At 59.2% G+C, this 57,671-nt stretch carries 51 protein-coding genes (1 of these 51 running past the window's edge); 25 read left to right on the top strand and 26 right to left on the bottom strand.

The genetic code is table 11. From position 1 onward, the window contains the following. Both ribF and murJ read right to left on the bottom strand, forming a co-directional pair. Positions 1-454, bottom strand: partial view of a bifunctional riboflavin kinase/FAD synthetase gene (gene ribF / locus KGB20_RS06590; RefSeq protein WP_173677972.1) — the 5' portion only. It extends 485 nt beyond the left edge of the window; only the first 454 of its 939 coding nucleotides appear in the window; it begins with the start codon at positions 452-454; the stop codon falls past the left edge of the window. A gap of 129 nt (positions 455-583) precedes the next feature. Further along, entirely contained in the window at positions 584-2,122 is a 1,539-nt protein-coding gene (gene murJ, locus KGB20_RS06585; protein WP_154910670.1) for a murein biosynthesis integral membrane protein MurJ, read from the bottom strand. Between the two features lie 252 nt (positions 2,123-2,374). On the opposite strand from murJ, the gene rpsT reads away from it, so the two are divergent. Beyond that, positions 2,375-2,653 carry a 30S ribosomal protein S20 gene (rpsT, locus tag KGB20_RS06580; RefSeq protein WP_007970922.1) on the top strand — a complete coding sequence of 93 codons (279 nt, stop codon included), beginning with the start codon at positions 2,375-2,377 and terminating at the stop codon, positions 2,651-2,653. 199 nt (positions 2,654-2,852) lie between these two features. Here the strand turns inward: rpsT and KGB20_RS06575 are convergent, their stop codons facing one another. The 5 genes from KGB20_RS06575 to rplU form a co-directional block, all read right to left on the bottom strand. Continuing rightward, positions 2,853-3,317 carry a CreA family protein gene (locus KGB20_RS06575; protein ID WP_008022496.1) on the bottom strand — a complete coding sequence of 155 codons (465 nt, stop codon included), beginning with the start codon at positions 3,315-3,317 and terminating at the stop codon, positions 2,853-2,855. A 12-nt stretch (positions 3,318-3,329) separates the two neighbouring features. Continuing rightward, a complete protein-coding gene (proB, locus tag KGB20_RS06570) occupies positions 3,330-4,448 on the bottom strand; it encodes a glutamate 5-kinase (RefSeq protein WP_057713234.1) in 1,119 nt (372 codons plus the stop codon). Positions 4,449-4,585: 137 nt separating this feature from the next. Continuing rightward, positions 4,586-5,809 (bottom strand): Obg family GTPase CgtA, encoded by a 1,224-nt coding sequence (gene cgtA, locus KGB20_RS06565; RefSeq protein ID WP_008052064.1) that lies wholly within the window; start codon positions 5,807-5,809, stop codon positions 4,586-4,588. A gap of 195 nt (positions 5,810-6,004) precedes the next feature. Further along, entirely contained in the window at positions 6,005-6,262 is a 258-nt protein-coding gene (gene rpmA, locus KGB20_RS06560; RefSeq protein ID WP_003281574.1) for a 50S ribosomal protein L27, read from the bottom strand. 35 nt (positions 6,263-6,297) lie between these two features. Further along, complete coding sequence (gene rplU, locus KGB20_RS06555; RefSeq protein WP_003176051.1) at positions 6,298-6,612, bottom strand: 50S ribosomal protein L21; 315 nt, start codon at positions 6,610-6,612, stop codon at positions 6,298-6,300. A 239-nt stretch (positions 6,613-6,851) separates the two neighbouring features. Between rplU and KGB20_RS06550 the strand changes: the two genes are divergently transcribed. The 3 genes from KGB20_RS06550 to KGB20_RS06540 all read left to right on the top strand — a co-directional run bounded on the left by KGB20_RS06550 (position 6,852) and on the right by KGB20_RS06540 (position 8,823). Continuing rightward, on the top strand, positions 6,852-7,820 hold the full coding sequence (locus tag KGB20_RS06550; RefSeq protein WP_154910669.1) for a polyprenyl synthetase family protein: 969 nt from the start codon (positions 6,852-6,854) through the stop codon (positions 7,818-7,820). A gap of 203 nt (positions 7,821-8,023) precedes the next feature. Beyond that, complete coding sequence (locus KGB20_RS06545) at positions 8,024-8,365, top strand: zinc ribbon domain-containing protein YjdM (RefSeq protein WP_008154270.1); 342 nt, start codon at positions 8,024-8,026, stop codon at positions 8,363-8,365. 200 nt (positions 8,366-8,565) lie between these two features. Continuing rightward, a complete protein-coding gene (locus KGB20_RS06540) occupies positions 8,566-8,823 on the top strand; it encodes a hypothetical protein (RefSeq protein ID WP_154862169.1) in 258 nt (85 codons plus the stop codon). Positions 8,824-8,957: 134 nt separating this feature from the next. Here KGB20_RS06540 and KGB20_RS06535 read toward each other — a convergent pair whose 3' ends face one another. The 3 genes from KGB20_RS06535 to KGB20_RS06525 all read right to left on the bottom strand — a co-directional run bounded on the left by KGB20_RS06535 (position 8,958) and on the right by KGB20_RS06525 (position 10,696). After that, positions 8,958-9,575: an FKBP-type peptidyl-prolyl cis-trans isomerase gene (locus KGB20_RS06535; protein WP_008022510.1), complete on the bottom strand. Its 618-nt coding sequence runs from the start codon at positions 9,573-9,575 to the stop codon at positions 8,958-8,960. 121 nt (positions 9,576-9,696) lie between these two features. Beyond that, positions 9,697-9,987 (bottom strand): DUF6482 family protein, encoded by a 291-nt coding sequence (locus KGB20_RS06530; RefSeq protein WP_008022513.1) that lies wholly within the window; start codon positions 9,985-9,987, stop codon positions 9,697-9,699. 220 nt (positions 9,988-10,207) lie between these two features. Then, a complete protein-coding gene (locus tag KGB20_RS06525; RefSeq protein ID WP_007970904.1) occupies positions 10,208-10,696 on the bottom strand; it encodes a TIGR00645 family protein in 489 nt (162 codons plus the stop codon). Positions 10,697-10,867: 171 nt separating this feature from the next. Between KGB20_RS06525 and KGB20_RS06520 the strand changes: the two genes are divergently transcribed. Beyond that, entirely contained in the window at positions 10,868-12,697 is a 1,830-nt protein-coding gene (locus KGB20_RS06520; protein WP_154910668.1) for a hypothetical protein, read from the top strand. A gap of 6 nt (positions 12,698-12,703) precedes the next feature. On the opposite strand, the gene KGB20_RS06515 is transcribed toward KGB20_RS06520, so the two are convergent. Further along, positions 12,704-13,045 (bottom strand): hypothetical protein, encoded by a 342-nt coding sequence (locus KGB20_RS06515; RefSeq protein WP_008052055.1) that lies wholly within the window; start codon positions 13,043-13,045, stop codon positions 12,704-12,706. A 301-nt stretch (positions 13,046-13,346) separates the two neighbouring features. Next, the gene (locus tag KGB20_RS06510; protein ID WP_057713231.1) at positions 13,347-15,785 is read right to left on the bottom strand and encodes a Lon protease family protein; all 2,439 of its coding nucleotides are present in this window, start codon (positions 15,783-15,785) and stop codon (positions 13,347-13,349) included. A 420-nt stretch (positions 15,786-16,205) separates the two neighbouring features. Here KGB20_RS06510 and KGB20_RS06505 point away from each other — a divergent pair, with 420 nt between their 5' ends. From KGB20_RS06505 to KGB20_RS06495, 3 genes are all read left to right on the top strand, one after another. Then, on the top strand, positions 16,206-16,694 hold the full coding sequence (locus tag KGB20_RS06505) for a DUF3015 domain-containing protein (RefSeq protein WP_007970900.1): 489 nt from the start codon (positions 16,206-16,208) through the stop codon (positions 16,692-16,694). A gap of 232 nt (positions 16,695-16,926) precedes the next feature. Further along, the gene (locus tag KGB20_RS06500) at positions 16,927-18,780 is read left to right on the top strand and encodes a DUF4105 domain-containing protein (protein ID WP_154862164.1); all 1,854 of its coding nucleotides are present in this window, start codon (positions 16,927-16,929) and stop codon (positions 18,778-18,780) included. Positions 18,781-19,122: 342 nt separating this feature from the next. Then, entirely contained in the window at positions 19,123-19,617 is a 495-nt protein-coding gene (locus tag KGB20_RS06495) for a GreA/GreB family elongation factor (RefSeq protein WP_057713229.1), read from the top strand. Here the strand turns inward: KGB20_RS06495 and gdhA are convergent. Beyond that, positions 19,614-20,951 carry an NADP-specific glutamate dehydrogenase gene (gene gdhA, locus KGB20_RS06490; protein ID WP_102672636.1) on the bottom strand — a complete coding sequence of 446 codons (1,338 nt, stop codon included), beginning with the start codon at positions 20,949-20,951 and terminating at the stop codon, positions 19,614-19,616. The genes KGB20_RS06495 and gdhA overlap by 4 nt on opposite strands. Before the next feature lie 372 nt (positions 20,952-21,323). Beyond that, positions 21,324-22,988 carry an energy-dependent translational throttle protein EttA gene (gene ettA, locus KGB20_RS06485; RefSeq protein WP_090451500.1) on the bottom strand — a complete coding sequence of 555 codons (1,665 nt, stop codon included), beginning with the start codon at positions 22,986-22,988 and terminating at the stop codon, positions 21,324-21,326. A 289-nt stretch (positions 22,989-23,277) separates the two neighbouring features. Between ettA and KGB20_RS06480 the strand changes: the two genes are divergently transcribed. From KGB20_RS06480 to KGB20_RS06455, 6 genes are all read left to right on the top strand, one after another. After that, entirely contained in the window at positions 23,278-27,126 is a 3,849-nt protein-coding gene (locus KGB20_RS06480) for an EAL domain-containing protein (protein WP_154862162.1), read from the top strand. Positions 27,127-27,349: 223 nt separating this feature from the next. Further along, positions 27,350-28,603 (top strand): serine hydroxymethyltransferase, encoded by a 1,254-nt coding sequence (gene glyA, locus KGB20_RS06475; protein ID WP_150813496.1) that lies wholly within the window; start codon positions 27,350-27,352, stop codon positions 28,601-28,603. 246 nt (positions 28,604-28,849) lie between these two features. Further along, positions 28,850-29,413, top strand: coding sequence for a hypothetical protein (locus KGB20_RS06470; RefSeq protein WP_223509036.1), 564 nt, complete (start codon positions 28,850-28,852; stop codon positions 29,411-29,413). Between the two features lie 289 nt (positions 29,414-29,702). Further along, positions 29,703-31,016: a C4-dicarboxylate transporter DctA gene (locus KGB20_RS06465; protein ID WP_090451504.1), complete on the top strand. Its 1,314-nt coding sequence runs from the start codon at positions 29,703-29,705 to the stop codon at positions 31,014-31,016. A 57-nt stretch (positions 31,017-31,073) separates the two neighbouring features. Continuing rightward, positions 31,074-31,778 (top strand): FadR/GntR family transcriptional regulator, encoded by a 705-nt coding sequence (locus tag KGB20_RS06460; RefSeq protein WP_150813498.1) that lies wholly within the window; start codon positions 31,074-31,076, stop codon positions 31,776-31,778. Between the two features lie 25 nt (positions 31,779-31,803). Then, positions 31,804-32,484, top strand: a complete 681-nt coding sequence (locus tag KGB20_RS06455; RefSeq protein WP_150813499.1) for a GntR family transcriptional regulator — start codon at positions 31,804-31,806, stop codon at positions 32,482-32,484. A gap of 122 nt (positions 32,485-32,606) precedes the next feature. On the opposite strand, the gene yjiA is transcribed toward KGB20_RS06455, so the two are convergent. From yjiA to KGB20_RS06440, 3 genes are all read right to left on the bottom strand, one after another. Beyond that, entirely contained in the window at positions 32,607-33,578 is a 972-nt protein-coding gene (gene yjiA, locus KGB20_RS06450; RefSeq protein ID WP_154862160.1) for a GTPase, read from the bottom strand. Positions 33,579-33,740: 162 nt separating this feature from the next. Continuing rightward, complete coding sequence (locus KGB20_RS06445) at positions 33,741-33,938, bottom strand: YbdD/YjiX family protein (protein ID WP_007895266.1); 198 nt, start codon at positions 33,936-33,938, stop codon at positions 33,741-33,743. Between the two features lie 15 nt (positions 33,939-33,953). Beyond that, positions 33,954-36,020, bottom strand: coding sequence for a carbon starvation CstA family protein (locus KGB20_RS06440; protein ID WP_090451508.1), 2,067 nt, complete (start codon positions 36,018-36,020; stop codon positions 33,954-33,956). A 160-nt stretch (positions 36,021-36,180) separates the two neighbouring features. On the opposite strand from KGB20_RS06440, the gene KGB20_RS06435 reads away from it, so the two are divergent. Beyond that, on the top strand, positions 36,181-36,549 hold the full coding sequence (locus KGB20_RS06435) for a PilZ domain-containing protein (protein WP_150813500.1): 369 nt from the start codon (positions 36,181-36,183) through the stop codon (positions 36,547-36,549). A 131-nt stretch (positions 36,550-36,680) separates the two neighbouring features. On the opposite strand, the gene radA is transcribed toward KGB20_RS06435, so the two are convergent. After that, the gene (gene radA, locus KGB20_RS06430; RefSeq protein WP_154910666.1) at positions 36,681-38,048 is read right to left on the bottom strand and encodes a DNA repair protein RadA; all 1,368 of its coding nucleotides are present in this window, start codon (positions 38,046-38,048) and stop codon (positions 36,681-36,683) included. 641 nt (positions 38,049-38,689) lie between these two features. Between radA and mscL the strand changes: the two genes are divergently transcribed. Beyond that, positions 38,690-39,103, top strand: coding sequence for a large-conductance mechanosensitive channel protein MscL (mscL, locus tag KGB20_RS06425; RefSeq protein ID WP_150813502.1), 414 nt, complete (start codon positions 38,690-38,692; stop codon positions 39,101-39,103). A gap of 194 nt (positions 39,104-39,297) precedes the next feature. Here mscL and KGB20_RS06420 read toward each other — a convergent pair whose 3' ends face one another. Then, positions 39,298-40,074: a ferredoxin--NADP reductase gene (locus tag KGB20_RS06420; protein WP_223532178.1), complete on the bottom strand. Its 777-nt coding sequence runs from the start codon at positions 40,072-40,074 to the stop codon at positions 39,298-39,300. Between the two features lie 306 nt (positions 40,075-40,380). Between KGB20_RS06420 and KGB20_RS06415 the strand changes: the two genes are divergently transcribed. Together KGB20_RS06415 and KGB20_RS06410 are read left to right on the top strand one after the other, a co-directional pair. Continuing rightward, a complete protein-coding gene (locus KGB20_RS06415; protein WP_154910665.1) occupies positions 40,381-41,094 on the top strand; it encodes an autoinducer binding domain-containing protein in 714 nt (237 codons plus the stop codon). Between the two features lie 175 nt (positions 41,095-41,269). Continuing rightward, the gene (locus tag KGB20_RS06410; RefSeq protein WP_154910664.1) at positions 41,270-42,394 is read left to right on the top strand and encodes a methyltransferase; all 1,125 of its coding nucleotides are present in this window, start codon (positions 41,270-41,272) and stop codon (positions 42,392-42,394) included. 65 nt (positions 42,395-42,459) lie between these two features. On the opposite strand, the gene KGB20_RS06405 is transcribed toward KGB20_RS06410, so the two are convergent. From KGB20_RS06405 to KGB20_RS06395, 3 genes are all read right to left on the bottom strand, one after another. Next, complete coding sequence (locus KGB20_RS06405) at positions 42,460-42,627, bottom strand: DUF2474 domain-containing protein (RefSeq protein WP_154910663.1); 168 nt, start codon at positions 42,625-42,627, stop codon at positions 42,460-42,462. Positions 42,628-42,713: 86 nt separating this feature from the next. Further along, positions 42,714-43,721 (bottom strand): cytochrome d ubiquinol oxidase subunit II, encoded by a 1,008-nt coding sequence (cydB, locus tag KGB20_RS06400; protein ID WP_056728750.1) that lies wholly within the window; start codon positions 43,719-43,721, stop codon positions 42,714-42,716. Between the two features lie 3 nt (positions 43,722-43,724). Beyond that, the gene (locus KGB20_RS06395; protein WP_154910662.1) at positions 43,725-45,161 is read right to left on the bottom strand and encodes a cytochrome ubiquinol oxidase subunit I; all 1,437 of its coding nucleotides are present in this window, start codon (positions 45,159-45,161) and stop codon (positions 43,725-43,727) included. Positions 45,162-45,647: 486 nt separating this feature from the next. Between KGB20_RS06395 and KGB20_RS06390 the strand changes: the two genes are divergently transcribed. Continuing rightward, positions 45,648-46,898 carry an MFS transporter gene (locus KGB20_RS06390; RefSeq protein ID WP_154862153.1) on the top strand — a complete coding sequence of 417 codons (1,251 nt, stop codon included), beginning with the start codon at positions 45,648-45,650 and terminating at the stop codon, positions 46,896-46,898. Between the two features lie 6 nt (positions 46,899-46,904). Here the strand turns inward: KGB20_RS06390 and KGB20_RS06385 are convergent, their stop codons facing one another. Next, a complete protein-coding gene (locus KGB20_RS06385) occupies positions 46,905-47,456 on the bottom strand; it encodes a DJ-1 family glyoxalase III (RefSeq protein ID WP_154862152.1) in 552 nt (183 codons plus the stop codon). Between the two features lie 67 nt (positions 47,457-47,523). Then, positions 47,524-47,970: a DUF4879 domain-containing protein gene (locus KGB20_RS06380; protein ID WP_102672610.1), complete on the bottom strand. Its 447-nt coding sequence runs from the start codon at positions 47,968-47,970 to the stop codon at positions 47,524-47,526. 222 nt (positions 47,971-48,192) lie between these two features. Here KGB20_RS06380 and KGB20_RS06375 point away from each other — a divergent pair, with 222 nt between their 5' ends. From KGB20_RS06375 to KGB20_RS06355, 5 genes are all read left to right on the top strand, one after another. Next, on the top strand, positions 48,193-49,488 hold the full coding sequence (locus KGB20_RS06375) for an NCS2 family permease (RefSeq protein WP_008050771.1): 1,296 nt from the start codon (positions 48,193-48,195) through the stop codon (positions 49,486-49,488). Continuing rightward, positions 49,485-50,564: a tRNA (uridine(54)-C5)-methyltransferase TrmA gene (trmA, locus tag KGB20_RS06370; RefSeq protein WP_154910661.1), complete on the top strand. Its 1,080-nt coding sequence runs from the start codon at positions 49,485-49,487 to the stop codon at positions 50,562-50,564. Before KGB20_RS06375 ends, trmA begins: the two co-directional genes overlap by 4 nt. Positions 50,565-50,677: 113 nt before the next feature. After that, complete coding sequence (locus KGB20_RS06365) at positions 50,678-51,589, top strand: LysR family transcriptional regulator (protein ID WP_154910660.1); 912 nt, start codon at positions 50,678-50,680, stop codon at positions 51,587-51,589. Between the two features lie 140 nt (positions 51,590-51,729). Then, positions 51,730-52,170: a type II 3-dehydroquinate dehydratase gene (gene aroQ, locus KGB20_RS06360; RefSeq protein ID WP_102672596.1), complete on the top strand. Its 441-nt coding sequence runs from the start codon at positions 51,730-51,732 to the stop codon at positions 52,168-52,170. A 5-nt stretch (positions 52,171-52,175) separates the two neighbouring features. Continuing rightward, positions 52,176-53,030, top strand: a complete 855-nt coding sequence (locus tag KGB20_RS06355) for a shikimate dehydrogenase (RefSeq protein WP_154910659.1) — start codon at positions 52,176-52,178, stop codon at positions 53,028-53,030. Positions 53,031-53,066: 36 nt separating this feature from the next. Here KGB20_RS06355 and KGB20_RS06350 read toward each other — a convergent pair whose 3' ends face one another. After that, positions 53,067-53,744: a TetR family transcriptional regulator gene (locus KGB20_RS06350; protein ID WP_057713206.1), complete on the bottom strand. Its 678-nt coding sequence runs from the start codon at positions 53,742-53,744 to the stop codon at positions 53,067-53,069. A gap of 102 nt (positions 53,745-53,846) precedes the next feature. Next, entirely contained in the window at positions 53,847-55,748 is a 1,902-nt protein-coding gene (quiC, locus tag KGB20_RS06345; protein WP_154910658.1) for a 3-dehydroshikimate dehydratase QuiC, read from the bottom strand. 505 nt (positions 55,749-56,253) lie between these two features. On the opposite strand from quiC, the gene KGB20_RS06340 reads away from it, so the two are divergent. Next, positions 56,254-57,591, top strand: a complete 1,338-nt coding sequence (locus KGB20_RS06340; protein WP_154862147.1) for an MFS transporter — start codon at positions 56,254-56,256, stop codon at positions 57,589-57,591. The last annotated feature ends 80 nt before the right edge of the window (positions 57,592-57,671 follow it).

Below are 57,671 nucleotides of genomic sequence, written 5' to 3'. Positions count from 1 at the left end.
CCTCGACGGTAAAACCCTGAACGATGCCGGCCTGCTGCAGGAAATCGAAATCTCCCGCGCGGTCACAGCCGAAACGGAAGTCATCCCCGACCTCCAGGTGCTGGACGCCAAGACCGTCGACCAGAATGGTATCGACGAACTCACTGGCACTGAGCTTGCTCAGGCGCTGGTTGAAAGCCAGGCACAGAACACGGTCGACGCCTTCGGCAGCCAGCAATTGCAGCTTGTCCCGCAGGCGGGCCAGACGGGCCGGCGCGGTGTCCGGAGCGAAGAACTCTCGCGGTTGCGGCTCGAAAATCACCACGCAGCTGGGCACGCCCAACTCGAGCGCACGCTCACGCAGGCGCGCCAGGATAGCCTGGTGGCCGCGGTGTACACCGTCAAAGTTGCCAATAGTGGCGACACAGCCCCGATGCCGGGGGCGCAGATTGTGGAGGCCTCGAACCAGCTGCATAACGCGCTTCTTGCTCATAAAGTGGTCGATTATAACCACACCCGGCGGCCGACGACAGGCAACACCGTAACCCAAAGTGATCGAGCCGACAAAACCGCCGGCTCGCCCGTGTTTATCAAGGCCAGAACCTCAGCCCAGCGCCTTGCGATTGAAGTCGCGCAAACGGAAGCCCATCAACACTAACATGCCGAAATAAGCCACCACACCGGCAACGACCAAGGCACCCAGACGCAGGAAACGCTCAAGCATCTGCCCCTCGCCCCAGGCCGGCATGAAATGCATCCCTGCCAGCAACACGCCAGACATCACCGCTACCGCAACCACCAGCTTGAAGCCGAACTTTGCCCAGCCCGGTTGCGGCTGGTACATCTGCTGTTTACGCAGCTGATAGAAGAGCAGCCCTGCATTGAGGCAGGCGCCGGCGCTGATGGCGAGCGCCAGGCCCGCGTGAGCCAGCGGACCGATCAGCAACAGGTTGAACAACTGAGTGACGACCAACGTGAAAATTGCGATTTTTACCGGCGTGCGGATGTTTTGTTGCGCATAAAAGCCCGGCGCGAGCACTTTGATCACGATAATTCCGAGCAAACCGATGGAATAGGCGATCAACGCGCGCTGAGTCATGGCCGCATCATGGGCATCAAACTGGCCGTACTGGAACAGCGAAACCGTCAACGGCTCGGCCAGAATCCCCAGCGCGAAGGCGCAAGGCAATACCAGCACGAAGCATAGACGCAGGCCCCAATCGAGGATGCGCGAGTATTCGTGGCGATCCTTGCTGGCGTAAGTCTTGGCCAGAGTCGGCAGCAGAATCGTCCCCAGCGCCACGCCCAACACGCCGGATGGCAACTCCATCAAACGGTCGGCGTAGTACATCCAGGACACGGAACCTGCGACCAGGAACGAAGCGAAAATCGTATTGATGATCAGCGAGATCTGGCTCACCGATACCCCGAGAATCGCCGGCAACATCTGTTTCATCACCCGCCAGACGCCGCTGTCGCGCAGGTTCAGGCGCGGTAACACCAGCATGCCAATCTTTTTCAGGTGCGGCAGTTGATAGAGCAACTGTGCCAGTCCACCCACCAGCACCGCCCAACCGAGCGCCATTACGGGCGGATCGAAGTACGGTGTCAGGAACAACGCAAAAATAATCATGCTGACGTTGAGCAGCGTCGGCACGAATGCCGGGACCGAAAAACGGTTCCAGGTGTTGAGGATCGCACCCGCCAGCGACGACAGGGAAATCAGCAATATGTAAGGAAAGGTCACCCGCAACAGGCTCGTGGTCAGCTCGAACTTCTCGGGCGTATCGATGAAACCCGGCGCGGTCACCCAGATGACCCACGGGGCGGCAATCATGCCCAATGCCGTGACGAGTGCCAGCACCAGCGTCAGCAGGCCGGAAACATAGGCAATGAAGGTTCGCGTCGCCTCATCCCCTTTCTGACTTTTATATTCGGCAAGAATCGGTACGAATGCCTGGGAAAACGCCCCTTCGGCAAAAATCCGTCGCAACAGATTGGGCAGTTTGAAGGCGATGAAGAAGGCGTCTGTCGCCATTCCCGCGCCGAATGCACGCGCAATAAGGGTGTCACGAACGAATCCCAAAACCCGGGAAAGCATCGTGATAGAGCTGACGGCGGCCAACGATTTGAGCAGATTCATTGAAAGAGTTTGTGCCTGTCGATAAACAGCAGGCGAACTACGCGCCCACTTATGCGATACTCCGCGCCGCAACAGCACAGAGCCAAAGCTCGCGAGTTTACAGGTCGCACGCTGGAAAGAAATATCCAGAGGTGTAGCACCTACCACTTAGCGGAACGTCTCAACCGCCCTTGACAAGACCTCAACTCATCGGCATGATTCGCGGCCTATTTTGTTTGCTATTTCCTAAAAAGTCTTTCGAGGAGCTCGACGGTGGCCAACTCACCTTCCGCCAAAAAACGTGCAAAACAGGCTGAGAAGCGTCGCAGCCACAACGCCAGCCTGCGTTCCATGGTTCGTACCTACATCAAGAATGTAGTTAAGGCCATCGACGCAAAAGACGCTGCCAAAGCTCAAGCTGCTTACGTTCTGGCTGTGCCAGTTATCGACCGTATGGCCGATAAAGGCATCATCCACAAGAACAAGGCCGCTCGTCATAAGAGCCGCCTGAATGGCCACGTGAAGGCCCTGAACGTTGCCGCTGCTGCCTAAGCGACTCGTTCATTAAAAAACCGACCTCAGGGTCGGTTTTTTATTGCCTGCGATTTGCTGAACGCAGCACAAAAAAATGTGGGAGCGGGCTTGCTCGCGAAGAGGGAGCGTCAGTAGACGCACATGTCATCTGATACACCGCATTCGTCGGATCGCCGCCCGGAGACAAGCCCGCTCCCACATTTCGTTTTGCGTAAGGTTACTGAGCGTGCGCCCACGGCAAAATCGGAATCGCCGTCACCGCATTCTGCGGACTGCCCTCGATCAGGCGATCGCTGTACACCAGGTACACCAGCGTATTGCGCTTTTTGTCGAGGAAGCGCACCACCTGCATGGTCTTGAACACCAGAGACGTGCGCTCCTTGAACACCTCGTCACCATCCTTGAGCTCACCCTTGAAGCTGATCGGTCCGACCTGCCGGCAAGCGATAGACGCTTCGGCACGATCCTCGGCCAAACCAAGACCACCCTTCACCCCGCCGGTCTTGGCGCGCGACAGATAGCAGGTCACGCCGTCGACCTTGGGATCATCAAAGGCCTCGACCACGATCCGGTCATTCGGCCCGACGAACTTGAACACCGTCGACACCTGACCGATCTCTTCGGCCGACGCCAGCAGCGGCATCGCCAACAGCAATCCCAACAATCCTTTTGCCACGCGCATTCAGGTATTCCTTCAGACCAGGATCAGGTTATCGCGGTGAACCAGCTCCGGTTCCGCCATGTAACCCAACAGACCGACAATCGCCTCAGACGACTGACCGATGATTTTTTGCGCCTCCAGCGCACTGTAGTTGGCCAGGCCACGGGCAATCTCGCGACCGTCCGGCGCCACGCAAACCACCATCTCGCCGCGACGGAAGCTGCCCTGCACCAATTTGACCCCAACCGGCAGCAAGCTCTTGTTGCCCTGAGACAATGCAGTCACCGCACCCGCATCCAGCACCAGGGTGCCACGGGTTTGCAGATGACCGGCCAGCCACTGCTTGCGCGCCGCCAACATGCCGCGCTCCGGCGACAGCAGGGTGCCGATGCGCTCGCCCGCCTTGAGGCGATCCAGCACACGCTCAAGCCGCCCGCCAACGATGATGGTGTGAGCACCGGAACGGGCCGCCAGACGCGCAGCACGCAATTTGGTCTGCATACCACCACGCCCCAGCGCACCACCGGTGCCACCCGCCACCGCGTCGAGCGCCGGATCATCGGCGCGCGCCTCGTAAATCAGCTGGGCATCCGGATTGTTGCGCGGATCAGCATCGAACATGCCGTCGCGATCCGTCAGGATCACCAGCAAGTCCGCCTCGACCAGGTTCGCCACCAGCGCCGCCAGGGTGTCGTTGTCGCCAAAACGGATTTCGTCGGTGACCACGGTATCATTCTCGTTGATCACCGGGATAACCTTCAGCTCGACCAGCGCACGCAAGGTGCTGCGGGCGTTCAGGTAGCGCTTGCGGTCGGACAAGTCGTCGTGAGTCAGGAGAATCTGCGCGGTATGCCGGCCATGCTTGGCGAAGCTCGACTCCCAGGCCTGCACCAACCCCATCTGGCCGATTGCGGCGGCAGCCTGAAGTTCGTGCATCGCACTGGGTCGCGAGGTCCAGCCCAAACGGCTCATGCCGGCCGCCACCGCCCCGGAGGACACCAGCACCAGCTCGACGCCCGCCTCATGCAAGGCCACCATCTGCTCAACCCAGACACCCATTGCCGCGCGATCCAGGCCTTTGCCGTCCGCCGTCAGCAAAGCGCTGCCGATCTTCACGACCCAACGCTGCGCACCTGTCACCTTGCTCCGCATCATCTTCAACCTTAGCTTGAGGGCAGCGCGACCTAGCACTGCCCGTGACGTTATTCGTGGTTACTCGTGGCCAACAATCGATTTCCAGATACCAAAACGCCGCTCGATTGAGCGGCGCTTAAGTTTATCGCAACGAATCAGTCACGCACGTAAATGATTTCCGGACCGTCTTCGTCATCCACATCTTCTTCGTCCCAATCATCGTCACCGATGTCATGGACCGACTTCACGCCGCTACGACGCAGGGCACGCTTGTCATCCAGCGCCTGCAGTTGCGCGCGAGCTTCGTCTTCGATGCGCTGATCGAGATCGGCCAACTCTTCCTTGTAGGCCGGGTCATTGGCCAGGCGATCGGCACGATCTTCCATGTAACGCATGATGTCGTGGCACAGACGCTCGGTACCGAGTTTGGAGATGGCCGAGATCACGTAGACCGGACCAGTCCATTCCAGGCGATCAACGATTTCCTTGACGCGAGCATCATGCTCTTCATCAAGGATCTGATCGCACTTGTTCAGGACCAACCAGCGATCACGCTCCGCCAGGGATGGGCTGAACTTGATCAGCTCATTGACGATCACTTCAGCGGCATCCGGTGCGCTGGCATCATCCAGCGGCGCCATGTCCACGAGGTGCAGCAGCAGACGCGTACGCGCCAAGTGCTTGAGGAAGCGAATGCCCAGACCAGCACCTTCGGAAGCGCCTTCGATCAAACCCGGAATATCGGCAATGACGAAGCTCTTCCAGCGATCGACGCTGACCACACCCAGGTTCGGCACCAGCGTGGTGAACGGGTAGTCGGCAACTTTCGGCTTGGCAGCCGAAACCGAACGGATAAAGGTACTTTTACCGGCGTTCGGCAAACCCAGCAGACCCACGTCAGCCAGTACTTTCATTTCCAGCTTCAGGTCGCGCTGCTCGCCCGGCTTGCCCGGAGTGGTCTGGCGCGGCGCACGGTTGGTACTGGATTTGAAACGGGTATTGCCCAGACCATGCCAGCCGCCCTGCACCACCATCAATTTCTGTCCGGCCTTGGTCAGGTCGCCGATGACTTCCTGAGTCGCGGAGTCGATCACCGTGGTGCCGACCGGAACACGCAGGATCAGGTCTTCACCCTTCTTGCCGGTGCAGTCGGTGCTGCCGCCGTTGGAGCCACGCTCGGCATCGAAGTGCCGGGTGTAACGGTAGTCCACCAGGGTGTTGAGGTTTTCGTCGGCCATCATGTAGATGGAACCGCCGTCACCGCCATCACCGCCGTTCGGGCCACCGTTCTCGATAAATTTTTCCCGACGGAAACTCATGGCGCCATTGCCGCCATCACCAGCCTTTACGCGAATCGATACTTCATCAACAAACTTCATAACAAACGCCTCTCGCCATACGGACGAGCCGAAAAACAATCAAGACATAAGACTCTTGCAAAAATGAGCGCAGCGACCCTGAACCACGATACCTACATCGTACGCCGACAGCCCATACAAACAGCTTTGCAAGAGACTCACCCCACAAACGAAAAAGCCCCGTCGCGAGACAGGGCTTTTCCAGCGATCGCGCAATTAAGCTGCGACTACGCTCACGTAACGACGACCGAAGGCGCCTTTTACTTCGAACTTGATCACGCCTTCGACTTTAGCGAAGAGGGTGTGATCTTTACCCATGCCAACGCCGTAGCCAGCGTGGAATTGGGTGCCGCGCTGACGCACGATGATGTTGCCTGCTTTGATAGCCTGGCCGCCATACATCTTCACGCCAAGGCGTTTGGCTTCTGAGTCGCGACCGTTACGGGTACTACCACCAGCTTTTTTGTGTGCCATGAGTTCAATTCTCCTAGTGAGGAATTAGGCTGTAATTAAGCCTGAATACCGGTGATTTTGATCTCGGTGTACCACTGGCGGTGGCCCATACGCTTCATGTGGTGCTTACGGCGACGGAACTTGATGATGCGGACTTTATCGTGACGACCTTGGGAGATCACTTCAGCCACAACGGTAGCGCCAGCAACAACTGGAGCGCCGATATTCACGTCGTCACCGTTGGCAACCAACAGAACGCGATCAAAGGTAACGGATTCGCCGGTAGCGATTTCCAGTTTTTCGATCTTCAGGTATTCACCTGGGGCGACTTTGTACTGCTTGCCGCCAGTAACGATTACTGCATAAGACATGGTATTTCTCCGATAATCCTGCTCACCCAGCTCTTTATAAGAAGAGGTATTGGCTGGCATGGCTGCATGGGGCTGGAGGCCCGCTTGCAATTGCGTAAGGCAGGTGCTGCCCAGGAAGTTCAGGGTGCGCGATTGTACGCAAGCCACGCTAGCCTTGCAAGAGGCCGTCCATCGCGCCTTGACACCTGCAAGCGTGGGTCCTAGCATGCCGCGCAACCCTTCTGGAGCGACTGTCGCTGATGCAACCCCAAGCTTTCTACCGCGCGGTGGCGGACGATTTTAGCGCCGTCGACGGCATCATCAAGAAGCAGCTGACTTCCCGAGTGCCGCTGGTATCGAAAATCGGCGATTACATTACCTCGGCCGGCGGCAAACGCCTGCGTCCTTTACTGGTGTTGCTGTGTGGCAAGGCCCTGGGCCGCGAAGGCGATGACCTGCGCCTGCTGGCCGCGACCATCGAGTTCCTGCACACCGCCACCCTGCTGCATGACGATGTGGTCGACATGTCCGGCATGCGCCGTGGCCGCTCGACCGCCAACGCCATGTGGGGCAACGCGCCAAGCGTACTGGTCGGTGACTTCCTGTATTCGCGCTCATTCGAAATGATGGTCGAACTTGGCTCGATGCCGGTGATGAAGATCCTTTCGCAAGCCACGCGCATCATCGCCGAAGGCGAAGTATTGCAGCTGTCGAAGGTGCGGGACGTCAGCACCACCGAAGAAACCTACATGGAAGTCATCCGCGGCAAGACCGCGATGCTCTTCGAAGCCTCGACCCACAGCGCCGCCGCCCTGTGCCAGGCCACGCCGGAACAGGCCGAAGCCCTGCGTACATTCGGTGATCACCTGGGCGTGGCCTTCCAACTGGTCGACGACCTGCTCGACTACAAAGGCGACGCCGAAACCCTGGGCAAGAACGTCGGTGACGATCTGGCCGAAGGCAAGCCGACCCTGCCACTGATCTACACCATGCGCGAAGGTACGCCGGAACAGGCCGCCCTGGTGCGCAAGGCGATCCAGAAAGGCGGAATCGAAGACCTGGAAAGCATCCGCGAAGCCGTGGAAGCCTCGGGCTCGCTGGAGTACACCGCGCAACTGGCACGCGACTATGTGGCGCGCGCAATCCAGTGTCTCGAAGCGTTGCCTGCCAGCGAGTACCGCGATGCACTCGTTGAGCTGAGCGAGTTCGCGGTCGCGCGTACGCACTGACAACACTGCAAGCCCCCTGTGGGAGCGAGCTTGCTCGCGATTAGGCACTTACATTCAACATCGTTGTTGACTGAAAGGACGCCATCGCGAGCAAGCTCGCTCCCACAGGTTTGTTCCCCACAGGTTTTCCCGCGCTGCACCCCTCCCCGCTAAAACCCTATACAATGTGCGCTTTTTAGCGATCCTGAATCCAAGGAGCCTTAGTGAGCACGTTGCCACCCTGCCCAAAATGCAATTCCGAATACACCTATGAAGACGGCGCCCAGCTGATCTGCCCCGAGTGCGCCCACGAATGGTCCGCCAGCGGTGAAGCCGAAGCTGTGTCCGATGACACAGTGAAAAAGGATTCGGTCGGCAACGTCCTGCAAGACGGCGACACCATCACCGTGATCAAGGACCTCAAGGTCAAGGGTACGTCTTTGGTGGTCAAGGTCGGCACCAAGGTCAAGAACATCCGCCTGTGCGATGGCGATCACGACATCGACTGCAAGATCGACGGCATCGGCCCGATGAAACTCAAGTCCGAGTTCGTCAGAAAAGTCTGAGCCTGCTGTTATCCATCCCGCGCCTGGCGCGGGATGGCGCCCCCCCCCTGCTTCGCCCAGTAATTCCTCGCAATAGCCAAACGCCAGTCCTTTTGACCTGACGCAATCTTTACCCGGAAAAAAGCGCAAATCGCCAATAGGCCCTTGCTATTTGATGAATAAGAATTATTCTCATCAAACCTTCAATGGAGATGAGAATCATGACTTATCTGATCGATGCCTGGCTGGACCGCCCACACCCTTACCTCAGGATCCTGCATCGGGAAACCGGGGAAGTCTGTGCAGTGCTTGAAGAAGAAGCCTTGAGCGAACTGCAGGACCAAGGTGATCTTGACCTCAATGGCCTGAGTTCCAGTGAGCCGGTGGTGCTCAAGGAACTGGTGCGTAATCTGTTTCTGTTCTGCTATGCCCGGGCGTTGCGCCCGCACAGTGAACTGCACCACAAGATCGAAGTATGAGACACCGTAAAAAAACTGTGGGAGCGGGCTTGCTCGCGAAAGCGGTGTGTCAGGCAACTTGTTTGTCGACTGAATAAACGCCTTCGCGAGCAAGCCCGCTCCCACATTAGCCCGTCATAGCGACAGGCCAGGTATTACAGTACGTCGAGCAGTTCGACGTCGAATACCAGTACGCTGTGCGGCGGAATGCTGCCAACGCCTTGAGCGCCGTATGCCAGCTCGCTCGGCACGTACAGGCGCCATTTGCTACCGGCGTTCATCAGTTGCAGGGCTTCGGTCCAGCCGGCGATCACGCCGCCAACCGGGAATTCCGCAGGCTGGCCGCGCTCGTAGGAGCTGTCGAACACTGTGCCGTCGATCAGGGTGCCGTGGTAATGAGTACGCACGGAGTCTTCACGGGATGGCTTGGCGCCTTCGCCAGCGGTCAGGACTTCGAACTGCAGGCCGGAAGCCAGAGTGGTGATGCCTTCACGCTTGGCGTTTTCAGCCAGGAAGGCCAGGCCTTCGCCAGCAGCCGCTTCAGCCTTGGCTGCAGCTTCGGCCTGCATGATTTCGCGGATGACTTTGAAGCTGGCGGACATTTCTTCCTGACCCACACGGCTTGGTTTGCCGGCGAATGCGTCGGTCAGACCAGCCAGGATCGCGTCCAGGCTTACGCCCGGTGGCGGGTTGTCGCGCAGTTGGTCGCCCAGCTGACGGCCAATACCGTAGCTGACGCGGGTTTCGTCGGTGGACAGATTTACTTCGGACATGACACTGCTCCGCTGTGCGGACGGCTCGGGAACTTGCCATGCGTGCACAGCGCGTCCCGGAGCGCCCGGAACCAAAAGGGCCAGCAGACTAGCACAGATGTCATGCCTTTGATGAGGGACCTCAGGCGATCGGCACCTTCAGGTTTTCCTCAACATCGGCAACCAGACCGCACATTTCGTCGTGCACGACCGTGTGCACAAGGTTGAAGTGCAACTTGGGAAAGGAGCGCAGCACATCACGGGCATGCTCCACCGAACGCAGGCTCATCATGTGTCCGTGGGTATCGCTCAATGGATACGCCGCGCCATGCATCCGCGCCTCCAACAGGTAGATGCCCCCCTCCATCGAGATCAGGTTCAGCTCATCGACCTTCCCGGCGACGGCATACGCATTCAACTCATGCAGGGTCATGAACGCACCTCACGCAGTGGCGAACCAACATACTTACAGGGATAGGCCTCGGCGCATCAAAGCACAAGCCACAAGCGACGCCGCCCGTCTGTTTCATCACGCCCCTCTGTAGGAGCGAGCTCGCTCGCGATGCTTGCCAACGATGACGCGGGAAACCTGACACCCCGCGGCGATCTTGAGTCCATCGCGAGCGGGCTCGCTCCTACAGCAGATGGGTAAATCAGTGCTTGGTGACTTTATCCAGGTAACCCATGGCGAAGGCCGAGACCACGAAGGTCATGTGGATGATCACATACCACTGCAAATGCTCGGGATCGACGTTCTTGGCGTCCATGAAGATGCGCAGCAGGTGAATGGACGAGATCGCCACGATCGATGCGGCCACCTTCATCTTCAGCGACGAAGAGTCCATGGTGCCCAGCCAGTTGAGTTTTTCCTTGCTGTCGTCGATGTCCAGTTGCGAGACGAAGTTTTCGTAGCCGGAAATCATCACCATCACCAGCAAACCGCCCACCAGGGCCATGTCGATCAGCGACAGCAGTACCAGGATCAAGTCCGATTCGGCCATCGAAAACACGTTCGGGATGACGTGGAAGACTTCCTGGAAGAATTTCAGTGCCAGCGCCAGCAGTCCGAGGGACAGGCCGAAATAGATCGGCGCCAGCAGCCAGCGCGAGGCGTACATTGCATTTTCGATAAAGCGTTCCATTGAATCTCACACGTTGGACTGGAAATGGCGGCGAGTATACCAGCCACCCGTCCATACCCAGAAGCAGCCAGAAACCGTCGAAAAATCCGTCACCTGCGCCTGTGTATCAAAGTTTTTCTGCTAGTGTCCAAATCATTGACTGCTCAGTGATGTCGGACAGGAAGACTGGAAATGGATGTGCAATTGCCTTTGACGAGTGCCGGAATTTGCCTGGCGCTGCTGCTGAGCGGCTGCTCACCCAGCGAAGAAAAACGCCAGGTCAGCCTCGAAGAAAAAACCGCGCAGTTCGAAAAGTCGCTGGACGCCATTCAGGATCCGAAGCTCAAGGATGCCGTGTCGGAACTGGGCGGCTCACTGCTGCTGCTCGAACGCGCGCAACTCAAGCTCGACAGCAAGCCGGTGGAAACCGAATACGGCGAAGACGCCCTCGCCATGCTCAAGCACTACCCGAGCCCGCAGGCCCTGGTCGACACCTACATCAACGGGTTGTTCGTGCTGCAAAAGGACTCCGGTTCCGACTATCTGATCGATCTGCAGCCAGTGTTTCCCTTCACGTTCAGCGTTCCTGCCGCGTTTTTGTTTCCCCATGGCCTGGAATGGCAGTCGGTCACGCTAAGCAACAAACGGGTGATTCCCTTCCAGCCGGAATGGTCGGAAACCGACCCCGGCATTCAGCTCAGCCCATCGAGCTCCAACCTGACCAACCCCGATGACCTGACCGTGGCCTACCCCTTCATCGAAGGCCTCGACATTGACAGAAAGCAGCAACCGCAACCGGTGAGCCTGCAAGGCAAAGTCGAAGTCATCGCGCCACGGCGCCTCTACAGCTTCGACCTGACGAAAAAGGACGTAGGCCAGACCCGCACCAATGACAACCTGAGCGTCACCCTCCTCACATTGACGAACAACTACGCGGAAATCGAATACAACAACAGCACGCCGCTGGCCCCCGAAGTCAGTGAAGCACCGCTCAACCCGCTGATCGTCCAGGCCAGGGACAGCACCGGGCAATTCATCGCGCGCGCCGGTTCAATCAACGAAACCTCGGTACAAATTGCCTTCTATCAGCAGCAACTGGCCAAGATGCAGCAGCAAAAGAGCTGGAGCGAGTCCCTGGAAAAACAGCTCGATGAAGAACAACGCAACTTTGAGAAACAGCAGGCTCGACATTATTCGAAGGTGTACTTCAACGGGACGATCGAAACTCTCGAAGTCAGCATGCTGGATTTTTCTACCGTCACGGTCACCCGAAAGGACCTCGACCTACCGATCCGGCGCTTCGATGCCTATACCACGGACAAGTCCATCCAGCCCTTGAACCTGTCCGTGGTGGTCTATGACGACCAGGCGGCGGGCTGGCTGAAAGGGGCAACGCTGAGTGAGGATCAGCTGAAAAAGAACGTCAGCATCAGTCAGTCGGTCGACGACCCCAGCGCTGCGCGAATCGAATTCACTCACCTGCGTACCTTCAACGATGAGCTGCTCGGCACATCGTTCAACCCCGGTGAAAGTCCGGTGAGCTTCTTTACCGAAGACACTCGTGGCAATCGCGACGAGCCGATCGAACTGCCGTCAGAGGCGTACCAGATCGATCCCCTGCGCGGCACCATCACTTACGATCTGAATCTGTTTCCACAAACCCCGGCCTATGCGGTGGGCTCGATGCCGTTGTTCCTGGCCACGGTCGACAAGCAAACCGTCGAAGCCCGTCAACTGCCCAAGGGCCTCGCGCTCAAAGACAATGCACTGGTGGTGGACCTGAAGGTATTTCCCGCCCAGGACTGGCGCTTTTTCGCCAAGGACGACAGCGGTAGTTACTTGAAGGAGATTCTATCGGTCAGTCATGGCGCGAGCGCACAAGGGCCGGCGCAGTTTGCCGTGCATTACTTCTACGGACAGCCTACGCGCCTGGAAACCTATCAGCGCACTGATCTCACCACCGTGCAATATGGTTTCGAAGTCAAACTCGACAAGGCCGACATGACGCGCCTTGATCAATAGTGCCACTCAGTGCTCGGGGTGAAACTCGAAGCCGCCCATGTTCCGGCAGCGACCACCGTTGATTTCCCGCAGTTGGGCTTGCAGGTGCAGGCACCAGATTTGCGGATCGTCGGCCAACTCGTAGCCGTGCAGGGTCAGGCTTTCAACGATGGTGTCGAGGATTGATTCAGCGACGAACGGACCGTGGAACGGGCCTTGGGCCTTGATGGCCGAAGGTTGTTCACCGGCCATTCCGGCGGCGAACAGCAGAGTCCACATGCCCGTATCTCCCGCCAATGGACGGATGGCACATTCGATACGGGTCACAAGGCCCAGGCATTGACGGGTGAGGCAGAGGTTGCGCGACATGGCGGCGACCCTCGGTAGATCCGGTGTTCAGCCCCCATGGGAAGGCTGTTTCGATCCTGTGATTACGTCGATATCCTTGAGCAGAGAATAGAAGAAAAGTCTGGCTTGCAGGCCGAGGCAAGACCGAAAGGCGCCGAATGGTCATAGTGTGAATATTGACGTCAGTTCGACGACGCTTTCCAGGGTTCACACAAACAAATGTGGGAGCGGGCTTGCTCGCAAAAGCGTCAAAACATTCAACATTTATGTTGGCTGATTCACCGCATTCGCGAGCAAGCCCGCTCCCACATGGGTTACTGCATCAGGCCGGCTTGGTTTCCGCCAAAGCCTCTTGCGCCAACTCCTTCTCGGCTTCCTTGAGATCATCTTCGCTGATCATTTCCGCGATAACCCTCAGGCGCTCCACGACCCGCGCGTTCACGCTGCCTTCAGGGAACTCGCCATTCTCGTCCGGTTCGCCGGCCGGCTCGCCGACCAGCAGACTCAATGCTTCATCGGCCTGACGGACCGCGTAGACATGGAACTGACCCGCACGCACCGCCGCCAGTACCTTCTCATCGAGCATCAGGGTGGCGACGTTGGCGTGAGGAATGATTGCCCCCTGCTCGCCGGTCAACCCGCGGGCTTCGCACAAACGGAAGAAGCCCTCGATCTTCTCGTTGACTCCGCCGACCGCCTGCACTTCGCCGAACTGGTTGATCGAACCGGTGATGGCAAAGCACTGCTTGAGCGGGGTTTTCGACAAGGCCGAAATGAGGGTGCAGGCCTCGCCCAGGGAAGCACTGTCGCCATCGACATAACCGTAGGATTGCTCCAGGGCGATGCTCGCGGAAATCGCCAGCGGAAACTCCTGAGCGTAACGGCTGCCCAGATAACCGGTAAGGATCATCACGCCTTTGGAGTGAATCGGCTGACCGAGGTTGACCTCGCGCTCGATGTCGACGATACCGCTGCCGCCCGGATACACCGTGGCGGAGATCCGCGCCGGTATACCAAAGGCCGAGTCGCCGACTTCCAGCACCGTCAAGCCATTGCACTTGCCGACCGCCGCGCCCGCGGTGTCGATCAGGATGATCCCGGCCAGCATGTCATCGAGAATCCGCGCTGACACACGACCGGTGCGGGTAGCCTTGGCCTTGAGCGCGCGTTCGATGTGCCCGGAGTCGGTCCTTTCATCGCCGGCCAGATGGCGGATGAAGTCCGCCTCGCTGACCAGTTGGAACAAGTCGCCGATTCGCGCCGACAGGCGCCCCTGGTGCTCCGCAAGACGTGCGCTGTAAGTCGCCAGGCGTGCCACTGCATCGGCGGTCAGCGGTGCCATGCCTTCTTCGGAAGTACGGGTCTTGAGCAACTGGGCGAACTGCTCCAGGCTCTCGTCGACCATCGGGATGTCTTCGTCGAAATCCACCAGGACGCGGAACATCTCCTGGAAGTCCGGATCGAGGTCTTGCAGCGTGTAATACAGCTGACGGGCACCGATGATGACGACTTTGACCTGCAACGGAATGTGTTGCGGAGTCAGGGTCACGGTGGCCAGGCGGCCCAGTTCACCCAGCGGTGATTCCATTTTCAGTTTGCGTGATTGCAGGGCGCGTTTCAGTGCATCCCACACGAACGGCTCGCTGAGCATTTTGTCCGCTTCAAGGATCAGGAAACCGCCATTGGCTCGGTGCAAGGCACCCGGCCGCAGTTGGCGGTAGGTGGTGTAAAGCGCACCCTGATCGGTGCTGTATTCGATCCGGCCAAAAAGGTTTTCGTAGGTCGGGTGCGGCTCGAACACCACCGGCGCACCGCCGCTGGCCGAGTGACCGACCACCAGGCTCGGCGCGTATTGTTCTTCCAGCAACTTGCGGGCGACAGCGTCGGTCTTGCTATCGTCTACCAGCTGCTCGACCACGGACTTGAGCAAGTACACCTGCATCGCCTGCAGATAACCGCATACCGCCGCGTTCTCGGCGTACTTCTCCGACAATGGCGACAACAATGGCTGCAAGGCCAGGGTAATGGTTTCTTCGTTCAGATGACGCAGCTGGTTGCTCGACTCGCGTTTCCATTGCGGCAGGCTGGCGAGCTCTTCGTTCAGGCGCTCCTCCAGTGCCGAAATATCCTCGTGAAAGCGCTCGCGCTCGGCTTCCGGCAACTGGGCGAACTCAGCTTCGTCCAACGCCTTGCCGTCGCTCATCGGGGTGAAGGCGATGTTGCTGGCGTCGCGGTACAGCGCAACTTCCTTTTCCAGCGCCAGACGCTCGATGACGTCCAGGGCCTTGTCGTAGCGCTGGTTGAAGGCGCGGTCGATACTGCTTTTCTTCTGCTGGTAGGACGGATGCTCGAATACTGCCGGAAATGTCGCCAGCAGGTTGTCGATCAAACCGTTGATATCACCAATGAAGTTACCGGCAGTGCCCGACGGCAACTCCAGGGCACGTGGTTCGCGCGGTTCATCGAAGTTGTTGACGTAGACCCAGTCCGCCGGGGTCTGCAGGCGCTTGCCTTCGGCCTTGAGGTAGCGTTTGACGAACGAGAACCGGCCAGTACCGGGCTCGCCCATGACGAATACGTTGTAACCGGGGCGTGGCATGGCCACACCGAACTGCAAGGCTTCGACCGCACGTTCCTGGCCAAGCACACCGCGAAAGGGCTCCAGATCATTGGTGGTAGAGAAGCTGAACTGTTCAGCGGAAAACGGACGGGTCAGCGCTTCGGGCGCTAGACGCAAGCTGGCAGCAACAGGATCAGGCATCGGGCTTCCTTAACAATCAGGCGGGGCAGATGGCAGCATTCTGGCGCCGCCCATGCCCGACTGGCAAGGAGCGCCGCAGACCTGATCACCGTCAACCGGCCAACCCCAGGCGGGCCGGGCTTGCGCCGCCGTTTTCCATGAATGTTTTGCAAAAAATCACGGAACCCTGTGATCGTGCCTAAACTCCAAACTGCGCGGCTGGACTAATGACCGGCCCACTGGCACCGGAAGGGTCTGCAGGAAAACTCGCCGAGCGGCGATCAGGCAAGGCGAAAGCAGGCGAGGACGCGGAGTGTAGGGGCCTACATGAGCATTCCGAGCCTGCTTTCAACGCAGCATGATCGTCGCGCAGGCAGTTTGCATGCAGAGCCGGGGCCAGACTCCCTTGTCTATTGGTACGCACACAAAGAGAACAAAGCTATGAAACGGATTCTTCTTGGTACTCTCTTCACCGCTGTATCCATCAATGCCATGGCGCAAGCGCCTGGCGGTCCGGATTGCGGTTGGGGCAACATGCTGTTCGAAGGCCAGCGTGGTACTCCAGCTCACTTCCTGGCATCCACCACCAACGGCACCTCCGGCAACGCAACCTTCGGCATGACCTCCGGCACCAACGGTTGCGCAACCAATGCGTCGCTGACCTATGGCGGCAAATCCTGGTTTGCCATGAATGGCATGATGAACGAGCTGTCCGAAGACATGGCCAAGGGGCAGGGCGAAGCGCTGACCACCTATGCCGTGGTACTGGGCGTGGCGCCGGAAGACCGTGCGCACTTCGCCGCCGTCACTCACGAGCACTTCCAGCAGATCTTCAGCAAGGCTGACGTGACCGCAGAAGACGTGCATACCAATACCCTGGCCGTGCTCAAAGCCGACCCTCGTCTGGCCAAGTACGCGACTCAGGCTTAAGCTCGACCCGCCCCGCTTCTTTCGGGAAGCGGGTTTTGTTTTTTGGACCTGCCCCTCTTTGGGTAATGTCGCTGACTGTAGGAGCTGGCTTGCCAGCGATGGTCGTTAACGATCACGCGTGTTTACTGGATAAACACAGCGCCTTTGAAACCATCGCTGGCAAGCCAGCGCCTACAGGCAAACGGCATCCACCTCGTTGGGTCTTTATTTTTTCCTGTTTAAGTTGCCTTCTATGCTCAAACGCCTTGCCTGGCTGGCGCTGTGTGTCTGCGCCCCGCTATCCGCCGCGCCTCACATCGAACCACAACGTTTGCAGCAACTGGCCAACGACCCTTTCTGGATATCCCTGGGCCATTACGAAACCGCCAAGCTCGGCGGCTGGCGCAGCTATGTCAGTGACCGCAAGTTCTTCCTCGCCGCTGACGGCAATGAACATCCGGACCATGAACTGGCGGCGACTGTACAAGCCTTGTACGCCCCGGCCAGTGCCGGTGAAACACACGCTCAATGCGTCTACCCGGCCCGCACCCGCTGGCTGAAAGACCAACTCGGCCTGGCCGGACTGCCGACGCCGGACTGCGCCGGGTTCAAGCAATGGTTCAAGGATGTCTCGCCCGACAGCGCGGTGATGATCTTCCCGGCGGCTTACCTGAACAGCCCGTCCTCGATGTTCGGCCATACCCTGTTGCGCATCGACCAGGCCGAGGTGAAGAGCGACAAGACTTCGCTGCTCAGTTACGCGATCAACTTCGGCGCCTACATCGAGGGCTCGGACAACAGCATCATCTATGCCTGGAAAGGCCTGATGGGCGGCTATCCCGGCCTGTTCGCGATGGTGCCCTATCAGGAAAAGCTCTCGGAATACCGCAGCCTGGAAAACCGCGACCTGTGGGAGTACCGCCTGAACCTGACCCAACAGGAAACCGCGCGCATGGTCGAGCACGTCTGGGAGCTGAAGCAGATCAAGTTCGACTATTTCTTCTTCGACGAAAACTGCTCATACCGCTTGCTGGAACTGCTGCAAGTGGCCCGACCGGGCCTGCGCCTGACCGAGCAATTCCCACTCACCGCCATCCCGACCGACACCGTCAAAGCCGTGAAAGATGCCGGATTGGTGGAATCGATCCAGTATCGTCCGTCCCGGGAGCGCGAGTTGCTCAGCCGCGCCGAGCCGTTGGACCCTGAAGAGCAACAGTGGGTGCTGAAAGTCAGCGCCGATCAGAAACAATTGCAGGACCCGGCGTTCAAGGCGCAAGCCCGCGACCGTCAGGCACTGATCATCGATGCGGCCTATCGTCTGGAGCGTTACCGCGCCAATGGCCAGGAACGCGACCCGGCACGCGCCCAGCGCAGCTTCGAACTGCTGCGGGCCATCAACCAGAACCCGGCGCCGGAGCTGGATATCCCGCAACCGGGCCTGCCTGAAGACGGTCACGAGTCCCGCACCTGGCAGCTCGGCCTCGGCAGCCGTGGAGATAAAGCCTTTGGCGAGTACGGCTTGCGCATGGCTTATCACGACCTCAACGACAACAACGAAAGCTTTCCCCTTGGCGCGCAGATCGAAATCCTGCAATTGAAACTGCGCCAGTACGAAAGCAATGAATGGCAAGTGCAACAACTGGACCTGGCAACGATTCGCTCCCTGACCCCGCGTAACGAGCTGCTGCAACCGCTTTCATGGCAAGTCACCGGTGGTCTGGAGCGAGTGCCGGGCAAGCACGATGACCAAACTCTGGTCAGCCACGTCAACGGCGGTGGCGGTGGCACCTGGCAACTGGGCGATGACCTGCTCGGATTTGCCCTGGGCACTGTGCGTATCGAGCACAACAACGATTTCGCCGCTTTCATTGCCCCGGCCGCCGGGTTCAACAGTGGCGTGCTGTGGAAAAACCCGCTGGGCAATTTGAGCCTGGAAGCCAAGGGCGACTTTTTCACCAATGGTGAAGTGCGCCGTAGCCTGAGCCTGAACCAGCAATGGGAAATATCCCGCAATCTCGGACTGCGCTTGAGCGCCCGGCGCGAGTTCAGCCATTTGGCGACGGCCGAGAACGAAGCGATGCTTGAGCTGAAGTGGTATCACTACTGACCTGACACACCACTTACCCTGTGGGAGCGGGCTTGCTCGCGAATGCGATATAGCACTCAACATTGATGCTGGCTGACACGCCCCTTTCGCGAGCAAGCCCGCTCCCACAGGGGTTAAGTGGTATTCGTCAAAACGCCTACACACCTTTCACAACCACCCGACGAATCCACTTCTAGACTTTATCTATGGGTCGCGTATCGGCTTGGGAGAGTGAGATGTGGTGGTATGCGGAGAAGGATCAGGACGCCGCCCGGGCCTATCACTCGCCGTAAGTCGCTTTCAGACATCCAGTGAAACCAATTGCCTGCGACCATGGCCCAAATCCTATACCGGGAGAATTCCATGAGCCGTGCCTTCGTCAATGAAGATAGTGCCGCCGCGCAAGCCGATCAGCCAGTCGAACGGCAGGTCAGCGCGCAGACCAATTACGTCACGCCGCAAGGCCTGAACCTGCTGCAGGGAAAAGTCGCCGAACTGCAATCCCTGCACGCCGAACAATCGGCAAAAGGCGAACAGGCCGACAAGCAGCGCCTGGCGGATCTCGAACGTGATTTGCGTTACTTCAAGCAGCGCCTGGGCAGCGCTCAGGTGGTACCCGCCGCGACTTCGACCGAGAAAGTGCAGATCGGCAGTTGGGTGACCTACGCCGATGAACACGCCACCGAACGCCGGGTACAACTGGTGGGCGAAGATCAGGCCGATGCCGCCCACGGCCTGATCAATTGGAGCTCACCGCTGGGTCGGGCGCTGCTCGGCGCACGACTCAACGACGAAGTGCTGTGGCAGCGCCCCGCCGGGGATCAACTGATTGAAGTGATCCGTATCGAACCGACTTAGACGACGCCTTGGGCCAGCATGGCATCGGCGACTTTGACGAAGCCGGCGATGTTCGCGCCCTTGACGTAGTTGACCCGGCCATTCTCTTCGCCGTAATGCACGCAAGCGTGGTGAATCGACTGCATGATCGCGTGCAGTTTGCTGTCCACTTCGCCACCGGTCCACGCCAGGCGCATGGCGTTCTGCGACATTTCCAGCCCGCTCACCGCCACGCCGCCGGCGTTGGATGCCTTGCCCGGCGCAAACAGAATGTTCGCCTCGATGAACAGGTCCACCGCCTCAAGGGTGGTCGGCATGTTCGCGCCTTCGGCCACGCAGATGCAGCCGTTGCGCAGCAAGGTGCGAGCGGCTTCGGCATCCAGTTCGTTTTGCGTCGCGCACGGCAGCGCGATGTCGCAGCTCAGGCTCCACGGAAGCTCACCTGCGCGGAACTCCAGGCCAAAACGGCCGGCCAGTTCACGGATACGCCCGCGCTGTACGTTCTTCAGTTCCAGCACCGCCAGCCATTGCTCCTCGGTCAAACCGCTTTCGCAATACAGCGTGCCTTCGGAGTCGGACAGCGAAATCACTTTACCGCCCAGGTCCATGACCTTGCGCGCCGCGTATTGCGCGACGTTGCCGGAGCCGGAGATCGCTACGCGTTTACCTTCCACGGCCAGGCCGCGACGCTTGAGCATTTCTTCGGCGAAGTACACGCAACCGAAACCGGTGGCTTCCGGGCGAATCAGGCTGCCGCCGTAACTTGGGCCTTTGCCGGTCAGCACGCTGGTGAACTGGTTGCTCAGGCGCTTGTACTGGCCGAACAGGAAACCGATTTCCCGCGCGCCGACACCGATATCACCGGCCGGTACGTCAACGTCGGCGCCGATGTGGCGGTACAGCTCGCTCATGAAGGCCTGGCAGAAGCGCATGACTTCCGCATCACTTTTACCTTTCGGATCAAAGTCCGACCCGCCCTTGCCGCCGCCCATGGGCAGCGAGGTCAGGGAGTTTTTGAAGGTTTGCTCGAACGCGAGGAATTTCAGGACGCCCATGTTCACCGACGGGTGGAAACGCAGGCCCCCCTTGTACGGGCCGATCGCGCTGTTCATCTGGATGCGGAAACCACGATTGACCTGGACCTTGCCCTGATCGTCGACCCACGATACGCGAAACACCACCGCCCGCTCCGGCTCGCAGATGCGCTCCAGGATGCCGGAGGTCAGGTAATGCGGATTGGCTTCAAGAAACGGCCACAGGGTACGCAGGACTTCTTCGACAGCCTGGTGAAATTCGGGTTGGTCCGGGTCGCGTTTTTTCAGGCGCGCAAGGAAGGATTCGACGGATTCGATCATGGAAAAGTCTCGGCAAATTTATTGTCGTTGGAGGAGATTGAGCCGGACTGTAACAAACGATTCACGCACAGGAACAGAGCAGAATGTCGCATTCATGAAATTAAATGGTGCACAGGATATAAATAAGTCCGATTTTTGGACTCATTCTGCACCTGAATAGGGATTCACCATTCGAGCAATGCACCATCAGTAACACCGCCTTCGCGAGCAAGCCCGCTCCCACAGGGGATCTTTTGCTGAATTGAGATTTGGCCCTTCACAAAACCCTGTGGGAGCGAGCTTGCTCGCGATGAATGCGCCGCGGTATCACTGAAAAAACGCGCAAAAAAAACGGAGCCCGAAGGCTCCGCTCTTTATGCAACCAACCCGAAATCAGGCCAGTTTCTTGTGACGTACACGATGCGGCTGGGCAGCTGCTTCGCCGAGACGCTTTTTGCGATCAGCTTCGTATTCGCTGTAGTTACCTTCGAAGAACACCGCTTGCGAGTCGTCTTCGTACGCCAGGATGTGCGTCGCGACGCGGTCAAGGAACCACCGGTCGTGGGAGATCACAATGGCGGCGCCCGGGAAGTCCAGCAAGGCCTCTTCCAGGGAGCGCAGGGTTTCGACGTCGAGGTCGTTGGACGGTTCGTCGAGCAGCAGGACGTTGCCGCCCTCTTTCAGGGTCAGGGCCAGGTGCAAGCGACCGCGCTCACCACCGGAAAGGTCCTTGACGAACTTCTGCTGATCGCCGCCCTTGAAGTTGAAGCGACCGACATAGGTACGCGACGGGATCTCGTAGTTGCCGATGCGGATCTGGTCGGAACCGTCGGAGATCTGCTGGAACACGGTCTTGCTGCCGTCCAGGTCCTCACGGCTCTGATCCACACAAGCCAGCTGCACGGTTTCACCGACTTCGATGCTGCCCGAATCCGGTGTTTCCTTGCCCATCAGCATGCGGAACAGGGTCGATTTACCCGCACCGTTACCGCCGATCACGCCGACGATGGCGCCTTTAGGCATGGAGAACGACAGGTTGTCGATCAGCACGCGGTCGCCATAGCCCTTGGTGACGTTCTTGAATTCGATGACCTTGTCGCCCAGGCGTGGACCGGCCGGGATGTAGATCTCGTTGGTTTCGCTGCGCTTCTGGAATTCCTGCGACTGCATTTCTTCGAAGCGTTGCAGACGAGCCTTGGATTTCGACTGGCGGGCCTTGGCGCCTTTGCGCACCCACTCCAGTTCTTCCTTCATGGCTTTTTCGTGAGCCGACTGCTGCTTGGATTCGGCAGCCAGACGATCGGACTTGGCTTCCAGCCAACCCGAATAGTTACCCTCGTAAGGAATGCCCGCGCCGCGGTCGAGTTCCAGAATCCAGCCGGCAACGTTGTCCAGGAAGTAACGGTCGTGCGTGATCGCGACCACGGTGCCCGGGAAGTCGTGCAGGAAGTGCTCCAGCCAGGCGACGGAATCGGCGTCCAGGTGGTTGGTCGGTTCGTCGAGCAGCAGCATGTCCGGTGCCGACAGCAGCAGACGGCACAGGGCCACGCGGCGTTTTTCACCACCGGAGAGGACTTCAACCTTGGCATCCCACGCCGGCAGACGCAGTGCATCGGCGGCGACTTCCAGCTGACGCTCCAGGTTATGGCCGTCGCTGGCCTGCAGGATCGCTTCTAGCTTGGCCTGTTCGGCAGCCAGTTTGTCGAAGTCGGCATCCGGATCGGCGTAGGCGGCGTAGACCTCGTCCAGGCGTGCCTGGGCGTCCTTGATCACGCTGACCGCTTCCTCGACCACTTCACGCACGGTCTTGGTCGGATCCAGTTGTGGTTCCTGGGGCAGGTAGCCGATGTTCAGCTCCGGCATCGGACGGGCTTCGCCCTCGAACTCGGTGTCGACGCCAGCCATGATTTTCAGCAGCGTGGATTTACCCGAACCGTTGAGGCCGAGCACGCCGATCTTGGCGCCGGGGAAGAACGACAGAGAAATGTTTTTCAGGATTTCCCGCTTCGGCGGAACAACTTTGCCCAGCCGATGCATGGTGAATACGTATTGAGCCATGGAGAACCTAGGGTCAGTGACTGATGAATGATTGGAGCGCAGGCAATGCCCGGCCAGACTGTGCGCGTCGCCCGCTTGAGGAGATCAAGACGTGCGCGCTGAAAAAAGTCTGAGTCTAGGAGCTGGAACGCTCCCGCGTAACCCGCAAAGCTACCTTAATGACCGGTGGCAGTCCAGCCGACGGACAGGGGCTGGCACTTCGCCACAACTCAAGGCATGCTAGCCGCCCTTCGGGCGTCCGGCTTATAGTGCATGTCGCGCCAGTCCAGCCAAACCGCAGGATTACAGCTTGTCCATTGTCCCTCCGCCTCCGATTTCCAGTGCGCCGGCCACAGTGCTCGGCTCCCCCCTGCGCGGGACTTTGAAGGGCACCTTGGCGACACTCGTACTATTGCTGCTGGCCCTGCTGTTCTGGCAGTTGCTCGACCAGTTGCGCGAAACCCAGAAGAACCAGCGTCAGTACACCATCGACTACACCGCCGATCTGGCCGCGCAGGTCAGCCTGAACATGACGCTCAACGCGCAGATCGCCCTCAACCTGTTGCCGATCGTCGAGCAACCGCAAGGCGCCGATGAACTGCAGGCCCTGTTGCGCAAGCTGCAACAGTCACTGCCTGATCTGCGCAGCCTGGCGTTGCTCAGCCCCTCGGGAAGAGTCATCAGTGACAGCGCTCCCGACAGCGATGACAACAACTACCTGGGTGAACTGGTACGCCGCAGCCACGCCCAGGCGCACTACTTCAGCAACGCCACCGACGGTTCCGTGGTGCATTTACTGTTGCATCAGGCCAGCGGCAGTTCCCGAGGCTATTGGGTCCTGCGCCTGACGCCCACCTTCTTTTCGTCCCTGACCAAGCAACGCGAGGCCGGCGGCCGCCCGTTGTGGCTGGTGGAGAACCGCATCAATCATCAGATCATCAGTCGCGACGAAGCGCTGCCCTCGGTCAACCCGGGCACGCTGACCGACGACGATGTCGCCAACAGCGTGCTGACGGTTCCGCTGAGCAGCAGCGATTGGCAATTGCGCGGCCTGTTCGACCGTCAGCGCGTGCTGGAAGAGCTGCTGCCGGCGTTCATCGGCAAATGTCTGCTGGGCCTGGCGTTTTCCATGCTGCCGTTCCTCGCCTTGCTGAACACGCGCCGGCGTCAGCGCCAGTTGAATGAAGGCCGCCGGCGTTACCAGGACATTTTCGAAGGCACCGGCGTGGCCTTGTGCGTCCTCGATATGTCCGGGCTCAAGGTCTTTTTCGACAAGGCACAACTGCAGGGCAGTGAGCAACTGCAAGCGTGGCTGGCGATCCCGGAGCAACGCCGGCCATTGCTCAAGGAACTGCGGATCACCGAGGTCAACCAGGTGGCGTTGCAACTGCTTAATGTCGATAGCGCCGACCAAGCCTGGAAACTGCTGATCGACGGTAATCCGCAGGACGGCACCGCCATCGGCAACCAGATGCTCGACGCGATGCTCAACCAACAGCAACAGCTTGAGCTGGAAATCAAGCTGCAGGACGCCAGCGGCCGCGTCCAGCACCTGTGGCTGGTGCTGTGCCTGCCGCAAACCCCGGACGACTATAATGCAGTGATCCTGAGCATCACTGACATCACCAGTCGCAAGCTCATCGAGCTGTCGCTGCAGGAGCGCGAAGGGTTCTGGTCGGACGTGGTGCGCACCGTGCCGGATCATCTGTATGTGCAGGATGTGATCAGCCAGCGCATGATCTACAGCAACCACCATCTGGGCCAGACCCTGGGTTACAACCGCACCGAACTGCACCAGATGGGCGAATACTTCTGGGAAATCCTCCTGCATCCCGAAGACGCCGACTATTACCACCGCTCTCGCCAGATCCAGCGCCAGGCCGGTTATCGCCAGTTGATGCAGTGCCAGTTGCGTTTCCGCCATCGGGACGGCCAGTGGCGACGCTTCGAGATTCGCGAGCAGGCACTGGCGCGGGACAAGGACGACCAGGTCACGCGGATCATCGGCGTGGCCAAGGACATCACCGACCAGATCGAAGCCAGCGAATCGCTGCGCGACAGCGAGCAGCGCTACCGCATGCTTGCCGAAAGCATCAGCGACGTGATCTTCTCCACCGACAGCCGCCTTAACCTCAATTACGTCAGCCCTTCGGTACTAGCAGTGCTGGGCTACGACGCCGAGTGGATTTTCCAGAATGGCTGGCAATCGACCATCGCCAACCCACAACAGCTGACCGGCATCTACCACCTGATGGACCGGGTCAGCAAAGCGCTGGATCAACCGGACCAACTGGCGCTGTTGCGCAGCCAGGTGCAAACCCAACTGTTCCTGTTCGACTGCCTGCGGGCCGACGGGCGCAAGATCCCGATCGAACTGCGCCTGGTATTGGTCTGGGACGAACACGGTACGTTCGAAGGCGTGCTCGGCGTCGGCCGCGACATCAGTCAGCAACGCCGGGCCGAAAAAGACCTGCGCATGGCCGCCACGGTATTCGAACACTCGACCTCGGCGATCCTGATCACCGACCCGGCCGGCTACATCGTCCAGGCCAACGAAGCCTTCAGTCGTGTCAGCGGTTACGCCGTGGAGCAGGTCCTCGACCAACTGCCGAACATGCTGACCGTCGACGACCAGCAAGAAGCCCATCTGCGTTACGTGCTCAAGCAATTGGGCCAGCACAGCACCTGGGAAGGCGAAGTCTGGCTCAAGCGTCGCAACGGCGAGCACTACCCGGCCTGGGTCGGGATCACCGCCGTACTCGACGACGAAGGCGACCTGGCCAGTTATGTGTGTTTCTTCAGCGACATCAGCGAGCGCAAGGCCAGCGAGCAACGGATTCACCGCCTCGCCTACTACGACGCCCTGACCCACCTGCCCAACCGTTCACTGTTCCAGGATCGCCTGCACACTGCACTGCAATCGGCCGAACGGCAGAAGTCGTGGGTGGTGCTGATGTTCCTCGACCTCGACCGTTTCAAGCCGATCAACGACTCCCTGGGCCACGCCGCCGGCGACCGCATGCTCAAGGAAATGGCCACGCGCCTGCTCGGTTGCGTCGACGATGACGACACCGTGGCGCGCATGGGCGGTGACGAATTCACCTTGCTCCTGCAACCGCGAGCCAACCGTGAAATCGCCCTGAACCGGGCGATCCATGTGGCCGAACAGATTCTCGCCAGCCTGGTGAAACCATTCGTGCTCGAAGGCCGCGAGTTCTTCGTCACCGCCAGTATCGGCATCGCCCTGAGTCCGCAGGACGGCAACGAACTCAGCCAGTTGATGAAGAATGCCGACACTGCGATGTACCACGCCAAGGAGCGTGGCAAGAACAACTTCCAGTTCTATCAGGCGGACATGAACGCCAGCGCGCTGGAACGTCTGGAGCTGGAAAGCGACTTGCGCCATGCCCTGGAACAGAACGAATTCGTGCTGTATTACCAGCCGCAGTTCAGCGGTGACGGCAAGCGCCTGACCGGTGCCGAGGCACTGTTGCGCTGGCGTCATCCACGCCGCGGGCTGGTGCCGCCGGGGGATTTCATTCCGGTGCTCGAAGAGCTCGGGCTGGTGGTGGATGTCGGCGACTGGGTGATCAGCGAAGCCTGCCGTCAACTCAAGGCCTGGCATCAGGCCAGGGTACGGGTGCCGAAGGTGTCGGTGAACATCTCGGCGCGACAGTTCTCCGACGGCCAGCTCGGTACGCGTATCGCCACCATCCTCAAGGAAACCGGCCTGCCGCCGGCGTGCCTGGAACTGGAACTGACCGAAAGTATCCTGATGCGCGAAGTCAGCGAGGCGATGCAGATCCTCGACGGCCTGAAAAATCTCGGCCTGAGCATTGCGGTCGACGATTTCGGTACCGGTTACTCATCGCTCAACTACCTCAAGCAGTTCCCGATCGACGTTCTGAAGATCGACCGCACCTTTGTCGATGGCCTGCCCAGCGGCGAGCAGGATGCACAAATCGCCCGGGCAATCATTGCCATGGCCCACAGCCTCAACCTGGCGGTGATCGCCGAAGGCGTGGAGACCCATGAGCAGCTGGATTTCCTGAGGGAGCACGGTTGCGACGAGGTACAGGGTTATCTGTTCGGTCGGCCGATGCCGGCGGGCCGGTTCGAAGGGCAGTTCAGCAATGATGCCCTGTTCATGTTCGATTGAGATTTGCGGCGCGGCAACTGGCCTCATCGCGAGCAAGCCCGCTCCCACATTTTGGAATGCATTCCCCTGTGGGAGCGGGCTTGCTCGCGAAGAGGCCGGCACGATCACCGCTAATCCCCGCATGAACACCACTTGTCTGCGACATGATGCCGTTTCATATGCCATCTAAAACCCATTAGGTTAGAATGCCCCCCTTTTCCGCCCCCGATCCTTGAGGACCGCCATGTTCAGCCGTGATTTGACTATTGCCAAGTACGACGCCGATCTCTTTGCCGCCATGGAGCAAGAAGCTCAGCGCCAGGAAGAGCACATTGAGCTGATCGCTTCGGAAAACTACACCAGCCCTGCGGTGATGGAAGCTCAAGGCTCGGTACTGACCAACAAGTACGCCGAAGGTTACCCGGGCAAGCGCTACTACGGTGGTTGCGAGTACGTAGACATCGTCGAGCAGCTGGCTATCGACCGCGCCAAAGAGCTGTTCGGCGCCGACTACGCCAACGTTCAGCCGCACGCTGGCTCGCAAGCCAACAGCGCCGTTTACCTGGCCCTGCTGTCGGCCGGCGACACCATCCTGGGCATGAGCCTAGCCCACGGTGGTCACCTGACTCACGGTGCCAGCGTTTCGTCCTCCGGCAAGCTGTACAACGCCATCCAGTACGGCATCGACGCCAACGGTCTGATCGACTACGACGAAGTCGAACGCCTGGCCGTTGAGCACAAGCCAAAAATGATCGTGGCCGGTTTCTCTGCCTACTCGCAGATCCTCGACTTCCCGCGCTTCCGTGCAATCGCCGACAAGGTAGGTGCCTACCTGTTCGTCGACATGGCCCACGTGGCCGGCCTGGTTGCCGCTGGCGTCTACCCGAACCCGGTTCCATTCGCTGACGTGGTGACCACCACCACCCACAAGACCCTGCGCGGTCCACGTGGCGGCCTGATCCTGGCTCGCGCCAACGCCGACATCGAGAAGAAGCTGAACTCCGCGGTATTCCCGGGCGCCCAGGGCGGCCCGCTGGAGCACGTGATCGCGGCCAAGGCGATCTGCTTCAAGGAAGCGCTGCAGCCTGAGTTCAAGGCTTACCAGCAACAAGTGGTGAAGAACGCCCAGGCCATGGCCGGCGTGTTCATCGAGCGCGGCTTCGACGTAGTGTCGGGCGGTACTCAGAACCACCTGTTCCTGCTGTCGCTGATCAAGCAGGAAATTTCCGGTAAAGACGCCGATGCCGCTCTGGGCAAAGCGTTCATCACCGTGAACAAGAACTCCGTGCCAAACGACCCACGCTCCCCGTTCGTCACCTCCGGCCTGCGCTTCGGCACCCCGGCTGTGACCACTCGTGGCTTCAAGGAAGCTGAGTGCAAGGAACTGGCCGGCTGGATCTGCGACATCCTGGCTGACCTGAACAACGAAGCGGTGATCGATACCGTTCGTGAGAAGGTCAAGGCTATCTGCAAGAAGCTGCCGGTATACGGTGCTTAATCAGCCCCGCTAAACCGCAGTCATGAGAAACCGGCCAGAGATGGCCGGTTTTTTTTGCTTGCGACATTCACAAACAGTGCGAACCAACAAATCGACAACCGTTGTTACCAGCGATCAAAGTTCATCACCAGACACTTCCCCCTCCAACTTCCTGCAACACACACAACACCAAAGCACTATCAAAAATGCTTAATCTGAACCCTGCATCAAAGCACAACCCTTCACACTAAAATAGCAGGCTTCATAATGAGCAACTCTATTGAAAAGTCCTTTATCGCTACGCTTAGAATGTTCGATCACAAACTTAACCTTCTTGAACTTCTTTATGAAAAACCGGCACTGGCCACTGTACATATGTTCAGCGGAGGATTCTTTACCGGCAAACCGCAAACCCTTGATCACTCTCGCCTGCTCGGCATCCGCCCCAACGAGCAAGGCGGTTCGGTCCACCCACTGAAGTTGCATTTTCGGTACACGGCCAATGGCTATGTACTGTCCATAAAAAACTCGGGAGAGTATTACAACAAGCTTATAAGCGAAAGTTGGCTTAATGTTTTGGGCGCGGTAGATTCAGACGATGACGATCCGACAACCTTCACCCTTATTGACCACAAAAACAGACCGATAACCCTGGATAATACTACTCCCACTCACATACCTGTTTCGCTTGTAACTGAAGATAATAAATATGTGGGTGGCCAAACTTTTAGAGGCTCGCCTTATGTTTACCTGGCCCGCACGGAGGAACGCTCAAAAATAACTTTCATTCTGAGCATTCTTGAAAGAAAAGTACCTCATACAAAGTCCTGAAAAACACCTTGAAAGTAAACCCATGAGGCTGACATCAGGTGGAGCACCCCGGACAAAAAAATCGGCATCCATTGCCGATTTTTTTTGTTCGCAAAACCGCTCAAGATCGGGGCCCGGCGAACAACTGGTAAGACCGGTCATGCCAATTTTCGATTTTTTGCTTGCGGATAGCCAAAAACACACCATAGACTGAGCCTGCACTGGACATACCGGTAAGACCACAATAATTAAGTCCTGAATCTGATGTGCTCCGCACACGGCAGCCAGGACGCCGACCAGGATTCCTCCCATGCTCAGATGGTGCTCGCGTTCAATCTTCCTCCAAGTGGTTCTCGGACTGGTGCTCGGCATCGTCTGTGGGCTGACCCTTCCCGAATACTCCGCTCAGCTCAAACCGCTCGGTGACGGTTTTATCAAGCTGATCAAAATGCTCATTGGCTTGATTGTGTTTTGCGTAGTGGTCAGCGGCATCAGCGGTGCCGGCGACCTGAAGAAGGTCGGCCGTATCGGCCTCAAATCGGTGATCTACTTTGAAGTGCTGACCACCATCGCCCTGGTGATCGGTCTGGTGTTCGCCTTCAGCACCGGCATCGGCAGCGGTGCGAACATTCACCTGGAGCAGCTTTCCGCAGCCGACATGGGCGACATTGCCCAGCGCGGCCAGCACATGCACACCACCACACAGTTCCTGATGGACCTGATTCCGACGTCGGTGATCGGTGCCTTTGCCGATAACAACATCCTGCAGGTCCTGCTGTTCTCCGTGCTGTTCGGCAGTGCACTGAATCTGGTGGGCGAGGCGGCATCGGGTATTTCGCGCCTGATCAATGAACTCAGCCACGTGATTTTCCGCATCATGGGCATGATCGTGCGACTGGCACCGATCGGCGTATTCGGCGCGATCGCCTTCACCACCAGTAAATATGGCCTGGACTCGCTGCAACACCTGGGCAACCTGGTCGGCCTCTTCTACCTGACCTGTGTGGCCTTCGTGGCCCTGATTCTCGGCCTGGTGATGCGCCTCTCCGGCTTGAAGATGTGGCCATTGCTCAAGTACCTGCGCGAAGAGTTGCTGATCGTCATGGGCACCGCTTCGTCCGACGCCGTGCTGCCACAAATCATGCGCAAGCTCGAACATCTGGGCATCGGCAGTTCGACGGTGGGGCTGGTAATTCCAACGGGTTACTCGTTCAACCTCGACGGTTTCTCGATCTACCTGACCCTGGCTATCGTGTTCATCGCCAACGCCACCGGCACGCCGTTGGCCATGACTGACCTGCTGACCATTTTGCTGGTGTCGCTGATCACCTCCAAAGGTGCCCACGGGATTCCCGGATCGGCACTGGTGATTCTGGCGGCAACCTTGACGGCGATCCCGGCGATTCCGGTGGTCGGCCTGGTGTTGGTGCTCGCGGTGGACTGGTTCATGGGCATCGGCCGCGCGCTGACCAACCTGATCGGCAATTGTGTCGCCACCGTGGCCATCGCCCGCTGGGAGAAGGACATCGATATCCAGCGTGCGAACAAGGTGCTTTCCGGCCAGATGGGTTATACCTTCCAGCCGAAAAAACCGGTCGCGCCGGCGCATCAGCAGGAGTTTTGAATCATGTGGGAGCCCGCCAGATGGCGGGCTCCCCTGCCTTTATCCATGGAGCACACAGTGATTACCACCTCAACGGTCGTCAATTCAGTCGTAGAAAAACTTCGGGCCGCACTGGCCCGTGGTCAGTGGCGCTCCGGCGAAATGCTGCCGGGGCAACGCGAGCTGGCCGAACAACTGGGTATCAGCCGCCCAAGCCTGCGTGAAGCGGTCATCGTCCTGGAAACCCTTGGCCTGGTGCGTTCGATGCCGGGCAAAGGCGTCGTCGTACTCGAGGCCAGTCTCAGCGATGAGCAGCCCTACGACAGCGCGGTGGCCGCCGCGAGCCTGGAGGACGTGCTGCAACTGCGCTACACCCTGGAGCCATTCATCGTCGGCCTCGTGGCGCAGTCGATCAGCAGCAAGGAAGTCGGGCAACTGCGCCTGACCCTGATGGACATGCGTGAAGCCCTGGAGGCCAATGACAGTGAAGCCGGCGTAAGCGCCTACATCGCGTTCCACGAAGAGCTGTTCACGCTGACGTCAAACCCGATCTTCCAGAGCGTGGTCCAGCAAACCAGCAATGCCCTCAAGCAAAGCGCCGAAGTGTTGCGCAACTCCCCGGAGCACCTGGCTGAACGCCTTGAAGAAAACGAAGCCGTGGTGCGGGCGATCCGCAGCAAGAACAGCGCCCAGGCCAGCGCCGAGATGCGTCGGCACATTTTGCGCGAAGGCCAGCGCATGGGCATCGAACTGAACATCCCGGAAGACAACCTCGGCAGTTGAAACCTCTTCGATCTGGAGATTGGCCATGAACAGCTTCGCTTCGCCACAAACGCTCGCTACCCTGCCCGTCCGCCCTTCGGTGGATGATCTGTATTCGCGAGTCCTCGATGCCATTTTCGAGCAGCGCATCCATTCAGCCAGTCGCTTTACCGAAGAAAGCCTGGCGCAGATGTTCGGTGCAAGGCGCAGCGACATGCGTGATGTGCTGACGCGACTGTCCCACCAGCAAATCATCATCCTTCGAGTCAACCATCGTCCCCGCGTCGCCGAACTTGATGCCGAACAGACCCGGCAGACACTGCATGCCCGGCGTCTGGCCGAGATCATGCTGGTACGGCTGGCGTGTCAGCGGCCATGCGCGCAAGACTTGAAGCGCCTGCGGACACTGGTCGATAACGAGCGTCAATGCGCCGAGCGTGGCCAGGCGATTCGTTTGTCGGGAGAGTTTCATTTGCAGTTGGCCGAAATGGCTGGAAATGCACCGCTGGCGCATTTTCTTGGCAGTCTGGTGCCGCTGACGTCATTGGCGATTGCGCAGTGTGAGGAGCAGACGCACAGTTTTTGCGCGTGGCAGGAGCATTTGGCGATTGTTGATGCTGTTGAACGTGGAAATGCTGCGACAGCGGTCATGCTGATAAACCGGCATCTGGATCATCTGGAGCAGACACTGCTCAATACACCCCGTGAACATTGTGTTGCCGGCTAGATCGCATCACGGGCAAGCCCGCTCCCACAGTGTTCGAGGCCAAGCACAGACTTTGTGTTCAACCAGAAACCTGTGGGAGCCGGGCTTGCCCGCGATGGCGTCCTCACAGACGCCATAAAACTTCAGACCGCCGCCACCCGCGCAAATCCCTCGCGAATCTTTTCCTCCGGCAAGTCATCGGCAATGAACACGATCACGCTCTCGCGCACTTCGTCTTCAGCCCACTCGGTATCCCAGTCGAAACCATAAAGTTTCAGCACCCCCTGAAACACCATGCGCCGCGATTCGCCGAGGATGTTCAACACGCCTTTGTAGCGCAGCAACTGCTTGCCATGCTCCTCCAGCAACTCGTTCATGAACTCGCTGAGCTTGTCGATATCCAGCGCTTTTTCAGTGCGCAGCACCAGGCTGGAAATGCGGTCGATGGACGGGACCTGGCTGACCGGGCGCAAACTCACGCCGCCACCGAGGTCGGCGTTGAGGTTGAAGCCGCGCACGTCGAGCAATTCGGCCAGGTCGATCTTTCCATGGTCAACCACCCGGATCGGGGCGCGTCGGTTGATACGGGTCAGGCGCTCGCTCAACGCGGTGAATTTTGCTTCGTCCACCAGGTCACGCTTGCTCACCAGCAAGCGGTCGGCGAAACCGATCTGCGCCTGGGCGATGGTCTGGGTCAGGTGCAAGTCGGCATGTGCAGCGTCGACCAGGGTGATGATGCCGTCGAGGATATAGCGCTCGCGCAACTCTTCGTCGATGAAAAAGGTTTGTGCCACGGGCGCCGGGTCGGCCAGGCCGGTGCATTCGATCACCAGGCGGTCGAAGGCGATGTCGCCCTGGTCCAGACGCTCGAGCAACAGATAAAGCGCTTTGGTCAGGTCCGTGTGGATGGTGCAGCAAACGCAGCCGTTGGACAGTGTCATCACTTGTACCGGCTCATCGCCCAACAACTGGGTATCGATACCGGCATCGCTGAATTCATTCTCGATCACGGCGATTTTCAGGCCGTGCTCGGCCTTGAGCAGGTGACGCAACAAAGTGGTCTTGCCGGCGCCGAGGAAGCCGCTGAGGATTGTGACCGGGATGGGAGAGGACAAACTGGATCTCCTTTTTCACACAGTGAAAAAACAACACAAAACAAATGTGGGAGCGAGCTTACTCGCGATAGAGGCTTAACATTCAACATCACTGTTGATTGACAGTCCGCCATCGCGAGCAAGCTCGCTCCCACAGGTATGGCTGTTAATCCGACAACCGGATCAACAGCACTTCGGCCCACCCTTGCCACCGTAACGGGCTTCCTGACGCTCCCGAAAGAACATCTCATAGCTCATCACCGGTTTGTCCGGGTGCTTGGTCTGCATATGCTCGACGTAGTTGTCGTAGTCGGGCATGCCGACCATCAGGCGCGCGGCCTGACCGAGGTATTTACCGAGGCGACTCAAGTCATTGAACATGCTGCAATCCTCTGGTTACGCATCCGGCAGCGCCTGGAATGGCGATTCTTTGTCCGTACGTTCCTTTTTACCCCAGGCAGCAATGCCGACCTTGAGTGCATAGAACAGGATGCTGAATACCACGAACAGGAACAGCGCAGTCAGCGTTGCGTTGGTGTAGGCGTTGAAGATCACGTGCTGCATCTGGGTGATGTCCTTGGCCGGGGCGAGGATCTGGCCGTTGGCCAAGGCATCGCTGTATTTCTTCGCCAGGGCCAGAAAGCCGATCGCCGGGTTGGCGTCGAACAGCTTGATGAAGCCCGCCGTCGTGGTGCAGATCAACAGCCATACCGCCGGCAACATGGTGACCCAGACATAACGCTGGCGTTTCATCTTGATCAGTACCACGGTGCCGAGCATCAGCGCGATACCGGCCAGCATCTGGTTGGAGATACCGAACAGTGGCCACAGGGTATTGATGCCGCCCAATGGATCGATCACACCCTGGTACAGCAACCAGCCCCACATCGCCACGCAGCCGGCGGTGGCGATCAGGTTGGCGGTCCAGGATTCGGTGCGTTTGAGCGCCGGGACGAAGGAGCCGAGCAAGTCCTGGAGCATGAAGCGCCCGGCACGGGTACCGGCGTCGACTGCGGTGAGGATGAACAGCGCTTCGAACAGGATCGCGAAGTGGTACCAGAACGCCATGGTGTTCTCGCCCGGCAGAACACTGTGCAGGATCTGCGCGATCCCGACCGCCAGGGTCGGCGCACCACCGGCACGGGCCAGGATAGTGGTTTCACCAATGTCGTGGGCCACCGCTTGCAGTGCTTCCGGGGTAATCGCAAAGCCCCAGTTGCTGACGGCTGTCGCAACGGCCACCACATCACCGCCGACTACGGCCGCCGGGCTGTTCATGGCGAAGTACACGCCAGGCTCGATCACGGAAGCGGCAACCATGGCCATGATCGCTACGAACGATTCCATCAGCATGCCGCCGTAACCGATGTAGCGAGCGTTGGTTTCGTTATCCAGCAGCTTCGGCGTGGTGCCGGAGGAAATCAGCGCGTGGAAACCCGACACCGCGCCACAGGCGATAGTGATGAACAGGAACGGGAACAGACCGCCCTTCCATACCGGGCCGGTGCCGTCGACGAACTGGGTCAGGGCCGGCATTTTCAGCTCGGGCATGGTCACCAGGATGCCGATGGCCAGGGCAACGATGGTGCCGATTTTCAGGAAGGTAGACAGATAGTCACGAGGCGCCAGGATCAACCACACCGGCAATACCGCCGCCACAAAACCGTAACCGATCAGCATCCAGGTGATCTGGATACCGGTAAAGCTGAAGGCCTTGGCCCACACCGGATCCGCAGCGATCTGCCCGCCCAGCCAGATCGAGCCCAGCAGCAGCAATACGCCGATCACCGAGATTTCACCAATGCGACCCGGGCGGATGTAGCGCATGTAGATGCCCATGAACATCGCGATCGGAATGGTCGCCATCACCGTGAAAATGCCCCAAGGGCTTTCGGCCAGGGCCTTCACCACGATCAGCGCCAGCACCGCGAGGATGATGATCATGATCAGGAAGCAGCCGAACAGTGCGATGGTGCCGGGGATGCGGCCCATTTCCTCACGGACCATGTCGCCCAGGGAACGACCGTTGCGGCGGGTGGACATGAACAGGACCATGAAGTCCTGCACGGCACCGGCCAGCACCACGCCGGCGATCAGCCACAGCGTGCCGGGCAGGTAGCCCATCTGCGCCGCCAACACCGGGCCGACCAAAGGCCCCGCGCCGGCAATGGCCGCGAAGTGGTGACCAAAAAGAATGTGCTTGTTGGTCGGCACGTAGTCCAGGCCGTCATTGTTGAGCACAGCGGGAGTGGCCCGTCGCGCATCGAGTTGCATGACATTGTTAGCGATGAACAGACTGTAGTAGCGGTAGGCGACCAGATAGATGGCCACGGCAGCGACCACAATCCACAAGGCGTTGATTGCCTCGCCTCGGCGTAATGCCACGACACCCAGCGCACACGCACCTACGATTGCCAGCACCAGCCAAGGCAAATGGCGTAGCGGGCTATTATTATTTTTCATTTTATTATTCCAGCCAGAGTGGACAAGAAAGACAGCAATCCCGAGTTTAGCTCTCCTGACGGCAATGACCATAGCCCGACATTGGTCTGGACACCTGCACGCGCTGGCAGCCTTTGATCATGCGGGTCTATAGTCAGCGTACATTTCCGAGGATCGCGCCATGAGCGAGTACCCTGCCGAACGTCGCCGCTTCAAACGTATAGCGTTCGATGCCCGAACCGAGCTGAGTCAGGGGGAGTCCACTTGGCCGGTGAAGTTGATTGACCTGTCGCTCAAGGGCTTGCTGATTGAACGACCCGAACACTGGCAGGGCAATCCGCAGCAGGATTTTCTGGTCGACATTCATCTGAGCGAAGAAGCCGACATCACCATGGATGTGCAACTGGCCCACGACGACCATGGCCAACTCGGCTTTGTTTGCCTGCACATCAGTCTGGAGTCCATCGAGCGCCTGCGGCGATTGATCGAGCTCAACCTGGGCGACCAGCAGGAGCTTGAGCGCGAACTGGGTGCCCTGATCGAAGTCTGACCGCCCGGCATCCATCCAGTGTGGGAGCGGGCTTGCTCGCGAAGAGGCCGTTACATTCAGCATCTCTGTTGACTGACACACCGCTTTCGCGAGCAAGCCCGCTCCCACAGGGTTTGTGTTTCCCCTGCAGATTACTCGAACAACGCATCCAACGCCTGCTCCAGACGCGTGACGGCAATGATCTGCAACCCGGCCGGCGCCTCTTTCGGCGCATTGCCCTTGGGCACGATGGCCCGCTTGAACCCGTGCTTGGCGGCTTCCTTCAATCGCTCCTGACCGCTCGGCACCGGACGCACCTCACCGGAAAGCCCGACCTCACCGAACACCAGCAGATCGTGGGGCAACGGTCGGTTACGCAAACTGGATATCACCGCCGCCATCAACGCCAGGTCGGACGCCGTTTCCAGCACCTTGACCCCGCCGACCACGTTGAGAAACACGTCCTGATCGTGGGTCGGAATGCCACCGTGACGATGCAGCACCGCCAGCAACATCGCCAGCCGGTTCTGGTCCAGCCCCAGCGTGACCCGACGCGGATTGGCCAGGTGACTGTCGTCCACCAGCGCCTGTACCTCCACCAGCATCGGCCGCGTGCCTTCCCAGGTTGCCATCACCACGCTACCCGGGACTTCCTCCTGGGCACGGGTCAGAAAAATCGCCGAGGGGTTGGAGACTTCCTTCAGGCCCTTGTCGGTCATGCCGAACACACCCAGCTCATTGACTGCACCGAAACGGTTCTTCACCGCCCGCAGCAGACGCAGGCGCCCGTCGGACTCGCCTTCGAAATACAGCACGGTGTCGACCATGTGTTCCAGCACCCGAGGGCCAGCCAGCGCGCCTTCCTTGGTGACGTGGCCCACCAGGAAAATCGCCGTCCCGCTCTGTTTGGCATAACGCACCAGCAAGGCTGCGCTCTCACGCACCTGGGACACACCGCCCGGTGCCGATTGCAGTTGCTCGGTAAAGATCGTCTGGATCGAGTCGATCACCATCACCTTGGGCTTTTCCTGACGGGCCGTGGCAATGATGGCTTCGATGCAGGTTTCGGTCATGACCCGCAGTTGATCCTGGGGCAACCCCAGGCGCCGCGCACGCATGGCCACTTGCTGCTGGGATTCTTCACCGGTGACGTACAGCGCCGGCATGCTTTTGGCGAGGTTGCACAAGGTTTGCAACAGAATGGTCGACTTGCCGATGCCGGGATCGCCACCGATCAGCACCACCGAGCCATCCACCAGACCACCCCCCAGAACCCGGTCGAGCTCGCTGGAAGCGGTGGAGAAGCGCGGAATTTCTTCGACACTGACTTCGGCCAGGGTCTTGATTTGCGCCTGCTGGCCTGCCCAGCCGGTACGACCGCTGGGGGCGGCTGCCCCGCCGCTTTCCACCATGGTTTCGGTGAGCGTGTTCCAGGCTCCGCACTCACCGCACTGGCCGGCCCATTTGGGGAAGGTTGAGCCGCACTCGGTGCAGCCGTACATGCGCTTGGCCTTGGCCATCGGAACTCCCGGAAAAAAACGCGATGATAGCTCAGCTCAAGCGCGCGAGTACGGCCGGATACTTCGCTACCCTTTTTATGATTACAAATACCCACATAAAAAATCAGGTATATTGATAAACACCCGCCAAACAAAACCTTGTATAAGTTTTTAGTCCAATATAATCAACAAGCTCTAAGAACATGCCGCCTGGACAACCTTAAAACTTATACAAACTTTATTCATTTGCACACTTAATGCACAACTCTGAAACACTCACACAGAGCACAGTGATTAATTCAGGGAAGCACGCTACTTGTTAGCCCCCAAAACTAACGAAACAGTTAATATCGCTACAACTGCAATCAATATCAATACCGCCCCTGACCACTGACTACCCGATTAACTTTAACGTCTCGCTTCAGGGATGGCCTCCCTCAACCTTGGTTTGCTCACACAAACGAAACCATATCGCTGAAAAAACATCACATGCAAAACATCGCGCAAGGCCCGGCCGCCCACAGATGAGATCAATCGGTGAATTTTTTTACACCGCCCGGTGTCGATTGCTGGCAAGCACGGCAGGCAGTTGATTCAAGCAGAATGCGATTTGCTGATTTACACTGCGTTCATCAACCTCATCTGTAACAAGGAAATAACCTATGGGCGTGCTAAATGAGTTCAAGGCCTTCGCGGTCAAAGGCAACGTGGTCGACATGGCCGTCGGCATCATCATCGGTGCGGCCTTCGGCAAGATCGTTACCTCGTTTGTCGGTGACCTGGTCATGCCGCCAATCGGGATGCTGATCGGTGGCGTGGACTTCAGTGATCTGGTCATAACGCTCAAGGCAGCGGAGGGCGAGATTCCGGCGGTGGTGCTCGCCTATGGCAAATTCATCCAGACCATCATCGACTTCGTCATCGTCGCTCTCGCGATCTTCATGGGCGTCAAGGTCATCAACCGCCTGAAGCGCGAAGAGGCCGTGGCCCCTAGCCTGCCGCCGGTTCCAACCAAGGAAGAAGAGTTGCTGGGCGAGATCCGCGACTTACTCAAGGCCCAGAACAACCGGCCTTGACGGCATTAGCAAAAAAACAGCGCCTTCGAGGCGAATGCCAGTCAGTTAAGCGTTTAAGCACCGTAAACCTTGCTCGCGATGACGGTTGGACAGTCACACAAGGGGTGACTGACGGTCCGCTATCGCAAGCAAGCTCGCTCCCACAATGTCCGGGGCTTAACTGACAGGCATTGCGCCTTCGAGGCGCCTTTTTTTTACCAGAAATTTTCCACCGCCACCTGACCAGGTCGCCGGCTGAGGCTCAAGTGCATGTCCCGCTGTTTAAGCAGCTTGCGCGTATCATCGATCATCTGCGGATTGCCGCACAGCATGACCCGTGAATGCTCAGGCGTCAGCGCAACACCCGCGACCCGCTCCAGTTCGCCGTTTTCAATCAGCGTGGTGATCCGCCCGTTCAATGAGCCGGGATGCTGCTCACGAGTGACCGTGGTGATCAATTGCAGTTTATGGGCGTACTCCGCCAGATAATCACGCTTCGCCAGCCCTGCGATCAGCTCCTGATACGCCAGTTCCCGGGCTTCGCGAACGCTGTAGACCAGAATGATCCGCTCGAATCGCTCCCAGACTTCGAAATCCTGGAGTATCGACAGGAACGGCGCGATACCCGTGCCTGTGGATAACAACCACAGATCACGCCCATCGACAAACCGGTCCAGCGTCAGATAACCGAAGGCCTGGCGGTCGACCAGCAATGCATCGCCAACACCCAGTCGGCTCAGCTCGCTGGTGAACTCACCGCCCGGTACGACAATGGAAAAGAACTCGAGGAACTCGTCAAAGGGCGAGGACACCATGGAATAGGCGCGCCATACCGTGCTGCCGTCAGCCTTGGTGACGCCCAACCGGGCAAACTGCCCCGCCCGAAAACGAAACCCTGCATCCCGGGTGGCACGCAAGGTAAACAGGCTCTGGGTCAGCGGATGAACCTCAAGCAAGGTCTGACGGATAAATTTTTCTTCACTGACGGACATGGAAGGCTCCAATCGAAAGATACCCCAGTGTCCCGCAAAGAAAGCAGCGTAACCACCGACAGTTTGTAGTGACATTAATCCGCACTAGTGACTGCTTACCAAATGCGGCACACACCCATCATTATAAAATGACATATGGCATTTTATATCCCATCGATTGCCTAAGAACCTGAAATACACTTTTCCAACAGTTAAAAGAGCAAAATTGTCGCACCATTACCGTAGGAATTATCCTACACTTCGTGACGTGCCGAATCTTGGATCCAAGATCGCACCCAGAAGAAACGGTGATGGAGAGACCCTTGTATGGAAATCTGGAAGGAGTCACAACTCAAGCAATTGTCACACACGCAAGAGATCAAAACCGCCTATCGAATCGCGCTAAACTTCGCTAGAAACCTTGGATATAAATTTTGTGGCTTTTCAATTACTTCGAACTCAGTCGGAGTCGATACCAGTGCGGTGAACCTGAATAACTTCCCCCATGAGTGGAACACTCAATATGAAAAAAACAACGCCACGCAAATAGATCCGATAGTGGCTCATTGCAATCATTCAACGCTGCCGGTTCTCTGGAGCGAGGAGCTTTTTTCCAGGACGCCATGGCTATGGCAGTTGCTGCAGCAACACGGTTTGCAGCATGGCTGGTCCCAGGCGATCCACGATTCTGAAACCGGTCTGCGCAGTATTCTCAGCCTGGCCAGAAGCCACTGCCCGATTTCAGCCTATGAGTTGTACGAGCATCTTGGATTCTCGGTGTTCATCAGCCGCCATTTGCACGCGCTGGCGCTCGGGATGCAACCGATAAAACCGGCTCGCCCCCAGGCTCCCCCCTTGTCACGGCGGGAACTCGAAGTATTGAAACTGTCAGCCGATGGCAAGACGGCCTATGAAATTGCCAGGATCCTCAGTTTGAGTGAACGCACAATCAACTTTCATGTGCAGAGGGCTATCGAGAAGCTCGGCGTCAACAACAAGATTGCGGCCGTCATTGCCGCGGCCCGGTCCGGAGCCATCTGAAAGCGCCCGGCTGCGGGAAAACCTGCGAGTAATCCAGGCAAAAAAACCGTACCATTTACGGTCCCTCCTGAGTGATGGCGTGTAGACCTTCACGTCGCATTACACTCGGACGGCTCCGCCCGCTCCAACGCCTTCGGGCAGCGGGACATCCGTTGATTACCCAGAGCCCCGCCCCATGCCTTTGCTCGAAACACCCTTCGCCAGCCTCGACCTGATCCGCCAGCCCGAACAGCAGAATGAACCGCTGCAAGCTTTCGATGCGGCCGATGAATACCTGCTCAATCATCTGGCCGAACAGCAACCGGCGTCGGACACCCGGGTATTGGTGCTCAATGACAGTTTCGGCGCGTTGGCGGCCAGCCTGGCGGGCAAGGTGCGGGTGGTCAGTAGCGGTGATTCGTTCCTGGCTTTCCAGGGTCTGGAAAAGAACCTGGTGCGCAACGACCTGGCCTTTGATGTCGTGCCGAGCGTACCCGCCAGTGAAACCCCTGCCGGGCCGTTCGACTGTGTGCTGATCCGTGTACCGAAAACCCTGGCCCTGCTGGAAGAACAACTGATCCGCCTGCAAGGTCAACTGGCACCTGGCGCCCAAGTGGTTGCCGCAGCCATGATCAAGCATCTGCCCCGGGCGGCGGGCGACTTGCTGGAGCGTTACATCGGCCCCGTGCAAGCCTCGTTGGCGGTGAAGAAGGCGCGGCTATTGATTGCCACCGCTGAAGACAAAACCCCAGCGGTGTCGCCTTACCCAACGCGATACAGACTCGACGAACCGGCCATCGAACTGCTCAACCACGCCAATGTGTTTTGCCGCGAAGGCCTGGACATCGGCACGCGGGCGTTTTTGCCACACCTGCCGAAAAACCTCGGTTCGGCGCGGGTCGCCGATCTCGGTTGCGGCAACGGCGTCCTGGCCATCGCCAGCGCCCTGCAAAACCCCGAGGCCCACTACACACTGGTGGACGAGTCGTACATGGCCGTGCAATCGGCCGCCGAAAACTGGCGCGCAGCGTTGGGCGAACGGGAAATGATCGTGCGTGCCGGCGATGGCCTGGCCGGCCAGGAACCGCAATCGCTTGACGTCGTGCTGTGCAATCCACCGTTTCACCAGCAACAGGTGGTGGGCGACTTCCTGGCCTGGCGGATGTTCCAGCAGGCGCGCGAAGCGCTGGTGGTAGGCGGCGCGCTGTACATCGTCGGCAATCGTCACTTGGGTTACCACAGCAAGCTGGCGCGATTGTTTCGGGGTGTGGAGCAAGTGGCGGCCAATCCGAAGTTCGTGATCCTCAAGGCGCGCAAGTAACAGGCAAAAAAAACCCTCCGGCAGGAGGGTCGTAAATCCGTGCCTCGAGGCCACGGGAGAGATATTCAGTGCGTGGTCAGGCCGGCCGCGTTCATGAACAGACGCATCAGGCTGGCGACGATGAACAAGGCGCCCACGCTGCCGACCCAGATCAGGGCCAACCAGCCGAGCCGCTGCCACAGCGGCTTTTTTTCGGCTTCTTCAATGTCGTTCAGGGAATGTTTGCCGTTCATTGATAAATCCTCCGATGTAGATCAATGGCGTCTGTCAGGACGCCATCGCGAGCAAGCTCGCTCCCACAGATTCGTTGTGCAGCAGACTAGTGGTAACCATCTTCATGGGTGACCTTGCCGCGGAACACGTAGTAGCTCCAGAAGGTGTAGCCCAGGATGAACGGGATGATGAACAGCGTGCCCACCAGCATGAAGCCCTGGCTTTGCGGCGGCGCGGCGGCGTCCCAGATCGAGATCGACGGCGGGATGATGTTCGGCCACAGACTGATGCCCAACCCGCTGTAACCGAGGAAGATCAGCACCAGAGTCAGCAGGAACGGCGTGTAATGCGCGTTGCGGGCCACGGCGCGGATCAGTCCGTACATCGTCACCAGTACCAGGATCGGCACCGGCATGAACCAGAACAGATTCGGCATGGTGAACCAGCGTGCGGCGATATCCGTGTGGGCCAACGGGGTCCAGATGCTGACAATGCCGATCACCGCCAGCAGCACGAAGGCCAATGGCCGTGCCAGGTCATGCATCTGCTCCTGCAACTTGCCTTCGGTCTTCATGATGAGCCAGGTGCAACCGAGCAAGGCATACGCCACGACCAGCGCCGCACCACAGAACATCGTGAACGGTGTCAGCCAGTCCAGTGAACCACCGGCGAACTGCCGATTGACCACAGGCAGCCCGTCGATGAACGCGCCAAGCGCAACGCCCTGGAAGAACGTCGCAGTGACCGAGCCACCGATGAACGCCTTGTCCCACAGATGGCGCTTGTCGTCCCTGGCCTTGAAGCGGAACTCGAAGGCCACGCCGCGGAAGATCAACCCGATCAACATCAGGATCAGCGGCAGGTACAACGCCGAGAGCACCACCGAATAGGCCAGCGGAAACGCGCCGAACAACGCCGCGCCACCCAACACCAGCCAGGTTTCGTTGCCGTCCCAGACCGGGGCGACGGTGTTCATCATCACATCGCGATCGGTCTTGCCCGGAATGAACGGGAAGAGAATCCCGATGCCCAGGTCGAAACCGTCCATGACCACGTACATCATGATGCCGAAGATGATGATCACGGCCCAGATCAGCGGAAGATCAATACCCATGATTCAAATCTCCTTGGTCAGGCTGTGGCCGGCATCGGCGTGATCGTCGTCGGCGGCGGACAGCGGACGGGCCGGTGTGCGTTTCTGGCCGGGGCCACCGTCGTTGGTTTCCTTGCCTTCGTCGATCTTCGGCCCCTTGCGCACCAGGCGCATCATGTAGCCAAGACCGGCGCCAAACAGCGCGAAATAAACCACGACAAACAGAATCAGGGTGATGCTCATCTGCATGAAGCTGTGGTTGGACGACGCATCCGCCGTACGCATCAGACCATAGACCACCCAAGGCTGACGGCCGATTTCCGTGGTGAACCAGCCGGCGAGAATCGCGATCAGGCCGGACGGCCCCATCCACAGCGCCAGGTACAGGAACGGCCGCGAGGTGTAGAGGGTGTCGCGCTTGCGCAGCCACAGGCTCCACAATCCGGTGAAGATCATCAGCAAGCCCAGCCCCACCATGATCCGGAACGACCAGAACACGATGGTCGAATTCGGCCGGTCTTCAGGCGGGAACTCCTTGAGCGCCGGCACCTGTTTATCCAGGGAGTGCGTGAGAATCAGGCTACCCAGGTACGGGATTTCGACAGCGTATTTGGTCTTCTCCTCCTTCATGTCCGGCCAGCCGAACAGGATCAGCGGCGTCGCCTCGTCGCCCTTGTTTTCCCAGTGGCCTTCGATGGCGGCGATTTTCGCCGGCTGATGCTTGAGCGTATTGAGACCGTGGAAGTCGCCGATGACCGCCTGGATCGGCGCCACGATCAACGCCATCCACATGGCCATCGAGAGCATTTTGCGGATCGCTGGATTGTCCTTGCCGCGCAGCAAATGCCAGGCCGCGGAGGAACCGACGAAGAAGGCCGTGGCGACGAAGGCTGCCGTGGCCATGTGCATCAGGCGATACGGGAACGAAGGGTTGAAGATAATCGCCAGCCAGTCGGTGGGTATGACCTGACCGTTGACGATCTCGAAGCCCTGCGGGGTCTGCATCCAGCTGTTGGATGCGAGAATCCAGAACGTGGAGATCAACGTACCGATGGCCACCATCACGGTGGCGAAGAAGTGCAGGCCACGCCCGACCTTGTTCCAGCCAAACAGCATGACACCGAGGAACCCGGCCTCGAGGAAGAATGCAGTGAGCACTTCATAGGTCAGCAACGGCCCGGTCACGGAACCGGCGAAGTCCGAGAAGCGGCTCCAGTTGGTGCCGAACTGATAGGCCATTACCAGCCCGGAAACCACCCCCATGCCGAAGTTGACGGCAAAGATCTTCGACCAGAAATGGTAGAGGTCGCGGTAGGTGTCGTTATGGGTTTTCAGCCACAGGCCTTCGAGTACCGCCAGGTAACTCGCCAGGCCGATGGTGATGGCCGGAAACAGGATGTGGAACGAGATGGTGAACGCGAACTGAATTCGGGCGAGATCAAGTGCCTCTAAACCGAACATAAGTCTTCCTCTGTCAGGTAGTACGGCTGCCGGCTGGAAGCCTGCACCCACGGCCCCCACGGATATGGAGTGTGGCGAATCTCTGTTTGTTCTTTTTTTTGCACGCATCACAACGCAGGGAGTCTGGCCTTGCGGCCGCCGGATCAATTCCTTTTGTGGGTTTTGATCTGGATCAATCAACGTTGAAAGAGTAGTCCCAATTTCGGGGATGAACCGCGTGGTCTTTTGCCGCGTGACAAGTTGCCTCACGGCCTTGGTCACGAGCTGAAATACATTTCCTGTGGGAGCGGGCTTGCTCGCGAAGGCGGAGTGTCAGACGACTTCAATGCCGGATGTGCCGCCCTCTTCGCGAGCAAGCCCGCTCCCACAGGGATTGGTAGTGCTACTGAAATCGATGTCTGGCTAACTAAATCTTTTGTCACGGCAACTTTCTGTTACAGGTTGGTGATAATCTCGCCACTCCCCTCTCCCCAGATCTTCGCGCAGATGCCCAGCCAAGAGCCCTTGCTGTTACGTCACCATCGCCCTTTTCTCGCGTTCTGGCTGGCCCGGGTATTTACCGCCAGCGGCTTCCAGATGCTCACCGTGGCCATCGGCTGGAACCTGTACCAACTGACCGGCAATGTGCTCGACCTGGGTCTGGTCGGCCTGGTCGAGTTCGCCCCGCGCGTACTGTTCATGCTGCACACAGGGCACGTCGCCGACCGCTATGACCGGCGCAAGGTCGCGGCGATCTGCCAGTCCCTCCAGGCATTGATCGCCCTGTCGCTGGCCATCGGCAGCGCCACCGACCATGTCACCCGGGAAATGATCTTTATCCTGGCCTTCCTGCTCGGTGCCGCTCGCTCCTTTGAAATGCCGACCACCCAGGCCCTGTTGCCCAGTATCGTGCCCAGCGCGTTGTTTCCCCGTGCAGTGGCCGCCGCACAATCGGCCCAGCAATCGGCAACCATCGTCGCTCCAGCCCTCGGCGGCTTGCTCTACGCCTTCGGCAGCGTCTGGGTGTATGGCCCGACGGTGCTTTTGTATGTCATCGCCTGTTCGCTGATGCTCAACCTGCCGGCCCGCCAAACCCCGCTGAACAAGGGCAAGGCCACGCTGGACTCACTGCTGGCGGGCATTCGCTTCATCCGCAGTCGTCCGGACATTCTCGGGGCGATCTCCCTCGATCTGTTTGCGGTGCTATTGGGTGGCGCCACAGCGCTGCTGCCGGTGTTCGCCAAGGACATTCTGTTGACCGGCCCGTGGGGGCTTGGCCTGCTGCGCTCGGCCCCGGCGGTAGGCGCGCTGCTGATGTCGCTGTTCCTGGCGCGGTTTGCCGTGGAACGCAACGTCGGGCGGGTGATGTTCACGGCCGTGGGCATCTTCGGCGTGGCAACCATCGCCTTCGGCCTGTCGACCTCGTTCTGGTTTTCCCTGGCGGTGTTGGTGGTGTTGGGCGCGGCAGACATGATCAGCATGGTGATCCGCGCCTCGTTCGTTCAACTGGAAACCCCGGACGAAATGCGCGGCCGGGTCAGCGCCGTCAATGGACTGTTCATCGGTGCCTCGAACCAGTTGGGCGAATTCGAATCGGGACTGACTGCCCACTGGTTCGGCACCGTGCCTGCGGTGGTCATGGGCGGGATCGGCACGCTGGTGGTGACCGGGGTGTGGGTCAAACTGTTTCCGACACTGGCCAGCCGCGATCGCATGCATGTGGCTAAAGATGAAGAGAAAGAAGAGGTGAAGGTCTGACACTCTCTAAACGAGCAACTCCCCCGCCACTGCCATACGAGTGGCTTTACCGCAGAGTTGCTCCACCAGCGCCAGGGAAAATGCCAATGCGCCGGCCGAGCCCTGGGCGGTGATGCAATTGCCGTCGACCACCACCGGTTGATCGACGAAGGTACAGCCCAGCAGTTGATGGCTGGCCGAGGGCAGGCAGGTCATGCGCCGCTGACGCAATACGCCAAAGGCCTGCAGCGCCACGGCGGGCGCTTCGGCGATGCCGGCGAACAGGCGACCGGCTGCCGCCTGATCCTTGATCAATTGTTGCAGGGGTTGGTGGGCTGCCAGGTGCTGCGAACCCACCGCACCACCCGGCAAGGCGATCAGGTCGAAGGGCTGTGCCAGCAAGTCCACCAGCATCGCATCGGACGTCAGGCGAGTACCGCGGGCGCAGGTGAGCATGCGCCGCCCTTCGATACTGGCCACCACCACTTCTATTTTGGCGCGGCGCAGCACGTCGATCAGGGTCACGGTTTGCAGGTCGTCGGTGCCCTCGGCGAGGGCAATCAAGGCTCTAAAGGTCATCGGGTACTGTCCACGGAATGATCTTTTAAGCGTAGTCAGCTTTCTGACCCTTGTTCGATACGTGCGGTTACTGGATATAAAGCTGCGTCGACATCGTATTGCCGGGCGCGTTGATCGAGGTATTGCTAAAGGTCAGCGTGCCTTCCTGCTTGCCCGCCAGATCGAGGGCATACAAATAGCCGACGGTTTTTTCCCCGGGAGTGCAGCTGGTCAGGTTGCCGTTCTTGAACGCACAAACTGGTGTGCGGGTGCCATTCACTTCGAAACCGTCCAGGGCGACATGGGCCTCCCGCCCATAACCCACTTCCAGCACGTACACCATGATGTTCGGGCCAATGTGATCGCAGCGAGTCCGGGTTTGCCCTTCGTCGATGTTCTCGACACCACAGGACGGCGACGCGACTTTGAGTACTTTCAACTGCGTCAATGGCGGAGCCGAGGCCGCCACGGCCGTTTGCGCCCCGAGAAACAACGCCCCCCCTATTCCGAGGGCGGCAACCAGACGCTTTTTCATGCAGGACCCATCCACCCCAAAAAACCAGCGCGCAGTATGGCGCACTTGGCTTTGTCGCAAAACATCGACGACGATCACCGCCAAAGCAGCCATATTCCCAAGCTACTGGTATGATGCGCGGCTTTTTCCGGCCCACAGTAATTTCCAGGCGCGTTCTGCTGCCTGTGCTTTGCTGTTGAGGTCGATACATTCACGGCGCCCGGCGCGCCACGGGGAGCAGACATGCTGGAAAGGCTGTTTCAACTCAAGGCACACAACACCAACGTGCGGACCGAGATTCTGGCGGGCGTCACGACCTTTTTGGCCATGGCCTACATTCTGTTCGTCAACCCGAGCATCCTCGGCGAGACCGGCATGGACAAGGGCGCAGTGTTTGTCGCCACCTGTCTGGCAGCTGCCATCGGCTCGACGACCATGGGCCTGATCGCCAACTACCCGATCGCCCTCGCACCGGGCATGGGCCTTAACGCCTTCTTCACCTACACCGTGGTCCTGCACATGGGCCACACCTGGCAAGTGGCGCTGGGTGCGGTGTTCATCTCGGCGGTGTGCTTCTTCCTGCTGTCGATCTTCCGCATCCGTGAATGGATCATCAACAGCATCCCGCTGCCGCTGCGCTCGGCGATTGCTGCCGGTATCGGCCTGTTCCTGGCACTGATCGCCCTGCACAACGCCGGCATCGTGGTCAGCAACCCGGCGACCATGGTCGGCCTCGGTGACCTGAAACAACCGGCCCCGATCCTCGCCACCCTCGGTTTTGCCCTGATCGTCGCCCTCGAAGCCCTTGCCGTGCGCGGCGCGGTGCTGATCGGCATTCTGGTGGTGACCATCATTTCCATCGTGATGGGCTTCACCCCGTTCGGCGGCGTGATGTCGATGCCGCCGTCCCTGGCCCCGACCTTCCTGCAACTGGACATCAAGGGTGCGCTGGACATCGGTCTGGTCAGCGTGATCTTCGCCTTCCTGTTCGTCGATCTGTTCGACAACTCCGGCACCCTGATCGGTGTGGCCAAGCGCGCCGGCCTGATGCGCAAGGACGGCCACATGCCGAAAATGGGCCGCGCGCTGATCGCTGACAGCACTGCAGCCATGGCCGGTTCCCTGTTGGGCACCTCGACCACCACCAGTTACATCGAATCCGCAGCCGGCGTGAGTGCCGGTGGCCGCACCGGCCTGACTGCCATCGTGGTGGCGTTCCTGTTCCTGCTGGCGCTGTTCTTCTCGCCACTGGCCGCCAGCGTTCCGGCCTTCGCCACCGCGCCGGCACTGCTGTTCGTCGCCGTGCTGATGACATCCGGCCTGGCCGAAATAGACTGGGACGACATTACCGTCGCCGCGCCGGTGGTGATCACCGCGCTGGCAATGCCGTTCACTTACTCCATCGCCAATGGCATCGCCTTCGGTTTCATTTCCTGGACCGCCATCAAGCTGATGTCCGGTCGTGGCCGTGAGCTGAACCCGGCGCTGGTGATCCTGTCGATTCTGTTCGTGATCAAGCTGGGTTGGTTCAACGCATGACTTTTGATTCCCAGGCCTACGCCGTTCAGCTCGAAGAAAAGGTCACGCGTCTGCGTGACCTGCTGGCCCCGTTCGATGCACCGGAGCCAGCCGTTTTCGATTCGCCGCTGAAAAACTTCCGCCTGCGCGCCGAGTTCCGCCTGTGGCGCGAGGCCGGCGAGCGTCACTACGCGATGTTTTCCCAGGAAGACAAACGCACGCCAATCCTGATCGAAGAGTTCCCGATTGCCAGCCTGCGCATCAACCAGTTGATGCCGCAGCTGAAGGCAGCGTGGCAAGCCAGCGCGCCCCTGAGCCACAAGCTGTTCCAGGTGGAGTTCCTGACCACTCTGGCCGGCGACGCGATGATCACCCTGTGCTATCACCGCCCGCTGGACGAGCACTGGCATGCAGCGGCGTCGAAACTGGCGACGGACCTGAACGTCAGCATCATCGGCCGCTCCAAGGGCAAGCGCGAAGTCATCGGTCACGATTACGTGGTCGAGAAGCTGGAAGTCGGCGGCCGCACCTTCAGCTATCGCCAGCCTGAAGGCGCGTTCACCCAGCCCAACGGCACGGTGAACCAGAAGATGCTCAACTGGGCATACGATGCGCTCGGCGATCCCTCCGATGATTTGCTGGAGCTGTACTGCGGCAACGGCAACTTCACCCTGCCCCTCGCCACCCGCGTGCGCAAGGTGCTGGCCACCGAAATCAGCAAGACCTCGGTCAACGCGGCCTTGAGCAACCTCAGCGAAAACGCGGTAGATAACGTCACCCTGGTGCGCTTGTCCGCCGAAGAACTGACCGAAGCCCTGAACGAAGTGCGTCCGTTCCGCCGCCTGCACGGCATCGACCTCAAGAGCTACGAGTTCGGTAGCGTCTTCGTCGACCCGCCCCGCGCCGGCATGGACCCGGACACCTGCGAGCTGACCCGGCGCTTCGACAATATCCTGTACATCTCCTGCAACCCGCAGACCCTGGCAGCCAACATCGCCCAACTGCACGACACCCACCGCATCAGCCAATGCGCGATGTTCGACCAGTTCCCGTGGACCCATCACATGGAATCCGGGGTGATGTTGACCCGGCGTTGATTGCAAGCGCCCCCGCAAATAAGCCGTCCTCGTGACGGTTTTTTTGTATTCGTGCGCGCAAGACTGATAAATACTGGGTCGGTTACTTCATCTGATCCCCGGTGTAATCAATCATGCAGCGACAATTCGACGATCTTCAGTTGGGCAGCATCGAGCTGTTTTGCCTGGCCGCCGAGGCCGGCAGTTTTACTGCCGCGGCGCTGGTGGCCGGTGTCACCCCCGCTGCCGTGAGCCGTTCGGTGTCGCGCATGGAAGAACGCCTTGGTGTGCGCCTGTTCGCGCGCACCACGCGTAGTGTGAAGCTGACCGACAGTGGTCGCCGTTACTACGAAGAATGTCGCCAGGCCCTTGCGCAACTGGTCGAGGCCCAGCGCGAGGTGATGGGCCAGCAGCAAGTGCCGTCCGGTACGTTGCGCATCAGTATTCCGACCACCTACGCGCATCATCGAATTTTGCCGCTTTTGCCCGAATTTCGGGCGCGTTATCCGGCGGTGAAGGTCGAGTCGCACATCAGTAATCGCAACATCGATTTCGTCGGCGAAGGCTACGACATGGCGATTCGCGTGCGAGCCATCCCGGATTCCGGCCTGATCGCCCGACCGTTGGAAGATGCCGCCCTGGTGATGATCGCCAGCCCTGATTACCTGAAACGGGCCGGCACTCCGCACACCCTCGACGACCTCGAAAACCACGAATGCATCCAGTACGAATTACCCAGCAGCGGCCGACGCATTGCCTGGCTGTTCAACGATGAAGGCGTGCCCCGGGAGATTCTGGCCGAGGGCAACCTCAGTTGCTCCGACGATGTGCTGGGCGGTGTGACCCTGGCCAAACACGGGGCGGGGTTGTTTCAGACCTACCGGTTTATCGTTGAAAAGGAACTGGCCGACGGCTCGCTGGTGGAAGTGCTCAAGCCCTATGGCGGGCGATCGCGGCCGTTTACCTTGCTGTACCCGCAAAGTCGCCATGTACCGCTGCGCTTGAGGGCGTTCATTGATTTCCTCGTGGAGCACCTGCCGCGCTGACCTGCGAAAGTGTCCGATCACCGCCCACAAACAGCCGGCATACCTTCACTTCAATTGACCAAATTAACCAGTTAGTACAATTTATCTCCACAGGCTGAAACACTCGGCCAATTCCAAAAATAATAAGTGGAGAGATTCCAATGTCCCCTATCGTTCTGGTGCTCAACGGCCCGAACCTGAACCTGCTCGGCACCCGTGAACCGGCGACTTACGGCCACGAAACCCTGGCAGACATTTCGGCCCTGTGCGCACGCGCCGCCGAAGAGTTCGGCCTGGCGGTGGAGTTTCGCCAGACCAACCATGAAGGCGAATTGCTCGACTGGATTCACGCCGCCCGCGGTCGCTGCGCCGGGATCGTCATCAATCCTGCCGCATGGACCCACACCTCGGTCGCCATCCGCGACGCCCTGGTCGCCAGCGAACTGCCGGTGATCGAAGTCCACCTGTCCAACGTGCACGCCCGCGAGCCCTTCCGCCACCATTCGTTCGTATCCGCCATTGCAACGGCGGTGATGGCCGGTTTTGGCAGTCATGGCTATCGCCTGGCGCTGGAACACTTCAGTCATCGTTTGAAGGGGTGATCGCCGTGACTCAGAACCACGTGATACTGGCCGGGCTGATTGGCGCCGGCATCCAGGCGTCCCGCACACCGGCCATGCACGAGCATGAAGGCGATGCCCAGGGGCTGCGCTACCTGTATCGCCTGATTGATCTTGATCAGTTGAAGCTCGACAGCAACGCCCTGCCCGACCTGTTGATGGCTGCCGAGCGCATGAACTACACCGGGCTGAACATAACCTTTCCATGCAAGCAGGCGATCATCCCGCTGCTCGACGAACTCTCGCCGGAGGCCCGCGGTATCGGTGCGGTCAACACGGTGGTGCTCAAGGATGGCAAACGCATCGGCCACAACACCGATTGCCTGGGCTTTGCCGAGGGGTTTCGCCGGGGTTTGAAAGGCGTTGCCGTTGAACGTGTCGTACAGATGGGTGCTGGTGGCGCAGGTGCGGCGGTGGCTCACGCGTTGTTGAGCGAAGGCGTACAACAGCTGAGCATTTTTGACGTGGACATCCGCCGCGCCCAGGATCTGGCTGACAACCTCAATCAGCATTTCGGCGTCAGTCGGGCGGTGGCCGGGTATGACCTGCCCGACGCCTTGGCCCAGGCTGACGGCCTGGTGAACACCACGCCGATGGGCATGAAAAAACTGCCGGGCATGCCCGTGCCGGTCGAGCTGCTGCGGGCCGAATTGTGGGTGGCGGAGATCGTTTACTTCCCACTGGAAACCGAACTGCTGCGCAACGCCCGCGCCCTCGGTTGCCGGACGCTGGACGGCGGCAACATGGCGGTGTTTCAGGCGGTCAAAGCATTCGAGTTGTTCAGCGGCGTAGTCCCGGATGCCCAGCGGATGCTTGAGCACTTCCAGAGCATGAATGACTGAATGAGTGAAGTGAGGGGGCAACCCCCTCACCTCGCCTCAGGCTTGCAGGTACCGCAGAACCGACTCGCAAATCATCTCCCGATGACGCTGCTTGATACGTTCGTCCGGCAGGTCGATCTGAAAAATCTCACCAAAGGTGTGGCGGTTCGAGACGCGATAGAAGCAGAACGAACTGATCAGCAAATGCACGTCCAGCGGATCAAGCCCGGTACGGAACAGCCCCTGCTCGGCGCCGCGACGCAGAATCTCGCCCAGTGAATCAAGGATAGTGTTGTTCATCGCCTTGATCGCATCGGAGCGCTTCACGTACTCGGCGTTGTGAATGTTCTCGATACTGACGATGCGCACGAAATCGACGTTGCGATCATGGTGATCGAAGGTGAACTCCACCAGCCGCCGAATGGCTTCGACCGGCGCCAGCTCTGCCAGGTGCAGGCGATTTTCGGTGTTGCGGATATCGCCGTAGAGTTTCTCCAGCACCTCGACGTAGAGCTGTTCCTTACTGCCGAAGTAGTAATAGATCATGCGCTTGGAGGTGTGGATACGCTCGGCGATGGCATCGACGCGGGCACCGGAAAGCCCCTGCTGGACGAATTCGACAATCGCCTCCTGCAGGATGTTTTCGCGGGTCTTTTCCGGGTTGTTCTTGCGACTCTTGCGCGGCTCGGCACCAGGTTCTACGGAGGCTGCGGGGAGTTCTGAAGTCATTGTCATTGCGGGCTCACGGCCATCACTGCACAGGCTGGCGATTATGGGCTGCGCGGCACAGTGAAGGAAGCCGCGCGGCCCACGTTTAATCCCGCGTTTACGAATTACCTACAACTTCGCCTGGCGCAATGCGCCGCTACGGGATTTGGCCATGGCCGCCAGGCGCACCGCGACGTTGGCCGCGCCGTAGCCGGCATAACCGTTTTTACGCTGGATGATCTCGAAGAAGAACCGCCCCTCGAACGGCTCGGTGTACACATGAAACAGTTCACCGCCCTGGGCGTCGCGGTCGTACAACACATTGTAGTAGGCCAGCTCACTGAGGAACTCGTCGTCGAAATCGAACCGCGCCGCCAGGTCATCGTAGTAGTTGAGCGGAATATCCAACAGCGGCACGCCCGCCTCTTTTGCACGGCTGACCTGGGCAAAGATGTCATCACAATCAAACGCGATGTGGTGCACGCCGGAGCCGCGATAACTCGACAGCGCGTGTGAGATCGCGGTGTTGCGGTTCTCGGAAATGTTCAGTGGCAGGCGGATCGAACTGTCCCGGCTACGCAAGGCACGGCTCTTCACCAGACCATAAGGATCCGGCAGCACGACTTCATCGTCTGCCTCGAAATCCAGCAGGCTCTTATAGAACAGCACCCAGCTGTCGAGACTGTCGGCCGGCAGCGCCATGGCCATGTGGTCGATGCGCTTGAGGCCACCGCTGACCAGTGCATCCGCCAGCAGATTGAAATCGGTACCGTAGACGTCGGCATCCTGGTCCACCAGATAAATCAGGCTGCCATCCGGCGCACGCACCGCCGCCAGTTCCAGTTCATTGGGGCCCACCAGCCCGCGATAGGGTTGACCCTTGTAGGCCACGGCTCGGGCCAGCGCACTGGCGCTGTCCTTGACTCGCACGGCGGTAGCGCACAACGAAGGGCCGTGCGCCTCGAAAAAGCTGTGGCCGAAGGAGTAAGGTTCGGAGTTGAGGATCAAATTGATATCGCCCTGGCGCATCAGGCTGACGCTCTTGGAACGATGCTGCCCGGCCTTGACGAAACCCAGTCGCTCAAGCCAATGCGAGAGCTTGGCGCCGAGGCTTTCGTCCACGGCGAACTCGAGAAACTCGATGCCGTTGTACTCACTGGCCTTGGGCGTTTCGAACAGAATCTCAGAGTTGGTCGCAGGCTTGGCTTCCTGGGCCAGACGCTCGCGGGTTTTCTCTTCCAGATACAGCAACGAACGCAAGCCGTCGGCGGCGTTGGCTCGTGGCGGCGCGGCGCGGAAGCCATCGTTGAAGATTTCCAGCGACAGAGGCCCGGTGTAGCCACTCTTGATGATCGGCGCGAGGAACCCCGGCAAGTCGAATTCACCCTGGCCCGGGAAGCAGCGAAAATGCCGGCTCCACTCCAGCACGTCCATGGCCAGGATCGGCGCGTCAGCCATTTGCACGAAGAAAATCTTGTCGCCGGGAATCTCGGCGATAGCACTTGGATCGCCCTTGAGCGACAGGGTGTGAAAGCTGTCCAGCAACACGCCGAGGCTTGGGTGATCGGCCTGACGCACGATGTTCCACACCTGTTGCCAGGTGTTCACATGCCGGCCCCAGGCCAGCGCTTCGTAGCCGATGCGCAGGCCACGTGCCCCGGCGTGCTCAGCCAGCAGTCGCAAGTCGTCGACCAGAACCTGTTCATCACCGATGGACTCCGCCGAGGCATTGCTGCACACCAGCACCAGGTCAGTGCCCAGCTCCTGCATCAGGTCGAATTTGCGCTCGGCGCGTTCCAGGTTGCGCGACAGGCGATCGCGGCGGCAGCCTTCGAAATCACGGAACGGTTGAAACAGGGTGATGGCGATCCCGAGATCGGCGCACATCTGTTTAATTTCCCGTGGACTACCGTCGTAGTAGAGAAGGTCGTTCTCGAAAATCTCGACGCCGTCGAACCCGGCGGCGGCAATGGCTTCGAGTTTTTCCGGCAGGGTACCGCTCAAGGATACGGTGGCAATGGAACGCTGCATGTTTCGGCTCCCGGTGGAGGCTTCGGCTACAGGGAATTTGCGCCGCTTTTAAAAGAGTGGACGGATTATTGAGCTGGTCGATGCATTGAGCAATTTAAAGTGTACTACCCAGTTAGTTTTGCGTGCGATTATCGAACACAATGGCCGATAGCGAATTGACGATTTTTTGTTCACTGCGCAACATCAACACCACATTGGGTCCGGTCTTGAAATCGTCGGCCCCGGTCAACAAGACCCAGAACACCACATAAAAATTTCAAAAAACGGGTATACGCTCATGCGCTCATTCAACGCCTTGCTCACTCGCTCTACCGTCATTACGCCTTGCCTGGCGTCCATCCGAACCCCGCGCTCCGCCGGCACAACCGTGCCGCTCGCTGAATAACCCGTCAGCCGACGAACACAGCCGATCAGCCCTTTCGCGCACGCCGCGACAGACCGATTGATCACGCGCCCTTGAAGTCACGACGAGCCCCGCTTGTCAGTCATTGAACGGATGGCACACATGATTCCTTCTCAAAGTTCTCGCATGGCACCTGCCATGAGCACCGCCACAGGTGGCATCGGCGACAAGATTCGCGGCGCCATGGCAGTCGGCAAAACCCGTTGGGGCATGCTGGCGCTGGTGTTTTTCGCCACCACCCTGAACTACATCGACCGCGCCGCCCTGGGCGTGATGCAGCCTATCCTGGCCAAGGAAATGAGCTGGACGGCGATGGACTACGCCAACATCAACTTCTGGTTCCAGGTCGGTTACGCCATCGGTTTCGTGCTGCAAGGCCGTTTGATCGACCGGGTCGGCGTCAAGCGCGTGTTCTTCTGCGCCGTGCTGCTCTGGAGCCTGGCGACCGGTGCCCACGGCCTGGCCACTTCGGCGGTCGGCTTCATGGTCTGCCGCTTCATCCTCGGCCTGACCGAAGCGGCCAACTACCCGGCCTGCGTGAAAACCACGCGCCTGTGGTTCCCGGCCGGTGAACGTGCGGTAGCCACCGGTATTTTCAATGCCGGGACCAACGTCGGCGCGATGTTCACGCCGATGCTGCTGCCACTGATCCTGCACGTCTGGGGCTGGCAAGCCGCGTTCCTGTGCATGGCATCACTGGGCGGGATCTGGCTGCTGTTCTGGGGCCTGAAGTACTTCAACCCGGAAGACCACCCGAGCGTGAAACAGTCGGAGCTGGACTACATCCAGAAAGAAGTCGAGCCGGAACAAACCCGCGTGCCGTTCTCGAAAATCCTGCGCATGCGCGGCACCTGGGCCTTCGCCCTCGCCTACTCGATCACCGCACCGGTGTTCTGGTTCTACCTGTACTGGCTGCCGCCGTTCCTCAACCAGCAATACAACCTGGGCATCAACGTCACCCAGATGGGTATCCCGCTGATCATCATCTACCTCACTGCCGACTTCGGTAGCGTTGGCGGCGGCATCCTCTCCTCGTTCCTGATCGGTCGCGGCGTCAACCCGATCAAGGCGCGACTGATGTCCATGTTCCTGTTCGCCTGCTGCATCATCGGCGTGATCATGGCGGCCGGTTCCAGCAACCTGTGGGTCGCGGTGGCCGCCATCTCCCTGGCCATCGGCGCGCACCAGGCCTGGACCGCGAACATCTGGAGCCTGGTGATGGACTACACGCCCAAGCACATGATGAGTACGGTGTTCGGCTTCGGCGGCATGTGTGCGGCGATTGGCGGGATGTTCATGACCCAACTGGTCGGCCACATCCTGACCATCACCAACAACAACTACACCGTGCTGTTCACCATGATTCCGGCGATGTACTTCATCGCGCTGATCTGGATGTACTTCATGGCACCGCGCAAGATTCCGACCGTCACTGACTAAAGTTAAGCGCAATGCCCCTGTGGGAGCGGGCTTGCTCGCGAATGCGCAGTGTCAGTCGATATTTATGGTGACTGACACTC

The organism is Pseudomonas sp. BF-R-30, from assembly GCF_019956175.1.
GTDB classification, from domain to species: domain Bacteria; phylum Pseudomonadota; class Gammaproteobacteria; order Pseudomonadales; family Pseudomonadaceae; genus Aquipseudomonas; species Aquipseudomonas jessenii.
This window is presented reverse-complemented; position numbering and strand designations above follow the sequence as displayed.

Excerpts from the sequence above, each read along its gene's own strand:
- KGB20_RS06510 (WP_057713231.1), bottom strand. The coding sequence starts at position 15,785 with ATGCCTGATCCTGTTGCTGCCAGCTTGCGTCTAGCGCCCGAAGCGCTG.
- ettA (WP_090451500.1), bottom strand. The coding sequence starts at position 22,988 with ATGGCTCAATACGTATTCACCATGCATCGGCTGGGCAAAGTTGTTCCG.
- KGB20_RS06525 (WP_007970904.1), bottom strand. The coding sequence starts at position 10,696 with ATGGAACGCTTTATCGAAAATGCAATGTACGCCTCGCGCTGGCTGCTG.
- KGB20_RS06550 (WP_154910669.1), top strand. The coding sequence starts at position 6,852 with ATGCAACCCCAAGCTTTCTACCGCGCGGTGGCGGACGATTTTAGCGCC.
- KGB20_RS06340 (WP_154862147.1), top strand. The coding sequence starts at position 56,254 with ATGATTCCTTCTCAAAGTTCTCGCATGGCACCTGCCATGAGCACCGCC.
- KGB20_RS06530 (WP_008022513.1), bottom strand. The coding sequence starts at position 9,987 with ATGACCCTGCATGAGTTGAATGCGTATGCCGTCGCCGGGAAGGTCGAT.
- KGB20_RS06535 (WP_008022510.1), bottom strand. The coding sequence starts at position 9,575 with ATGTCCGAAGTAAATCTGTCCACCGACGAAACCCGCGTCAGCTACGGT.
- murJ (WP_154910670.1), bottom strand. The coding sequence starts at position 2,122 with ATGAATCTGCTCAAATCGTTGGCCGCCGTCAGCTCTATCACGATGCTT.
- aroQ (WP_102672596.1), top strand. The coding sequence starts at position 51,730 with ATGTCCCCTATCGTTCTGGTGCTCAACGGCCCGAACCTGAACCTGCTC.
- KGB20_RS06420 (WP_223532178.1), bottom strand. The coding sequence starts at position 40,074 with ATGTCCGTCAGTGAAGAAAAATTTATCCGTCAGACCTTGCTTGAGGTT.
- cydB (WP_056728750.1), bottom strand. The coding sequence starts at position 43,721 with ATGGGTATTGATCTTCCGCTGATCTGGGCCGTGATCATCATCTTCGGC.
- KGB20_RS06385 (WP_154862152.1), bottom strand. The coding sequence starts at position 47,456 with ATGACCTTTAGAGCCTTGATTGCCCTCGCCGAGGGCACCGACGACCTG.
- KGB20_RS06390 (WP_154862153.1), top strand. The coding sequence starts at position 45,648 with ATGCCCAGCCAAGAGCCCTTGCTGTTACGTCACCATCGCCCTTTTCTC.
- KGB20_RS06540 (WP_154862169.1), top strand. The coding sequence starts at position 8,566 with ATGACTTATCTGATCGATGCCTGGCTGGACCGCCCACACCCTTACCTC.
- KGB20_RS06495 (WP_057713229.1), top strand. The coding sequence starts at position 19,123 with ATGAGCCGTGCCTTCGTCAATGAAGATAGTGCCGCCGCGCAAGCCGAT.
- KGB20_RS06520 (WP_154910668.1), top strand. The coding sequence starts at position 10,868 with ATGGATGTGCAATTGCCTTTGACGAGTGCCGGAATTTGCCTGGCGCTG.
- KGB20_RS06410 (WP_154910664.1), top strand. The coding sequence starts at position 41,270 with ATGCCTTTGCTCGAAACACCCTTCGCCAGCCTCGACCTGATCCGCCAG.
- KGB20_RS06500 (WP_154862164.1), top strand. The coding sequence starts at position 16,927 with ATGCTCAAACGCCTTGCCTGGCTGGCGCTGTGTGTCTGCGCCCCGCTA.
- mscL (WP_150813502.1), top strand. The coding sequence starts at position 38,690 with ATGGGCGTGCTAAATGAGTTCAAGGCCTTCGCGGTCAAAGGCAACGTG.
- KGB20_RS06515 (WP_008052055.1), bottom strand. The coding sequence starts at position 13,045 with ATGTCGCGCAACCTCTGCCTCACCCGTCAATGCCTGGGCCTTGTGACC.
- KGB20_RS06470 (WP_223509036.1), top strand. The coding sequence starts at position 28,850 with ATGAGCAACTCTATTGAAAAGTCCTTTATCGCTACGCTTAGAATGTTC.
- KGB20_RS06455 (WP_150813499.1), top strand. The coding sequence starts at position 31,804 with ATGAACAGCTTCGCTTCGCCACAAACGCTCGCTACCCTGCCCGTCCGC.
- KGB20_RS06445 (WP_007895266.1), bottom strand. The coding sequence starts at position 33,938 with ATGTTCAATGACTTGAGTCGCCTCGGTAAATACCTCGGTCAGGCCGCG.
- KGB20_RS06380 (WP_102672610.1), bottom strand. The coding sequence starts at position 47,970 with ATGAAAAAGCGTCTGGTTGCCGCCCTCGGAATAGGGGGGGCGTTGTTT.
- KGB20_RS06375 (WP_008050771.1), top strand. The coding sequence starts at position 48,193 with ATGCTGGAAAGGCTGTTTCAACTCAAGGCACACAACACCAACGTGCGG.
- KGB20_RS06350 (WP_057713206.1), bottom strand. The coding sequence starts at position 53,744 with ATGACAATGACTTCAGAACTCCCCGCAGCCTCCGTAGAACCTGGTGCC.
- glyA (WP_150813496.1), top strand. The coding sequence starts at position 27,350 with ATGTTCAGCCGTGATTTGACTATTGCCAAGTACGACGCCGATCTCTTT.
- gdhA (WP_102672636.1), bottom strand. The coding sequence starts at position 20,951 with ATGATCGAATCCGTCGAATCCTTCCTTGCGCGCCTGAAAAAACGCGAC.
- radA (WP_154910666.1), bottom strand. The coding sequence starts at position 38,048 with ATGGCCAAGGCCAAGCGCATGTACGGCTGCACCGAGTGCGGCTCAACC.
- KGB20_RS06365 (WP_154910660.1), top strand. The coding sequence starts at position 50,678 with ATGCAGCGACAATTCGACGATCTTCAGTTGGGCAGCATCGAGCTGTTT.
- cgtA (WP_008052064.1), bottom strand. The coding sequence starts at position 5,809 with ATGAAGTTTGTTGATGAAGTATCGATTCGCGTAAAGGCTGGTGATGGC.
- KGB20_RS06575 (WP_008022496.1), bottom strand. The coding sequence starts at position 3,317 with ATGCGCGTGGCAAAAGGATTGTTGGGATTGCTGTTGGCGATGCCGCTG.
- KGB20_RS06435 (WP_150813500.1), top strand. The coding sequence starts at position 36,181 with ATGAGCGAGTACCCTGCCGAACGTCGCCGCTTCAAACGTATAGCGTTC.
- quiC (WP_154910658.1), bottom strand. The coding sequence starts at position 55,748 with ATGCAGCGTTCCATTGCCACCGTATCCTTGAGCGGTACCCTGCCGGAA.
- KGB20_RS06395 (WP_154910662.1), bottom strand. The coding sequence starts at position 45,161 with ATGTTCGGTTTAGAGGCACTTGATCTCGCCCGAATTCAGTTCGCGTTC.
- rplU (WP_003176051.1), bottom strand. The coding sequence starts at position 6,612 with ATGTCTTATGCAGTAATCGTTACTGGCGGCAAGCAGTACAAAGTCGCC.
- rpmA (WP_003281574.1), bottom strand. The coding sequence starts at position 6,262 with ATGGCACACAAAAAAGCTGGTGGTAGTACCCGTAACGGTCGCGACTCA.
- KGB20_RS06440 (WP_090451508.1), bottom strand. The coding sequence starts at position 36,020 with ATGAAAAATAATAATAGCCCGCTACGCCATTTGCCTTGGCTGGTGCTG.
- trmA (WP_154910661.1), top strand. The coding sequence starts at position 49,485 with ATGACTTTTGATTCCCAGGCCTACGCCGTTCAGCTCGAAGAAAAGGTC.
- KGB20_RS06505 (WP_007970900.1), top strand. The coding sequence starts at position 16,206 with ATGAAACGGATTCTTCTTGGTACTCTCTTCACCGCTGTATCCATCAAT.
- KGB20_RS06415 (WP_154910665.1), top strand. The coding sequence starts at position 40,381 with ATGGAAATCTGGAAGGAGTCACAACTCAAGCAATTGTCACACACGCAA.
- KGB20_RS06465 (WP_090451504.1), top strand. The coding sequence starts at position 29,703 with ATGCTCAGATGGTGCTCGCGTTCAATCTTCCTCCAAGTGGTTCTCGGA.
- KGB20_RS06405 (WP_154910663.1), bottom strand. The coding sequence starts at position 42,627 with ATGAACGGCAAACATTCCCTGAACGACATTGAAGAAGCCGAAAAAAAG.
- proB (WP_057713234.1), bottom strand. The coding sequence starts at position 4,448 with ATGCGGAGCAAGGTGACAGGTGCGCAGCGTTGGGTCGTGAAGATCGGC.